58 protein-coding genes and 1 tRNA gene (2 of these 59 running past the window's edge) are annotated in these 55455 nt (G+C 70.6%); 24 read left to right on the top strand and 35 right to left on the bottom strand.

Features of this window, described 5'->3' with window-relative positions:
* From AERO9AM_RS06715 to ptsP, 5 genes are all read left to right on the top strand, one after another.
* Positions 1-741, top strand: the end of a protein-coding gene (locus AERO9AM_RS06715) for a beta-glucoside-specific PTS transporter subunit IIABC (RefSeq protein ID WP_159575447.1). It extends 1197 nt beyond the left edge of the window; 741 of the gene's 1938 nt are visible here — the last part of the coding sequence; the start codon falls outside the window, past its left edge; it ends in the stop codon at positions 739-741.
* Positions 742-765: 24 nt separating this feature from the next.
* Entirely contained in the window at positions 766-2181 is a 1416-nt protein-coding gene (locus AERO9AM_RS06710; RefSeq protein ID WP_159575446.1) for a glycoside hydrolase family 1 protein, read from the top strand.
* 11 nt (positions 2182-2192) lie between these two features.
* Positions 2193-3077: a PRD domain-containing protein gene (locus tag AERO9AM_RS06705; protein WP_159575445.1), complete on the top strand. Its 885-nt coding sequence runs from the start codon at positions 2193-2195 to the stop codon at positions 3075-3077.
* A gap of 82 nt (positions 3078-3159) precedes the next feature.
* Entirely contained in the window at positions 3160-3423 is a 264-nt protein-coding gene (locus AERO9AM_RS06700) for an HPr family phosphocarrier protein (RefSeq protein ID WP_159575444.1), read from the top strand.
* Positions 3420-5123 carry a phosphoenolpyruvate--protein phosphotransferase gene (gene ptsP / locus AERO9AM_RS06695; protein ID WP_159575443.1) on the top strand — a complete coding sequence of 568 codons (1704 nt, stop codon included), beginning with the start codon at positions 3420-3422 and terminating at the stop codon, positions 5121-5123. Before AERO9AM_RS06700 ends, ptsP begins: the two co-directional genes overlap by 4 nt.
* A 443-nt stretch (positions 5124-5566) precedes the next feature.
* Here ptsP and ychF read toward each other — a convergent pair whose 3' ends face one another.
* A complete protein-coding gene (gene ychF / locus AERO9AM_RS06690; RefSeq protein WP_159575442.1) occupies positions 5567-6640 on the bottom strand; it encodes a redox-regulated ATPase YchF in 1074 nt (357 codons plus the stop codon).
* 153 nt (positions 6641-6793) lie between these two features.
* Between ychF and AERO9AM_RS06685 the strand changes: the two genes are divergently transcribed.
* Complete coding sequence (locus tag AERO9AM_RS06685; protein ID WP_201298595.1) at positions 6794-8440, top strand: histidine-type phosphatase; 1647 nt, start codon at positions 6794-6796, stop codon at positions 8438-8440.
* A gap of 36 nt (positions 8441-8476) precedes the next feature.
* Here AERO9AM_RS06685 and AERO9AM_RS06680 read toward each other — a convergent pair whose 3' ends face one another.
* The gene (locus AERO9AM_RS06680; protein ID WP_159575441.1) at positions 8477-9208 is read right to left on the bottom strand and encodes a class I SAM-dependent methyltransferase; all 732 of its coding nucleotides are present in this window, start codon (positions 9206-9208) and stop codon (positions 8477-8479) included.
* A gap of 81 nt (positions 9209-9289) precedes the next feature.
* Here AERO9AM_RS06680 and AERO9AM_RS06675 point away from each other — a divergent pair, with 81 nt between their 5' ends.
* Positions 9290-9892, top strand: coding sequence for a 3'-5' exonuclease (locus AERO9AM_RS06675; RefSeq protein ID WP_159575440.1), 603 nt, complete (start codon positions 9290-9292; stop codon positions 9890-9892).
* Between the two features lie 56 nt (positions 9893-9948).
* Positions 9949-11229, top strand: a complete 1281-nt coding sequence (locus tag AERO9AM_RS06670; protein ID WP_159575439.1) for a DNA recombination protein RmuC — start codon at positions 9949-9951, stop codon at positions 11227-11229.
* Here the strand turns inward: AERO9AM_RS06670 and AERO9AM_RS06665 are convergent.
* Positions 11204-11416: a UDP-N-acetylmuramyl pentapeptide phosphotransferase gene (locus AERO9AM_RS06665; RefSeq protein WP_159575438.1), complete on the bottom strand. Its 213-nt coding sequence runs from the start codon at positions 11414-11416 to the stop codon at positions 11204-11206. The two genes, AERO9AM_RS06670 and AERO9AM_RS06665, sit on opposite strands and share 26 nt — an antisense overlap.
* A 233-nt stretch (positions 11417-11649) precedes the next feature.
* Here AERO9AM_RS06665 and AERO9AM_RS06660 point away from each other — a divergent pair, with 233 nt between their 5' ends.
* Positions 11650-11850: a hypothetical protein gene (locus AERO9AM_RS06660; RefSeq protein ID WP_159575437.1), complete on the top strand. Its 201-nt coding sequence runs from the start codon at positions 11650-11652 to the stop codon at positions 11848-11850.
* Positions 11851-11866: 16 nt separating this feature from the next.
* On the opposite strand, the gene glpX is transcribed toward AERO9AM_RS06660, so the two are convergent.
* Positions 11867-12859, bottom strand: a complete 993-nt coding sequence (glpX, locus tag AERO9AM_RS06655; RefSeq protein ID WP_159575436.1) for a class II fructose-bisphosphatase — start codon at positions 12857-12859, stop codon at positions 11867-11869.
* A 184-nt stretch (positions 12860-13043) separates the two neighbouring features.
* Here glpX and fbaA point away from each other — a divergent pair, with 184 nt between their 5' ends.
* Positions 13044-14072, top strand: a complete 1029-nt coding sequence (gene fbaA / locus AERO9AM_RS06650; protein ID WP_159575435.1) for a class II fructose-bisphosphate aldolase — start codon at positions 13044-13046, stop codon at positions 14070-14072.
* A 67-nt stretch (positions 14073-14139) separates the two neighbouring features.
* Here fbaA and AERO9AM_RS06645 read toward each other — a convergent pair whose 3' ends face one another.
* The 3 genes from AERO9AM_RS06645 to AERO9AM_RS06635 form a co-directional block, all read right to left on the bottom strand.
* A complete protein-coding gene (locus AERO9AM_RS06645) occupies positions 14140-14658 on the bottom strand; it encodes a COG4315 family predicted lipoprotein (protein ID WP_159575434.1) in 519 nt (172 codons plus the stop codon).
* 70 nt (positions 14659-14728) lie between these two features.
* Positions 14729-15403: a zf-HC2 domain-containing protein gene (locus AERO9AM_RS06640; protein ID WP_159575433.1), complete on the bottom strand. Its 675-nt coding sequence runs from the start codon at positions 15401-15403 to the stop codon at positions 14729-14731.
* Positions 15400-15903 (bottom strand): sigma-70 family RNA polymerase sigma factor, encoded by a 504-nt coding sequence (locus AERO9AM_RS06635; protein WP_159575432.1) that lies wholly within the window; start codon positions 15901-15903, stop codon positions 15400-15402. The genes AERO9AM_RS06640 and AERO9AM_RS06635 overlap by 4 nt, the downstream gene beginning before the upstream one ends.
* A gap of 119 nt (positions 15904-16022) precedes the next feature.
* Between AERO9AM_RS06635 and AERO9AM_RS06630 the strand changes: the two genes are divergently transcribed.
* Together AERO9AM_RS06630 and AERO9AM_RS06625 are read left to right on the top strand one after the other, a co-directional pair.
* Entirely contained in the window at positions 16023-16511 is a 489-nt protein-coding gene (locus AERO9AM_RS06630) for a DUF2231 domain-containing protein (protein ID WP_159575431.1), read from the top strand.
* Positions 16512-16624: 113 nt separating this feature from the next.
* The gene (locus AERO9AM_RS06625) at positions 16625-17215 is read left to right on the top strand and encodes a DUF4822 domain-containing protein (RefSeq protein ID WP_159575430.1); all 591 of its coding nucleotides are present in this window, start codon (positions 16625-16627) and stop codon (positions 17213-17215) included.
* 59 nt (positions 17216-17274) lie between these two features.
* Here AERO9AM_RS06625 and AERO9AM_RS06620 read toward each other — a convergent pair whose 3' ends face one another.
* From AERO9AM_RS06620 to AERO9AM_RS06595, 6 genes are all read right to left on the bottom strand, one after another.
* On the bottom strand, positions 17275-17826 hold the full coding sequence (locus AERO9AM_RS06620; protein WP_159575429.1) for a DUF6264 family protein: 552 nt from the start codon (positions 17824-17826) through the stop codon (positions 17275-17277).
* 90 nt (positions 17827-17916) lie between these two features.
* Positions 17917-18147, bottom strand: a complete 231-nt coding sequence (locus AERO9AM_RS06615; RefSeq protein ID WP_159575428.1) for a lipoyl domain-containing protein — start codon at positions 18145-18147, stop codon at positions 17917-17919.
* A complete protein-coding gene (locus AERO9AM_RS06610) occupies positions 18144-19199 on the bottom strand; it encodes an alpha-ketoacid dehydrogenase subunit beta (RefSeq protein ID WP_159575427.1) in 1056 nt (351 codons plus the stop codon). Before AERO9AM_RS06610 ends, AERO9AM_RS06615 begins: the two co-directional genes overlap by 4 nt.
* Positions 19196-20203 carry a thiamine pyrophosphate-dependent dehydrogenase E1 component subunit alpha gene (locus AERO9AM_RS06605; RefSeq protein WP_159575426.1) on the bottom strand — a complete coding sequence of 336 codons (1008 nt, stop codon included), beginning with the start codon at positions 20201-20203 and terminating at the stop codon, positions 19196-19198. The genes AERO9AM_RS06610 and AERO9AM_RS06605 overlap by 4 nt, the downstream gene beginning before the upstream one ends.
* Before the next feature lie 189 nt (positions 20204-20392).
* A complete protein-coding gene (locus AERO9AM_RS06600; protein ID WP_159575425.1) occupies positions 20393-21160 on the bottom strand; it encodes an IclR family transcriptional regulator in 768 nt (255 codons plus the stop codon).
* A gap of 54 nt (positions 21161-21214) precedes the next feature.
* Complete coding sequence (locus AERO9AM_RS06595; protein ID WP_159577411.1) at positions 21215-22231, bottom strand: 4-hydroxy-3-methylbut-2-enyl diphosphate reductase; 1017 nt, start codon at positions 22229-22231, stop codon at positions 21215-21217.
* A 219-nt stretch (positions 22232-22450) separates the two neighbouring features.
* Here AERO9AM_RS06595 and xseA point away from each other — a divergent pair, with 219 nt between their 5' ends.
* From xseA to AERO9AM_RS06570, 5 genes are read left to right on the top strand one after another with little or no spacing between them, the layout of a single operon-like run.
* Positions 22451-23782, top strand: coding sequence for an exodeoxyribonuclease VII large subunit (gene xseA / locus AERO9AM_RS06590; RefSeq protein WP_159575424.1), 1332 nt, complete (start codon positions 22451-22453; stop codon positions 23780-23782).
* 15 nt (positions 23783-23797) lie between these two features.
* On the top strand, positions 23798-24061 hold the full coding sequence (locus AERO9AM_RS06585) for an exodeoxyribonuclease VII small subunit (RefSeq protein WP_159577410.1): 264 nt from the start codon (positions 23798-23800) through the stop codon (positions 24059-24061).
* Positions 24058-24711 carry a DUF4245 family protein gene (locus AERO9AM_RS06580; RefSeq protein ID WP_159575423.1) on the top strand — a complete coding sequence of 218 codons (654 nt, stop codon included), beginning with the start codon at positions 24058-24060 and terminating at the stop codon, positions 24709-24711. The genes AERO9AM_RS06585 and AERO9AM_RS06580 overlap by 4 nt, the downstream gene beginning before the upstream one ends.
* Positions 24708-25358: a carbonic anhydrase gene (locus tag AERO9AM_RS06575; RefSeq protein ID WP_159575422.1), complete on the top strand. Its 651-nt coding sequence runs from the start codon at positions 24708-24710 to the stop codon at positions 25356-25358. Before AERO9AM_RS06580 ends, AERO9AM_RS06575 begins: the two co-directional genes overlap by 4 nt.
* Positions 25359-25399: 41 nt before the next feature.
* Positions 25400-26794 (top strand): class II fumarate hydratase, encoded by a 1395-nt coding sequence (locus tag AERO9AM_RS06570; protein WP_159575421.1) that lies wholly within the window; start codon positions 25400-25402, stop codon positions 26792-26794.
* A gap of 109 nt (positions 26795-26903) precedes the next feature.
* Here the strand turns inward: AERO9AM_RS06570 and AERO9AM_RS06565 are convergent, their stop codons facing one another.
* The 4 genes from AERO9AM_RS06565 to AERO9AM_RS06550 all read right to left on the bottom strand — a co-directional run bounded on the left by AERO9AM_RS06565 (position 26904) and on the right by AERO9AM_RS06550 (position 31026).
* The gene (locus AERO9AM_RS06565) at positions 26904-27317 is read right to left on the bottom strand and encodes an ASCH domain-containing protein (RefSeq protein ID WP_159575420.1); all 414 of its coding nucleotides are present in this window, start codon (positions 27315-27317) and stop codon (positions 26904-26906) included.
* Between the two features lie 128 nt (positions 27318-27445).
* Positions 27446-28732: a PhoH family protein gene (locus AERO9AM_RS06560; RefSeq protein ID WP_236602689.1), complete on the bottom strand. Its 1287-nt coding sequence runs from the start codon at positions 28730-28732 to the stop codon at positions 27446-27448.
* A 262-nt stretch (positions 28733-28994) separates the two neighbouring features.
* A complete protein-coding gene (locus AERO9AM_RS06555; protein ID WP_159575418.1) occupies positions 28995-30110 on the bottom strand; it encodes an aminotransferase class V-fold PLP-dependent enzyme in 1116 nt (371 codons plus the stop codon).
* Between the two features lie 130 nt (positions 30111-30240).
* Positions 30241-31026, bottom strand: coding sequence for an isoprenyl transferase (locus tag AERO9AM_RS06550; protein ID WP_159575417.1), 786 nt, complete (start codon positions 31024-31026; stop codon positions 30241-30243).
* A gap of 104 nt (positions 31027-31130) precedes the next feature.
* Here AERO9AM_RS06550 and trhA point away from each other — a divergent pair, with 104 nt between their 5' ends.
* Complete coding sequence (gene trhA, locus AERO9AM_RS06545; RefSeq protein ID WP_159575416.1) at positions 31131-31868, top strand: PAQR family membrane homeostasis protein TrhA; 738 nt, start codon at positions 31131-31133, stop codon at positions 31866-31868.
* Position 31869: 1 nt separating this feature from the next.
* Here the strand turns inward: trhA and AERO9AM_RS06540 are convergent, their stop codons facing one another.
* Positions 31870-32133, bottom strand: coding sequence for a hypothetical protein (locus tag AERO9AM_RS06540; RefSeq protein ID WP_159575415.1), 264 nt, complete (start codon positions 32131-32133; stop codon positions 31870-31872).
* A gap of 156 nt (positions 32134-32289) precedes the next feature.
* Here AERO9AM_RS06540 and AERO9AM_RS06535 point away from each other — a divergent pair, with 156 nt between their 5' ends.
* Complete coding sequence (locus AERO9AM_RS06535; protein WP_201298594.1) at positions 32290-32676, top strand: DUF4307 domain-containing protein; 387 nt, start codon at positions 32290-32292, stop codon at positions 32674-32676.
* 88 nt (positions 32677-32764) lie between these two features.
* The gene (gene greA / locus AERO9AM_RS06530) at positions 32765-33253 is read left to right on the top strand and encodes a transcription elongation factor GreA (protein WP_159575413.1); all 489 of its coding nucleotides are present in this window, start codon (positions 32765-32767) and stop codon (positions 33251-33253) included.
* A gap of 61 nt (positions 33254-33314) precedes the next feature.
* Here the strand turns inward: greA and ilvA are convergent, their stop codons facing one another.
* Both ilvA and AERO9AM_RS06520 read right to left on the bottom strand, forming a co-directional pair.
* Positions 33315-34580: a threonine ammonia-lyase gene (gene ilvA, locus AERO9AM_RS06525; RefSeq protein ID WP_236602514.1), complete on the bottom strand. Its 1266-nt coding sequence runs from the start codon at positions 34578-34580 to the stop codon at positions 33315-33317.
* Positions 34577-35773, bottom strand: a complete 1197-nt coding sequence (locus tag AERO9AM_RS06520; RefSeq protein WP_159575412.1) for an AI-2E family transporter — start codon at positions 35771-35773, stop codon at positions 34577-34579. The genes ilvA and AERO9AM_RS06520 overlap by 4 nt, the downstream gene beginning before the upstream one ends.
* A gap of 109 nt (positions 35774-35882) precedes the next feature.
* Here AERO9AM_RS06520 and AERO9AM_RS06515 point away from each other — a divergent pair, with 109 nt between their 5' ends.
* Positions 35883-37199: a winged helix-turn-helix domain-containing protein gene (locus AERO9AM_RS06515; RefSeq protein WP_236602513.1), complete on the top strand. Its 1317-nt coding sequence runs from the start codon at positions 35883-35885 to the stop codon at positions 37197-37199.
* 105 nt (positions 37200-37304) lie between these two features.
* Here the strand turns inward: AERO9AM_RS06515 and AERO9AM_RS06510 are convergent, their stop codons facing one another.
* The 3 genes from AERO9AM_RS06510 to AERO9AM_RS06500 all read right to left on the bottom strand — a co-directional run bounded on the left by AERO9AM_RS06510 (position 37305) and on the right by AERO9AM_RS06500 (position 40525).
* Positions 37305-37883: a LemA family protein gene (locus AERO9AM_RS06510; RefSeq protein WP_159575410.1), complete on the bottom strand. Its 579-nt coding sequence runs from the start codon at positions 37881-37883 to the stop codon at positions 37305-37307.
* Between the two features lie 81 nt (positions 37884-37964).
* The gene (locus AERO9AM_RS06505) at positions 37965-39278 is read right to left on the bottom strand and encodes a D-arabinono-1,4-lactone oxidase (protein ID WP_159575409.1); all 1314 of its coding nucleotides are present in this window, start codon (positions 39276-39278) and stop codon (positions 37965-37967) included.
* A complete protein-coding gene (locus AERO9AM_RS06500) occupies positions 39275-40525 on the bottom strand; it encodes an alanine racemase (protein ID WP_442923253.1) in 1251 nt (416 codons plus the stop codon). Before AERO9AM_RS06500 ends, AERO9AM_RS06505 begins: the two co-directional genes overlap by 4 nt.
* A gap of 65 nt (positions 40526-40590) precedes the next feature.
* Here AERO9AM_RS06500 and AERO9AM_RS06495 point away from each other — a divergent pair.
* Positions 40591-40663, top strand: a tRNA-Leu gene (locus tag AERO9AM_RS06495).
* Between the two features lie 42 nt (positions 40664-40705).
* Here the strand turns inward: AERO9AM_RS06495 and AERO9AM_RS06490 are convergent.
* The 6 genes from AERO9AM_RS06490 to eno all read right to left on the bottom strand — a co-directional run bounded on the left by AERO9AM_RS06490 (position 40706) and on the right by eno (position 46285).
* On the bottom strand, positions 40706-40999 hold the full coding sequence (locus AERO9AM_RS06490) for a YciI family protein (protein WP_159575408.1): 294 nt from the start codon (positions 40997-40999) through the stop codon (positions 40706-40708).
* A gap of 91 nt (positions 41000-41090) precedes the next feature.
* Positions 41091-42554 carry an NAD(P)/FAD-dependent oxidoreductase gene (locus tag AERO9AM_RS06485; RefSeq protein WP_236602512.1) on the bottom strand — a complete coding sequence of 488 codons (1464 nt, stop codon included), beginning with the start codon at positions 42552-42554 and terminating at the stop codon, positions 41091-41093.
* A gap of 17 nt (positions 42555-42571) precedes the next feature.
* Entirely contained in the window at positions 42572-43876 is a 1305-nt protein-coding gene (locus AERO9AM_RS06480) for a S8 family serine peptidase (RefSeq protein ID WP_159575407.1), read from the bottom strand.
* Positions 43877-43886: 10 nt separating this feature from the next.
* Entirely contained in the window at positions 43887-44408 is a 522-nt protein-coding gene (locus tag AERO9AM_RS06475; RefSeq protein WP_159575406.1) for a DUF501 domain-containing protein, read from the bottom strand.
* A 34-nt stretch (positions 44409-44442) separates the two neighbouring features.
* Entirely contained in the window at positions 44443-44973 is a 531-nt protein-coding gene (locus AERO9AM_RS06470; protein ID WP_201298593.1) for an FtsB family cell division protein, read from the bottom strand.
* Positions 44974-45004: 31 nt separating this feature from the next.
* On the bottom strand, positions 45005-46285 hold the full coding sequence (gene eno, locus AERO9AM_RS06465; RefSeq protein WP_159575405.1) for a phosphopyruvate hydratase: 1281 nt from the start codon (positions 46283-46285) through the stop codon (positions 45005-45007).
* 159 nt (positions 46286-46444) lie between these two features.
* On the opposite strand from eno, the gene AERO9AM_RS06460 reads away from it, so the two are divergent.
* The gene (locus tag AERO9AM_RS06460; RefSeq protein ID WP_159575404.1) at positions 46445-47644 is read left to right on the top strand and encodes a hypothetical protein; all 1200 of its coding nucleotides are present in this window, start codon (positions 46445-46447) and stop codon (positions 47642-47644) included.
* 91 nt (positions 47645-47735) lie between these two features.
* Here AERO9AM_RS06460 and AERO9AM_RS06455 read toward each other — a convergent pair whose 3' ends face one another.
* The 6 genes from AERO9AM_RS06455 to mgrA form a co-directional block, all read right to left on the bottom strand.
* Positions 47736-48854, bottom strand: a complete 1119-nt coding sequence (locus tag AERO9AM_RS06455; protein WP_159575403.1) for a substrate-binding domain-containing protein — start codon at positions 48852-48854, stop codon at positions 47736-47738.
* Positions 48855-48929: 75 nt separating this feature from the next.
* Positions 48930-50255, bottom strand: a complete 1326-nt coding sequence (gene mmsB, locus AERO9AM_RS06450) for a multiple monosaccharide ABC transporter permease (protein WP_159575402.1) — start codon at positions 50253-50255, stop codon at positions 48930-48932.
* 58 nt (positions 50256-50313) lie between these two features.
* On the bottom strand, positions 50314-51834 hold the full coding sequence (mmsA, locus tag AERO9AM_RS06445) for a multiple monosaccharide ABC transporter ATP-binding protein (protein ID WP_328821165.1): 1521 nt from the start codon (positions 51832-51834) through the stop codon (positions 50314-50316).
* A 165-nt stretch (positions 51835-51999) separates the two neighbouring features.
* On the bottom strand, positions 52000-53013 hold the full coding sequence (locus AERO9AM_RS06440) for a LacI family DNA-binding transcriptional regulator (RefSeq protein WP_159575401.1): 1014 nt from the start codon (positions 53011-53013) through the stop codon (positions 52000-52002).
* Between the two features lie 79 nt (positions 53014-53092).
* On the bottom strand, positions 53093-54073 hold the full coding sequence (locus AERO9AM_RS06435; protein WP_159575400.1) for a 4-(cytidine 5'-diphospho)-2-C-methyl-D-erythritol kinase: 981 nt from the start codon (positions 54071-54073) through the stop codon (positions 53093-53095).
* 4 nt (positions 54074-54077) lie between these two features.
* Positions 54078-55148 carry an L-glyceraldehyde 3-phosphate reductase gene (gene mgrA, locus AERO9AM_RS06430; protein ID WP_159577404.1) on the bottom strand — a complete coding sequence of 357 codons (1071 nt, stop codon included), beginning with the start codon at positions 55146-55148 and terminating at the stop codon, positions 54078-54080.
* 225 nt (positions 55149-55373) lie between these two features.
* Between mgrA and AERO9AM_RS06425 the strand changes: the two genes are divergently transcribed.
* A protein-coding gene (locus AERO9AM_RS06425) for a hypothetical protein (RefSeq protein WP_159575399.1) crosses the window boundary here: on the top strand, positions 55374-55455 show its beginning. It continues 650 nt past the right edge of the window; 82 of the gene's 732 nt are visible here — the first part of the coding sequence; its start codon is at positions 55374-55376; its stop codon lies off the right edge, out of view.

Raw genomic sequence — 55455 nt, 5'->3', positions numbered from 1 at the left:
CTGTTCGTCGGCCTGACCGCCACGCACCGGTTCGCCGTGGGCACGTCCGGTCTCCCAGCGGTGTTCCTTTACATCGGCGGTGACACGCTCCAGTACTTCTTCAACATCCTGATCGCCCTCGGTATTGGCGCCGTCGTCACCGCGGTGGTCGCGTTCGCTCTGTCCTTCCGATTCGAGAAGACGCACGCCGGCGAAGACGCCGCACTCGCGGCGGGGCTGAATCTCGAGCCCGAGGCGCCGACCCCGACCGTGGCCGGCGGAAGCGTGGCGACCGCGACGCGCACCGGCCTGACCGAGGTGACCTCTCCCGTACAGGGCACTGTCATCCCACTCCGCGAGGTCGCGGATGCGGCCTTCGCCTCAGGTGCGATGGGACCGGGCGTGGGCATCGAGCCCACTGACGGTCAGATCGTCGCTCCCGCCGGCGGGCAGATCATCGCCGCGATGGACACCGGGCACGCATTCGGCATCCTCACCGACGACGGCGTGGAGATCCTGGTGCACGTCGGAGTCGACACGGTGCAGATGAAGGGCACCGGATTCTCCGGGGCACTCGCTCAAGGTGCGCGTGTGACCGCCGGTCAGCGGCTCGTCACCGCGGACCTGGACGCGATCCGTGAAGCAGGCCACCCGGCGACGGTGATCCTCGTCGTCACCAACGCCACTGACGCTGACAGCATCACCGTCAAGGCACAGGGAACCGTCGTGGCTGGCGAGCCGGTCCTGACCGTGACCCGTTGACTCGATACGTGAGGAAGCACCCCGATGAAGTATCAGAACACCACCGCCTTCCCACCAGAATTCCTCTGGGGGGCGTCGACATCCGCGTATCAGGTGGAGGGCGCAACCGCTGAGGATGGAAAGGGCCCGTCGGTCGTGGACACGCTCCCGCATCGTCCGCATGACGTCGCGGACTTCACGGTCGCCTCCGACCACTATCACCGCTACGCCGAAGACGTGGCCCTGTTCGCCGAGCTCGGGATGCGCGCGTACCGGTTCTCGATCGCGTGGACCCGGATCATTCCGGACGGCGACGGCGAGATCAACCCGGCAGGACTCGCGTTCTACCACCATCTGATCGACGAGTTGCGTGCGAAGGGTATCGAACCGATCGTCACGCTGTACCACTTCGACCTGCCCGCCGCGCTCGACGAGCGCGGCGGCTGGTCGGACCGGGCGACCATCGACGCGTTCGAACGATACGCGCGGATCGTGTTCGCAGAGTTCGGCGGCAAGGTCCGCTATTGGCTGACCGTCAACGAGCAGAACATGATGGTCCTTCACGGCAAGGCGATCGGGACGACCGGCCGTAGCGGCGACACGGACCAGAAGACGATCTATCAGCAGAACCACCACATGTTCCTCGCCCAGGCGCGGGCCATGTCGGCGTGCCACGAAATGCTGCCTGAGGCCAAGATCGGTCCCGCCCCAAACATCGTCTCCGTCTACGCCGCGACCTGCGACCCCGACGACGTGATCGCGGCCGACGACTGGGATGCGATCCGCAACCTCATGTACCTCGATGTCCCGGCCCGCGGCAGCTATCACCCGCTCGCATGGTCTTACCTGACGGAGCGCGGCCTGCAGCCGGAGCTCGGCGAAGACGACCTGGCAATCCTCGCCTCGGCGAAGCCCGACTTTCTCGCATTCAACTATTACTCGACGCAGACTGTCGGTGCGTCCCGTGGCGATGCCTCTGACGTCCAGATCAGGGGCGGCGACCAGCAGATCGTTCGCGGCGAGGTCGGTCTCTACCGAGCGGTCAAGAACGACAACTTGCCGACGAATGCGTTCGGTTGGGAAATCGACCCCACAGGGCTGCGCACCACGCTGCGAAGGATGTGGGACCGGTACCGGCTGCCACTCATCATCACCGAGAACGGCCTTGGCGCGTTCGATGAGCTCGTCAATGGCCGAGTCCACGACGACTACCGGATCGATTACCTCCGTCGGCACATCGAGCAGATCCGGCTCGCCCTCGCCGATGGAGTCATGGTGTTCGGGTACTGCCCGTGGACGGCGATCGACCTGGTCTCCACCCACCAGGGCATCGGCAAGCGATACGGATTCGTCTACGTCAACCGCGACGAGAACGATCTGAAGGACTTGGCCCGGATCAGAAAAGACAGCTTCTACTGGTACCAGCAGGTCATCGCCTCACACGGCGATGACCTGGGTTGAACGAATCCGGGATGGTGCATGTGATGACGCAAGCCCACGAGATGATCATCAAGCGGGTGATCGGCAACAATGCCGTTCTCGCTCTCGATGAGAACGACCGGCAGTTCGTCGCGCTCGGGCGAGGTGTCGGCTTCGGTAGCCGCCAAGGCGATCCGATCGATACGAAGAAGGTCGAGCAGGTCTTCCTCGCAAGCGAGGACGCAGCAAGTTCACGCTTGGTGGAAGTGCTCACGGAGACTCCGCTCGAATGCGTGCGAGCTGCCGCGCGGATTGCCGATAATGCGAACGAGCGACTCGGCCTGCGCGTCAGCCAGTCGCTGATCCTGCCGCTGGCCGATCACCTGCACTTCGCGATGCAGCGCGCCGTCGAAGGTACGACGATGGAGTTCCCCCTGCAATGGGAGGTCCGACAGCTCTACCCCGCGGAGTACGCGGTCGGGCAAGAGGGTGTGCGGATCGCCGACGAGGTCATGAAGGTGCACCTGGACCCTGCGGAGGCAGTCGCTCTGGCCATGCACTTGGTCAACGCGCAGTTCGCCACGCCCGGTGTGGGAGCGGCGATGCAGATGACCGAGACGATCGCTCGGATCTTCGACGTCATCGAGAAGACCTTCGAGATCCGCCTCGACCGGTACTCGATGAACGCGGCGCGATTCGTCACGCATCTGCGCTACGTGTTCGCGCGCGTGTCCACGGACAAGCAGATCAGCGACCCGCATCCCACGCTCTTCGACGCCATCTCTCATGCCCACCCAGAAGCGATGGCCTGCGCACTCAAGGTGCGCTACCTCATCGAGATGGCGTTCAAGACCTCGCTGACAGCGGACGAGACGGCCTACCTCGGTCTTCACGTCGCGCGCCTGGTGATGGATGTGCGGGAGGCCGTTCCCGACTAGTCCGTGCGAGCGGTCGCGACACCGCCTCGCACTTACACCACTCGCCCGGCGTTGGGCCGGGCCTATTCGAAGGAGTATCCCTATGAAGTTCCGTACTGTCGTCGTTGCCTCCGCCTCCGGGCTGCATGCTCGTCCGGCGAAGGCCTTCACGTCCGCAGCCGCCGGGACGGGGGTGAAGATCGCCAAGGGGGACGCAGCCCCCGTCGACGCGGCCAGCATCCTGCGGGTGATGTCGCTGGGCGTCGGACACGGCGACACGGTCACCTTGTCCGTCGAGGGCGACGACGACTCGGCACTCGACACGCTCGCCGCGCTGCTGGCCACCGATCTGGACGCGGAGAAGTGAGCGGGCGCCCGCTGGCCCTTCACGGTCAGGGCGTGGGGCGAGGTGCCGCCTTCGGCCCGGTCGTGCGCTCCCATCCGGCTCCTTCAGCGCCCGATGCCGCAACACCGGCAGCCAGCATCCAGGACCCCGAGAAGGCGGCAGAGAGTGTCGAAGCCGCGTATGCGGCCGTCGCCCAGAGACTCACCGCCCAGGCCGCCAGCGCCGCCGGAACGACCCTTGGTGACGTGCTCTCCGCCGCTGCCGCTATGGCCGCCGACCCGGAGCTGATCGCCGACGCTGTCGCCCGGGTACGCCAGGGCGCGCACCCCTCGATCGCCGTCGATGCGGCCACGCAGGAGTACGTCGAGCTGTTCTCGGCTGCGGGCGGATATCTGGCCGAGCGGGTCACCGACCTCCGTTCCGTCCGCGATCGCGTCATCGCCGAGCTGATGGGGCTGCCTGAACCAGGCGTCCCCACATTCGAAGCGCCGAGCATCCTTATCGCGGTGGACCTCTCGCCCGCGGACACCGCCACCCTGGACATGGAGAAGGTTCTGGCCATCGTCCTCGAGGAGGGCGGTGTCACCGGGCATACCGCGATCATCGCCGGACAGCTCGGCATCCCGTGTGTCGTGCGTGTCGATGGCGTGTCCTCGCTTCAGCCCGGCGACATGGTCGCGGTCGACGCTGCCGAGGGCACCGTCGTGCGGGATCCCGATGAGGCGACCCGTGCAGAGGTGGCGGCACGCCGGGAGATGCTCGCCACACTCGCCGGCAACGTGGACCCTGGACGCACCGCCGACGGTCACCGGGTGGAGCTGTTGGCCAACATCGGAACCGCCGACGATGCCGAACGGCTCGCCAAACGCGAGGTGGAAGGCGTCGGGCTGTTCCGCACAGAGGTGCTCTTTCTCGGCCGACAGACAGCACCCGATCAGGTCGAGCAGGCCGACGTCTACGAGCGAGTGCTGCGCGCCCGCGGAGGGCAGAAGGTCGTCGTCCGTACGCTGGACGCCGGCGCTGACAAGCCGCTCGCCTTCGTCCGCCGCGCCACGGAGGAGAACCCCGCCCTGGGCGTGCGGGGATACCGGCTGACGCGCACGATGCCCGAGCTGCTCGCCGAACAGCTCGATGCGCTGGCCGACGCGCAGAGCCGCACCGGCATCGCGGTCTGGGCGATGGCTCCCATGATCGCCACTGCTCACGAGGCCGCCGAGTTCGCCATCCACGCGCGATCGCGAGGCCTGGAACGGGCCGGGGTGATGATCGAAGTCCCTGCGGCCGCGCTGCGCGTGGACGAGATCCTTGCCGCGGTCGACTTCGTCTCCATCGGCACCAACGACCTCGCGCAGTACACCATGGCCGCCGACCGCCTCGTCGGAGATCTCTCCGATCTTCTCGATGCCTGGCAGCCCGCCGTCTTGGATCTGGTGGCGATGGTGTTGCGCGCCGCCGAGGCACATGGCAAGCCTGCGGGGGTGTGCGGAGAGTCGGCTGCCGACCCGTTGATGGCGCTCGTGCTCACGGGTCTCGGTGCTACATCCCTGTCGATGTCCCCGGCCGCGATTCCGGCCGCCCGCTTCGCGCTGGCGGCTCACTCGCGAGCACGCTGCCAGCAGATCGCGGCCGCCGCTCTCGACGCTGCCACCGCGACTGAAGCTCGCGCCGCTGCAGTCGCCCTCTGCGACCCGGAGGTTGCGCTGGCGCTCAGCCTGGGCTGATCGCTCTCACCAGGCGTAGGCCCGCAGGTCGAGGGAGAACGCGATACCCCCATCGCTACCGCGCGAGGTTGATGTCGAGCAGCGTGCGTTCTTTGGGGAGGGGACCGGGTTCGCACCGCTCTGGCGACGCCGTGTCCCCGGGAGCATCGGCGCCGCCACGCGGAAGCCGTCACCCGCTCCACGCCGTCATCTGCGTTTCGCTCCTCAGCTCCTGCAGACAGCCGGGCTGCACCCGGCGCCGGGCAATACCCCGGTCGGGCCGGTTCATATGCGCCACCTCGGGTCCGTACTGCGGAGCAACGCGACTGAAGGGCACGTCGAGCGGGCACCACCGCAGTCGCAACAGCGCCTACTGGCTCCTTCTCGGCGATCAGGCGTCGCCGTAATGTTGAATCAGAACTCGGCCGGCAAGACGAGCACTAAACTCTTGGTCAGAACCAAAATTAGTTACTAAACCGGAACTCCACCACGTCGCCGTCCTGCATGACGTAGTCCTTGCCCTCGAGGCGGGCCTTGCCCTTGGCGCGGGCCTCGACGACGGATCCGGTCGCGACCAGGTCGTCGAACGAGATGACCTCGGCCTTGATGAAGCCCTTCTCGAAGTCGGTGTGGATCACGCCGGCGGCCTGCGGGGCCTTCCAGCCCTTGCCGATCGTCCAGGCGCGAGCCTCCTTGGGACCGGCCGTGAGGTAGGTCTGCAGGCCCAGGGTGTCGAAGCCGATGCGGGCGAGCTGATCGAGGCCCGACTCGTCCTGGCCGGTGGAGGCGAGCAGCTCCGCCGCGTCCTCCGGATCCAGGTCGATGAGCTCGGACTCGATCTTCGCGTCCAGGAAGATCGCCTGCGCGGGCGCGACGAGAGCCGCGAGCTCCGCCTTGCGGTCCGGATCCGTGAGCACCGACTCGTCGACGTTGAACACGAAGATGACCGGCTTGGCGGTGAGCAGGCCGAGCTCCTTGATGGGCGCGAGGTCGATGCCGCTCGTGGAGAGCAGCTGGCCGCGCTCGAGCGCGTCCTTGGCCGCGTTCGCCGTCTCCAGCACCGAGGCGTCGGTCTTGCGGCCGCGCACCTCCTTCTCGATGCGCACGATCGCCTTCTCCAGCGTCTGCAGATCGGCGAGCATGAGCTCGGCGTTGATCGTCTCGAGGTCGTTCTTCGGGTCGATGGCGCCGTCGACGTGCACGACGTCGTCGTCCGCGAAGCCGCGCACCACCTGCGCGATCGCGTCGGCCTCGCGGATGTTCGCGAGGAACTGGTTGCCCAGCCCCTCCCCCTCGCTCGCGCCGCGGACGATGCCCGCGATGTCGACGAACGACACCGTCGCCGGCAGGATCCGCTCGCTGCCGAAGATCTCCGCAAGCGTGTTCAGCCGCGCGTCGGGCAGGTTCACCACGCCGACGTTCGGCTCGATGGTCGCGAACGGGTAGTTCGCCGCGAGCACGTTGTTCTTGGTCAGCGCGTTGAAGAGGGTGGACTTGCCAACATTGGGCAGGCCGACGATTCCGATGGTGAGAGCCACGGGGTACGAGTCTACCGGGGCATGTGCCCGCTCAGGATCCGGGGATGCGGCAACGACCCGGCCACCGGCCGTCCACCTCCCGTTCATGCGACGCCGAGACGCTGAGCCGCGGCGCGCGCCTTCGCGCGCCCCGACCCGTCACCAGGAGGAACCGTGCCCGCCCCTGCTCTCCGCCGCGTCCGCGCCGGACTCGCCGCCGTCGCCCTCGGCGCGCTCGTCGCCGGCATCGCCGCCCCGCCGGCGTCCGCCCTGGGAACCGAACCGGACAACCGCTACAGCAGCAAGCAGCCGTACATCGCCCCGACCACGGACGACATCGCGGCGTACCAGCCGGCACCCGCCGGGTACCGGCCGCTGGCCACCGAGTCGGTGGCACGGCACGGGTCGCGCGGGCTCTCCGGCTACAAGTACGACGCGCTGCTGCGGCGCATGGCGGAGACCGCGCAGGCGGAGGGCGGCTTCCGCTCCCCCGAGATCGGTGCGGCGCTGCTCGCGAACATCGACGCCCTGACCGCCGCGAACGTGGAGAACGGGTACGGCATGCTCACCGGCCAGGGCGCCGCGCAGCACCAGGGCATCGGCGCGCGGGCGTATCAGCGCAACGCCGGGCTCTTCGCCGCGGCCGCCGCGCACAAGGACCGCATCGTCGCGGAGACCTCGGGCGAGGCTCGCGCCACGGAGTCCGGCGAGAACTTCCTCCGCGGGTTCACGGCCGCGGCGAGCGGGTCGCGGACCCCCTCCGCGGACGTGCCGCTCGAGTCCCGGCCCGACCTGCTCTACTTCCACAAGGTGGAGAACCCCGACGGCACCGAGAAGGCCGTGGGCTCACCCGAGCGCATCCGGGCCCAGGCGTATGAGGACTACATCGCGGCGCAGACCGGCGACGGCGGCACGATCTCGGCCGCCATGGACTACATCGAGTCGCTGCCCGCCTCCGTGTCGAGCGCGGAAGACGTGCTCTCGGGGATCTTCACGCCCGCCTTCATCGCCGCGATCGGCACGGACGCCGCGCACCGCTGGTACAACACGGCGAACGGCACGAAGGGCGGCCCTCGCGCGTGCGCGCCCGGCGCCGATCCCGTCGTGGATCCGGACGCGTGCGGCGATCCGAAGAAGTCGATCAAGACCCCGGTCGACGCTGCGATGACGCTGTACAACCTGTACATCATCGCCGCCGACATGGAGGCGGAGAACGTGCCGCCGCACGCCTTCGACTTCTCGCCGTACTTCGCGGGCCACGAGGCGGACGCGCAGTGGTTCGCCACGCTGCTGGACGCCGAGGACTTCTATGAGAAGGGGCCGAGCCTCGCCGGCCACGACGACACCTATCGCGTGGCGCAGCCGCTGCTCGACGACTTCTTCTCGGTGATCGACGCGCGCGCCGCCGGCGGCGACGTCGCCGCGACCTTCCGCTTCGCGCATGCCGAGACGATCATGCCGTTCGCGGCGCTGCTGCACCTTCCCGGGTCCACGGTCCAGGCACCGGACGTGCCCGCCCCCGCGTCGCCGGCCGATGTGTACGGCACGGCGACGAACCCGTGGCGGGGATCGCTCGTCTCGCCGATGGCGGCGAACGTGCAGTGGGACGCCGTGCAGCGTCGGGGCGTCGACCCGTCCACGAAGAAGCCGTGGACGCCGCTCGTGCGCATGCTGGTCGACGAGCGCGAGGTGCCGTTCCGCGACGGCTGCACCCCGGTCGCTCCCGGATCCCACTGGGTCAAGCTGACGGAGCTGAAGCGCTGCCTGTCCGGGATCCCCACGCCGGAGAGCCCGCTGCTGGACGGTCCCGGCCGGCGCTGAGCCGCGCGGCCGACCCCGGGCCGTCGACGCCCGGGGTCAGTCGCGGGTCGCCCGGTATGCGGCGGTGACATACGGCATGGCCAGGGTGCCGCCGTCGGCGAGACCGAGCTCGTCGAACAGCTCGTCCATGCCGCGGGCGACACGAGCCCGCTCCTCGTCGGAGGCGGTGATGAGGTAGCTGCGCGAGCTCGCCATGGCGTGCAGCTCGGCCCGGGTCATCTCCCTGGTCCATTCCCAGCGCCGCTGCTCGAGCGGCCCGAACGGCGCCGCCACGCGCACCGCATTGCTCGCGACCATCTCCTCCGCCGGACTGCCGTGCATGATGGCGGTGAGCCGGCGCACCCAGTCGGAGCGCTCGTCGCGCACGTTCCAGATCAGCCCGAGCACCCCGCCGGGACGCACCACGCGGCCGATCTCCGCCGACGCCGCCGCCGGGTCCACCCAGTGCCACGCCTGTCCGAGTACGGCGGCGTCCGCGCTGCCGTCGCCGAGCGGGAGCGCCTCCGCGGTGCCCACGACCGCTTCGGTCCCCGGCGTCTTCTCGCGCAGGGTCGCGAGCATCTGCGGATCCGGATCCACGGCCGTCACGACCGTTCCGAGCGCCCGCACGGCCCGGGTGAGCTTGCCCGTTCCGGCTCCGATGTCGACGACCGCGGCGCCCTCCGGCACCGCCTCGAGCATCCACCGCACCGCCTCGGCCGGGTACTCGGGCCTGCCCTTCTCGTAGCTGCCCGTCTCGGATCCGAAGCTCGTCGCGCGTTCCACCATGGCTCGAGACTACGCCCGCCGATCTCGGCCTCCGCGGCGCGCCTGCCCGGCCACCGCGCGCCGTCGGCAGAGGGTGGAGGCGTGGCTCTGGACTTCACCGCGATCGACTTCGAGACGGCGAACTCCTCCCCTGCCTCCGCATGCTCGGTGGGCCTGGTGCGCGTCAGGGACGGTGCGGTGGTCGCACAGACCGGATGGCTGATCCGCCCGCCGGCCGGGCACGACCAGTTCCAGGAGTGGAACGTACGGATCCATGGCATCCAGGCGCACGAGGTCGCCGATGCCGACAGCTGGAGCGCGCAGCTCGACCGCCTCTGCGCTTTCGCCGGAGCGGACGTGCTCGTCGCGCACAACGCCGGGTTCGACCTCAACGTGATCCGCCGCGCCTGCGAGGCGACGGGCGACGACTGTCCGCCGTACCGCTCACTGTGCAGCTTGGCCGTGGCGCGCAAGGTCTACGACCTCGAGTCCTACAAGCTGCCGATCGCCGCGGCGGCCGCCGGGTTCGGCGAATTCCCGCACCACGACGCACTCGCCGACGCTCGCGCCTGCGCGCAGATCGTGATCGACGCGGCGCGGCGCACCGGATCCGGCACCGTGCAGCAGCTCGCGGAGCGGGTCGGCGTGGCCGTGGGCGGGCCGCTCGCCCCGGCGGCGCCGGCGAAGGTGCCCGCCGCGGCCTGACGACGCCCGACGGCGCGTCCCCCGGCGATGTCGGAGGCCCCGCCCATCATGGACGCATGGACGCGTTCGCACTGCTCATCGCCGCCGTCGCCGCGATCGCCGGCCTCGCCGTCGGCTGGTATCTGGGTCGCAGCCGCGGCGCCGCCGACCTCGCCCGCGCGGACGCCGAGCTCGCCGTGGTGCGCGAGGAGCGCGACCGCCAGCACGACCTGTACCGCGACGCGGTCGAGCACGCGCGGCTGCAGCAGCACGACGCAGCGGAGCGCGCGCGACAGGAGAACGCGGTGCTCACCGCCCTCGCCCCGGTGCGCGAGAGCCTGCACCGCATGCAGCAGACGGTGACCGTGCTGGAGCGGGAGCGGCACGCGCAGTTCGGTCAGCTCAGCGAGCAGCTGCGCCGCGCCGAGGAGAGCGGCGAGGCGCTGCGCTCGACGACGGAGTCGCTGGCCGGAGCCCTGCGCTCCACCTCCGCGCGCGGGGTGTGGGGCGAGACCCAGCTGCGCCGCGTGGTCGAGGCGGCCGGCCTCACCCGGCACGTCGACTTCGACCTGCAGACCACGATCCGCTCGGACGCCGGGCAGGGCCGGCCCGACATGGTCATCCGCCTCGCCGGCGGCGCGTCGATCGCGGTGGATGCGAAGGCTCCGCTGGACGCGTTCCTCGCCGCCGGCGCCCTCGGCACGGAGGATCCGCAGCGCCGCGCGCTGATGCAGCAGCACGTCAAGGCGGTCCGCGCGCACGTCGACGCCCTCGCCAAGCGGGCGTACTGGTCGGGCCTCGAGACCAGCCCCGAGTTCGTGATCTGCTTCCTGCCCACCGAGTCGCTGCTGTCGACGGCCCTCGACGAGGATCCGGCCCTGCTCGACTACGCCTTCACGAAGCGGGTCGCGCTGGCGACCCCGGTGAACCTGTGGGCCGTGCTGAAGACGGTCGCCTATACCTGGAAGCAGCAGGAGCTGTCGGCCGAAGCGGCCGTGCTGCTCGACCTCGGCACGCAGCTGTACGAGCGGCTCGGCGTGCTCGCCGGCCACGCCGACGACCTGCGCCGCGCGCTGGAGCGCACGGTCGACAGCTACAACCGATTCGCCGGCTCGCTCGAGGGCCGGGTGCTCGTGACCGCCCGGAAGTTCCCCGGGGTGGACGCCGGGGCGCTGGCGGCACCGGCACCCGCGACAGGCGCGACGCGGCGGTTCACCGCGGAGGAGCTGACGGTGCCCGTCGTCGATGCGACGGACGGCATCCAGGCGGATGTCGGCGAACTGCGTGCACGGCTGGCCGCGCCCGACGACGCTACCGACGCGGCAGAGGAGGTCAGGCGCTCCCCGGAACCCCGCTGAGGAGGAAGACGACGGTCGCGGAGAAGAGCACGAAGGCGCCGATCATCCACCAGGCGCTGATCTCGTGGCCCTCTTCGCGGCGCACGCGGAAGAGCACGTCCGGGCGGCGGGACGCCTCCATCTCGACGACCTTCACCGTGCCGGTGTCGGTCACGGTCTCATGGCGATAGATGTTCTCCGCAGCCATCCTCATCACCTTCCTGCTCCGCATTCCGCGTTGCGCCGAATGCGCCGTGCACGCCGAAGGCGCCTCCACCATTGTGCCAGGTGGTGGATGAATCAGACGGAATGCGACCAGGTCGTTATCCGAGGCTGCTCCCTGGTGTGAGAGCACGCGCCAGGCCACGCCGGCTGCCGACCCTTCCCCGGCGGACGACGCGGGGCTAGGGTGAGGGAAAGCCGGAGACCGGGGGTTCCGCCATGACAGGAATGATCGCCGCAGCAGCGGCAACGGCAGTGGGCGTCGCGATCGCTTTCACCGCACTCGTGGCGCTGCTGCGCCGTCACGACCGCGCAGGCCGTCGCGCCGATGCGGTCGCCGGAGCGGATCCGCGCCTTGCCGCCGAGCTGCGCGAGGTGCAAGCCCAGATCGACGCCGGTCGGCGCGGCTACCGCGTCTGACCGTCCGCTCCCGGCGTCAGAGCCACTTCGAGACGAGGTGCTCCGACGCGATGCGGCGCAGGGTGCCAGACGCGCTGCGCAGCACGACGCTCTCCGTGTAGAGGTAGTCGCCCTCGCGGCGGACGCCGGCGACGAGCTGCCCGTCGGTCACGCCGGTCGCGACGAAGATCGTGTTGTTGCCGCGCACCAGGTCGTCGGCCTCGTAGACCTTGTCCATATCGAGACCGGCGTCGATGCCGCGCTGGCGCTCGTCGTCGTCCCTCGGCCACAGGCGCCCCTGGATGTGCCCGCCGAGCGCCTTGATCGCGCACGCGGTGACGATGCCCTCAGGGCTGCCGCCGATGCCGATGCACATGTCGGTGCGCGCTCCGTGCCGGGCCGCGTTGATGCCGCCGGCGACGTCGCCGTCGCTCATCAGGCGCGTGCCGGCGCCGGCCTCGCGGATCTCCTGGATGAGCTTCTCGTGGCGGGGACGGTTCAGCACGGAGACGACGATCTCCGCTACGGGCTTGTCGAGCGCGCCGGCCAGCCGCTTGATGTTCTCCGCGACAGGAAGCCGGATGTCGACGACGCCGACACCGGCGGGGCCGGTGACGAGCTTGTCCATGTAGAAGACGCTCGACGCGTCGAGCATGGTGCCCCGATCAGACACTGCGATCACCGAGATCGCGTTCTGCCGGCCGTCGGCGGTGAGGGTGGTGCCGTCGATCGGATCGACCGCGATGTCGTACTGCTGCGCCCATTCGACTCCGCTGCCGACGTGCTCGCCGTTGAACAGCATGGGGGCGTTGTCCTTCTCACCCTCGCCGATCACCACGACGCCGTCGAAGTCGACCGTGCCGAGGAAGGCGCGCATCGCATCGACCGCTGCCCCGTCGGCAGCCTCCTTGGCTCCTCGCCCGACGAACGGGACGGCGCGGATCGCGGCCGCCTCCGTGGCGCGGACGAGCTCCAACGCGAGGTTGCGGTCGGGGCTGAGGGGGCTGAGATCGGCTGTGAGGCTCACCATGGCACTCAGCGTAGGGGGCGCGCGGTTACGGATCCGCAGATTTCTGCGCTCGGATCATGAAAGATCTCGACTTCTTTAGCATGCGGAAGATCCGCCGCCGCGGGGCCGAAGTCATCCGCTCTGAATCGCGGATCCTACGGCGCTAGAGTGGCACCGACCCCCGTCATCCAGCACAGGAGAAGCCATGCCCGTTGCCACCCCGGAGCAGTACGCCGAGATGCTCGACCGCGCGAAGGCAGGCGGATTCGCCTACCCCGCGTTCAACGTCTCCAGCTCGCAGACGATCCACGCCGTGCTGCAGGGTCTTACCGAGGCCGGCTCCGACGGCATCATCCAGGTCACCACCGGCGGCGCCGACTACTTCGCCGGCCAGACGGTCAAGGCGCGTGCGACGGGCGCCCTCGCCTTCGCCAAGTTCGCCACCGAGGTCGCCAAGTCCTACCCCGTCACGGTCGCGCTGCACACCGACCACTGCCCGAAGGACGCCCTCGCCGGTTTCGTCGAGCCGCTCATCGCCGCGTCCGAGGAGGAGGTCAAGGCCGGCCGCAACCCCATCTTCCAGTCGCACATGTGGGACGGCTCAGCCGTGCCGCTGGCAGAGAACATCGAGATCGCCAAGGACCTCCTCCCCCGCATGAAGGCGATCAACGCGATCCTCGAGGTCGAGATCGGCGTCGTCGGCGGCGAGGAGGACGGCGTCAAGCACGAGGGTTCGAACGAGGCGCTCTACACGACCTTCGCCGACGTCGACCAGGCCGTGCAGGCGCTGGGCCTCGGCGACCAGGGCCGCTACATCGCCGCTCTCACCTTCGGCAACGTGCACGGCGTGTACAAGCCGGGCAACGTCAAGCTGCGCCCGGAGCTGCTCGGCGAGATCCAGGAGCAGGTCGCCGCCAAGTACGGCACCGGTCCGAAGCCGCTCGACCTCGTCTTCCACGGCGGATCCGGATCCACCGACGAGGAGATCGCGCTCGCGGTCGCCAACGGCGTCGTGAAGATGAACATCGACACCGACACCCAGTACGCGTTCACCCGCGCGATCGCCGGCTACATGTTCAGCAACTACGACGGCGTGCTCAAGGTCGACGGCGAGGTCGGCAACAAGAAGCTGTACGACCCCCGCGCGTGGGGCAAGGTCGCCGAGACCGCGATGGCCCAGCGCGTCATCGAGTCGACGCGCCAGCTCGGCTCGTACGGTCAGTCCAAGAGCTGACCGCAGCGCAGCAGCGTCCAGGAGCGCCGTCGGGATCCGTCCCGGCGGCGCTCCTGCCGTCTGCGGATCAGCCGCCGATCTTGGCGCCCGTGGCGTCCACGACCCACCAGATCCCCTGCACGCCCTGCCCCTTGACGTCACCGGCCGCCGTGTCGCCGGCATAGGTGTACAGCGGCCAGCCGTCGAGCGTGACCTGCTTCTTGCCGTCGGGCGTGGGGATCGTGCCCAGCGTGCCGGTGATCCCGTCCCCCTTCGGGGTGTCGCCGGTGGCGAGCACGGGCGGCCACAGCCCCAGGCAGGCCCCGGTGCACGCGCTCGTCTGCGTCCCCTTGGTGTCCTTGTCGAACACGTATGCGGTCATCCCGGCCGAGGTGACGACGACCTCGCCGAGCGACGTCTTCGCGACCTTCAGGTCGCCGGCCGCCGTGCTGGGCGCCTGCGGCGAGCTGGTCGTCTCCGAGCCGTACCCGCCGTACCCGTCGCTCGACGCCGGCGGCGCCGAGGATCCCGGCGCGGCTCCCGGCGAGCTGCATCCGGCCAGCACCAGTCCCAGTGCGAGGGCTCCGATCGCCCATGTCCTGCGCATGTCCTCATCCTTTCGACGGCGCTCCGTGCGGTGCGCTTCACTGGAAGAACGAGGTCGAGAGCGGTGCGGTTCAGCCCGGAGACGATCCGCCGCGGATGTCGTGACTGAGGACGACCTCGCCCGCTGCGGTGCGGATCTCGACCGTGCGGATGTCGCCCAGCGCCGCCGCGGTGCCCGCGGAGAGCCTCGCCGTGCGGCCCGGCTGGACCTTCCACGTCGACAGGTCCGTCGCCGTGCCGTCCCGCTGCACCACGGTGAGCACGTACGTCCACCCCGCATCCGGGGCGTCCGCCCCGTACAGGCACGCCATGTCGATCCGCGTACCCCACGCCACAGGGGTCAGCGAGACCGTGGCGCTGACCGGCACGGAAGCGGGCCCCTCCAGGGCCACCGACACCGCGGGCCGCGGTGCGAGCGCGACCACGGTGACGGGCACGGCGATCGCCAGTGCGGCCGCGATGCCGACGCCCGCCCACAGCGCACGACGGCGACGCCGGCGCCGGGCGTGCGCGATCGACAGCAGCTTCGAGGCGGCCGGATCGGGGGCGCCCGAACCGATGCGGCCCGCGTCCTCGGCGCTCAGTCTCGACAGCAGACCCACCGTCGGGGTGAGCTCGGCCACGGCGGCGCGGCAGTCGGCGCACTCCGCGAGGTGCGCCTCGAAGCGCGCGCGGTCGGCCGCGGACAGGGCACCCATCGCATAGGCGGCGTCCCAGGTCGCGAACGGGTCCGGATCGACGCTCACCGGATCACCCCTCTCTCCTGCAGGGCGAGCCGCAGGGCCCGCAGTCCATAGTGCATCCGAGACTTCACCGTGCCGGAGGGGATCCCCAGCTCCTGCGCGATCTCGTCGACGCTGCGCCCGCCGTAGTAGCCGGCGACGATCACGGCCCGATGCTCAGCGCTGAGTTCGGCGAGCGCATCCTCGATGAGGATCGCGTCGAACAGCCGGTCCGTGGCGTCCCCGGCGATGCGCTCCGGCACCTCGGCGACGGGACGCTCATGGCGCCGGCGGGCGCTGCGCGCCTCGTCGATGACGAGGTGCCGGGCCACCGTGAACATCCAGGCACGGGTCGTCGCCGCCTCCTGCTCCAGGATCCGCGGCGTGCGCCAGGCCCGCAGCAGGGTCTCCTGAACGACGTCGTCCGCGGACGAGCTGCTTCCGGTGAGCCGCATGACGTAGCGACGGATGGGTCCGGCGTGCACGTCGTAGAGCGCGGTCAGCCGCTCGTCGTCGTCATCCATCGTCGCCTCCTCATCAGGGAAACGAGATCCGCGACAGGAAGGTTCATCACGGGCTGCGCGGATCCGCCGCCCTCCGTGGATGCGATGAACCCGGCGCTCCCCTGCGCCGTTCTCCCAGTATGACCGTGTTCCTCGCCTCCGATCCCTACATCCTGTCCGGGCTCCCGCTGCATCCGCTGCTGGTGCACGCCACGGTGATCCTGACGCCCGCGACGGCGCTCGCCGTGGCCCTGGCGGCGGTCTGGCCCGCGGCCCGCCGCCGGCTGGGCGTGGCGACGCCGATCGCCGCGGCGCTCGTGGCGGTCCTGGTCCCGGTCACCGTGCTGGCCGGTCTCGACCTCGCCGCGAAGGTCGGGTCCACGCCCGCCATCCAGCATCACGGGGCGCTCGGCCTGTTGCTGATCCCGTGGAGCATCGCGCTCCTGCTGGCGGCCGTCGCCGTTCACCTGCGCGAGCGGATCGCCGGGCGGATCCGGCGGGCGCCGGTCGCGACGGCGATCTCCGTGGCGATCACGGTGGCTGCGATCATCTGCGCCACCGGGACGATGATCGTCGTCGTGCTGACCGGAGAGGCCGGCGCCCGCGCGGTCTGGGGCGGGATCGCCTGACCACGTCGAGCGCCGGATTCCGCACGCCTGCACGCGGATCATCCGCTCGGGAACCCTCGAAGTAGCTGATCGGATGATGTGGCGGGTGAGGGGCCGTTCCTAGCGTGGAGGACATGAACATCACCTTCTCCCGCACGCTGATCGCCGCCTCGACCATCGCCCTCGCCGCGGTGGCCGTCGTGCCCACGACCGCCGCCGCCGCGGCCCCCGCCGCCGCGACCGCATCCTTCTCCGCGCAGGCGCTGACCCCGTTCGAGACCCTGGCGTCCACCCCGTGGAAGACGACGAGCGCCCTCGACGCGCACGGCCACCGCGTCGCCCTCGACGATCCGGGCGTGAAGAACTTCGTCGGCTGGGCCTACTTCACGGCCGACGGCACCTTCACGATGTACAACCTCGACGACAGCCCGAAGATGCACGGCGACTGGGACGTGCCCGCTGACGGCGCGACCCGCTGGATCGCCGCCAAGGACGCGAACGGCAACGTGCTGTTCCAGCGCGTCGTGCCGATCGTGGAGCTGAACAAGAACGTCTTCACGTACCGCGTGTTCCCGAACGCGGCCGACACGAGCGTCTACTACGACATCGTGCACACCAAGACCAACCACGTCGAGCCGGGCACGGACGGCCGCGGCCCCGGCGCGAACGGCAGCAGCGCGACCGGCGACGGCGATTACCACTTCAACAACGGCAACGCCCGCTGAGCCGCGGATCGAAAGAGCCCGGCTCCTCCAGGAGCCGGGCTCTTCGCGTCGACGGGCTACTACTTGAGCTGCCCGTTCAGGAACGACACCACGGCGGGATCCGAGAAGAACGGCACCATCATGCAGAACGACGAGAGCATGACGAAGACGACGCCGCCGAGCACCGGCACCCACCAGGTGAGCCTGCCCCGGCGCAGCCGCTGCACGGTCCATGCGGCCGTCGCGAGCCAGCCCGCGATCAGGATCGACCCGGCGACGATGCCCCAGATCCTCGCCTGCTCGTAGTTCGAGAAGGTGCCGGAGATCCCGAGCGCCTGCAGCATCGTCGCCATGAGCGCGGACGGGTTCAGGAACTGGAAGATCGAGGTGATCACGTTCCACAGGCCGTAAGCCAGCAGCGCGATCGATGCGATCCGGTCGACCGGGTGCGCGGGCCGGCTCCCCGCGTCCGTTGCGGTGACCGCCGGCTCCGCGTTCGGCACCGGAGCGGGCACGACCGGCGACGGGAGGGGGCGCCCGGCGCGCCGGCTCTGCTCCTCCGGTGTCGCGTACTCGCCGAACTGCGGGCGGGGCGGGGAGGGATCGGCGGGGTGCGGACGAGGATCGGACACGCGCCCCATGGTACCGGCGGGGCCTCGGAGCGTCGTGGGAGCACGGCTCGCGAGGCCCCGCCGGGGTTGATCGGGCGGGATCCGGACCCGTCATTCGATCCGCGCGATCACACTGCCCTGCGCGACCTCGGTCTCCTCGGGGACCACGATGCGCAGGATCCCCGACTCCTCGGCGTGGATCTCCATGTCGACCTTGTCCATCGCGACCTCGGCGATGAGGTCGTCGGCCTGGACCTGCTCCCCCTCGGATGCGAACCACGTGACGATCACCCCGGTCGCACCGGCCTCGGCGGACATCTCCGGGAAGGTCACCTCGGTCATGACGCCATCGCCTCTCGGACGGCCGCCTCGATGCGAGCGGGCGTGGGCAGCACCGCGTACTCGAGCACGCTCGCGTACGGGATCGGCACGTCGGGCACGGCCACCCGGGAGACGTGCTTCAGGACGGCCGGATCGCGCTCCACGACCGAGGCGATCACCTCGCCGCTGACGCCGAAGGACTGGTAGTCCTCGTCGACGACGATCAGCCGGCCCGTCTTGGACACCGAGGCGAGGATCGCGTCGCGGTCGAGCGGCACCAGGCTGCGCAGGTCGATGACCTCGACGTCGATGCCCTCCGCGGCGAGCTTGTCCGCCACGTCGAGGCTGTGGTGCACCGAGAGCGACAGCGTGACGATCGTCACGTCGCTGCCCTCCCGCGCCACCCGCGCCTTGCCGATCGGCACCTCGTAGGCCTCCTCGGGCACGGCGCCGATCGAGCGCGGGTTCTTCTTCATCCAGCCGAGCCCCATCACGCCCTTGTGGAACAGGTAGACGACCGGGTCGTCCGAGCGGATCGCGGCGGTCATGAGCCCCTTCGCGTCGTACGGGTTGGACGGGACGACGACCTTCATGCCGGGAAGATGCGCGAACGTCCCCCACAGGTTCTGCGAGTGCTGGGATCCGTCCGAGTAGCCGCCGCCCGTCGCGCTCATCAGCACCATCGGCACCTTCACGTTGCCGCCGGACTCGAAGTGGATCTTCGCCATGTGGTTGTAGATCTGATCCATGCAGACGCCGAAGAAGTCGACGAACATGAGCTCGACGACCGGCCGCATCCCCTCCACGGCCGCACCGATGCCGAGCCCGATGAACGCCGTCTCGGAGATCGGCGTGTCCAGCACGCGGCGGGGGCCGAACTCGTCGAGCAGCCCCGTCGTCGCGGAGAAGATGCCGCCATAGGCGCCGACGTCCTCCCCCATCACGAAGACGCCGTCGTCGGTGCGCATCTGCTGGGCGATGGCCTCGGACACCGCCTTCGCCGTGGACAGCTTGCGCCGCCCCGGCTCCGGCTCGACGGGCAGGGTCGCGGGCAGATCGATGGTGGTGCTCATGAGCGTGCTCCTTCGGCGAAGACGTAGGCGAGGGCGTCGGCGGGGTCGGGGATGGGAGAGGACTTGGCGTAGGCGATCGCGTCCTCGACGCGGTCGACCGCGGCCGCCGAGATCGCCGTCGCGTCGGCCTCGGTGAGCGCGCCGCCGGCGAGCAGCGCGTCGCGGTAGGTGGGGATGGGATCCCGTCCGGGCACGCCCTCGAGGTCGCTGCGGTACCCCTGCGCGTCCCCTTCGAAGTGGCCCCAGAGCCGCAGCGTGTGCACCTCGATGAGGCTCGGCCCGTCGCCGGCGCGCGCCCGGCCGACGGCCTCGCCGACCGCCTGCCACACGCCCTCGACGGAGTTGTCCTCGACGCGCACGCCCGGCATGCCGTACGCGGCGGCACGGTCGGCGTTCGAGGCGACCGACGTCGACGCCGCGCGCGGCACGGAGATGCCCCAGTCGTTGTCCTCGACGACGAAGACGACGGGGAGCTGCCACAGCGCGGCCAGGTTGAGCGATTCGTGGAAAGCGCCCTGGTTCGCCGCGCCCTCGCCGGTGACCGCCACGGCGACGCGGTCGGATCCGGCGCGCTGGAACGCGAACGCCTGGCCGAGAGCGGGCGGCAGGCCCTCGGCGATGATGCCGGAGCAGGAGAAGTGCGTGGCGGGGTCGAAGAGGTGCATGTGCCCGCCGCGGCCCCGGCCGAGGCCGGTCTCCCGCCCGAAGATCTCCGCGGTCATCGCGCGCAGGTCGATGCCGTGCGCGATCGCGACGTGGTGCGGGCGGTGCGTGGCGGTGAGCGCGTCATCGGCGCTGAGGTGCGCGCCGATGCCGGCGGCCACGGGCTCCTGCCCCGCAGACAGGTGCATCTCTCCGGGCACCAGGCCCGCGCCGATGTCGAAGCCGGGCGACTTGTCCGCGTGGTACTCGCGCAGGATCGCCTCCTCGTAGGTGCGGATCAGCACCATCGTGCGATACAGCGCGACGCGTTCCGGATCCGTGAGCGTGGATCGATCGACCATGATCTCCTCCTCGGGTCGGGACCTCGCCGTCGAGGCCCCAGGGGTCTTGGATCACACGGTAGGCAGGGCGCCGGGGCCGCGGCAGTGCCGCGTTTTCACATGCTGAAGGCGTTTCAGATGCTGAAATCGCCGGGGTTGTCGACGGCGGCAGAGGGCCCGCCGTCGTCCCGGATCAGCCGTCGCCGCGGGTCAGACCTGGAACTGGCCGAAGCGGTCCGCGCCCAGCTGCAGCGAGAGCCGGCCCGCGATCACGCCGAGCCGGCGGGCGAGATCGTCGATCTGCACGTCCCGCCGGTCCGTCGGCACGGAGACCGCGAGCGAGGCGGTCACCCCCGGCGCGCTGACAGGCACGGCCACGCAGGTGTGCCCGATGGCGTACTCCTCGCGCTCCAGCGTCCAGTCCCGCGGATGCTCGAGCTGCGTCAGCAGGGCGCGCCGGTCGCTGATGGTGTGCGGCGTGAGCTCGCCCAGCGGATGGCGGGCCAGGTAGTCGAGGCGCTGCTCGCGCGGCAGCTCGGTGAGGATCTGCTTGCCCAGGGCGGTGGCGTGCGCACTGTCCTGCAGGCCCACCCACAGCTCCACGCGGGGGCTGCGCCGCGCGTCCACGATGTCGATGAGGTGCACCTCGCCGTCGCTGTACCGGGAGAGGTACGCGGTGACGCCGAGCTGGTCGGTCGCCTCGTTCAGGGCGGCCCTGACGCGGGCGAGGAACACGCCGCGCCCGTCGCGCTCCGCGCTGAAGCCGGGGAACCGCGGACCCAGCACGAGTCCGTCGGGCTCGGTCTGCAGGTAGCCCTCGTGCACCAGCGTGCGCACGAGGTTGTACGTCGTGCCGAGGGTCAGCCCGGAGGCGGCGGCGAGGCTCTTGGCGGGCACCGGGCGCGCCGAGTTCGCGACGATGTCGACCAGCGACAGGGCGCGCTGGACCGACCCGATCAGCGTCTGCTCGCGTTGCATGGTGCCGCCTTCGTCCACCCGTTCCCGGTCAGGATACCGCGGCGGCGGCCCTGCTCAGCGCGAGGTGCGCCCGCCCAGAGCGCGCTCGTCGCGCTGCCCGGAGACGTCCTGGCGCAGCTCCTTCGGCAGCGAGAACATCAGGTCCTCCTCGGCCGTGCGCACCTCCTCGACATCGCCGTAGCCGGCCTCGGCGAGCGCGGCCAGCACCTCCTGCACCAGCACCTCCGGCACGGAGGCGCCGCTGGTCACGCCCACCGTCGCCACGCCGTCGAGCCACTCCTGGCGCACCTCGTCGGCGTAGTCCACGCGGTAGGCGGCCTTGGCGCCGTACTCGCGCGCGACCTCGACCAGGCGCACGCTGTTGGACGAGTTCGCGGATCCGACCACGATCACCAGATCCGCCTCGGCCGCGACCTTCTTGATCGCGACCTGACGGTTCTGCGTGGCGTAGCAGATGTCGTCGGAGGGCGGATCCTGCAGCTCGGGGAACCGCGTGCGCAGCCGGTTCACGGTCTCCATGGTCTCGTCGACGGACAGCGTGGTCTGCGACAGCCAGACGACCTTGCTGGGGTCGCGCACCTCGACCGTGTCGGCCTCGGCCGGGGAGTTCACCACGGTCACGTGGTCCGGCGCCTCGCCGGCGGTGCCCTCGACCTCCTCATGCCCGTCGTGGCCGATGAGCAGGATCTCGTAGTCGTCGCGGGCGAAGCGCACGGCCTCGCGGTGCACCTTCGTCACCAGCGGGCAGGTGGCGTCGATCGCGTGCAGGTGGCGGTCCTCCGCCGCGGAGACCACCATCGGGGAGACGCCGTGCGCGCTGAAGACGACATGCGAGCCCTCGGGGATCTCGTCCACCTCGTCGACGAAGATCGCGCCCTGCGCCTCGAGCTCGGTCACCACGTGGATGTTGTGCACGATCTGCTTGCGCACGTACACGGGGGCGCCGTAGCGCTGCAGCGCCTTCTCCACGGCGACCACGGCACGGTCGACCCCGGCGCAGTATCCGCGCGGAGCCGCGAGCAGCACGCGCTTGGCGCCGTCGACCGGACGGTCCTGCAGGGGCTCGCGCACGCCCTCGGGACGGCGACGGGGGATCTGCGGCACGGGCAGCGCGACGGGTGAACTCACGCCCTCGATTCTATCTGCGCCTCCTGGCAGGAGGCCGGGACGGCCCGACCCGTCCGCCCCGCCCGCACGGCGTCGGGGGCCCGAGTTATCCTGAACCCGCCCTCTCCGCTCCCTGGCAGGGGGCGGCTGCGCCCGTGCGCGCGGCCCGATCGACAGGATGCGATGACCGTCTTCCACGCAGTCGCCGGCGAGACCCCGCCGGCCGATGCCGTCTCCCCGCGTGACTCCACGGCCGATGCGCCGACCTCGATCGCCCGGCTGAACGCAACCATCCGCGACTTCGTCGCCCAGTGGGGCACGGTGTGGGTCGAGGGCGAGATCACCAGCTGGAACCTGCGTGCCGGCAACGTCTTCGCCCGGCTCAAGGACACCCGCTCCGATGCGCAGATCTCGATCCGGATCTGGTCGAGCGTGCGCGCGCGGATCCCTGCCGACCTCGCCGTCGGCGACCACGTCGTCGCCGCCGTCAAGGCCGACTACTTCGTCAAGGCAGGCGACTTCAGCTTCACGGTCTCGGCGATGAAGCACGTCGGCCTCGGCGACCAGCTCGAGCGGCTGGAGCGGCTGCGCGTGCAGCTGCGCCAGGAGGGCCTGTTCGACGCCTCCCGCAAGAAGCCGCTGCCGTTCCTGCCGCACGTGATCGGGCTCATCACCGGCGAGAACTCCGACGCCGAGAAGGACGTGCACCGCAACGCCGAGCTGCGCTGGCCGCAGGTGCGCTTCCGCACCGTGCACGCCGCCGTGCAGGGCGACCGCTGCGTGCCCGAGACGCTCGCCGCGCTCAAGCGGCTGGACGCGGATCCTGACGTCGACGTGATCATCATCGCCCGCGGCGGCGGCGATCCGCAGACCCTGCTGGGCTTCAGCGACGAGCGCCTCGTGCAGGCGGTCGCCGCCGCGACCACGCCGGTGGTGAGCGCCATCGGGCACGAGAACGACCATCCGCTGCTGGACGACGTCGCCGACCTGCGCGCGTCCACCCCGACCGACGCCGCCAAGCGCGTGGTGCCGGACGTGAACGAGCAGCGCGCGCTCGTCGCCCAGCTGCGGGCGAGGGCGACCACCCGGGTGTCGCAGCGGGTCGCGCACGACATCGCCCAGCTCGAGCAACTGCGCTCGCGGCCGGTGCTGCGCGATCCGGATCCGCTCATCGAGCGTCGCGCCCAGGAGGTGTGGCTGCTCGCGGCCCGGTCCCGCGATGCGCTCGGCCGCACGGTCGACGCCGCCGCGCGCCGCACGGCGGAGCTGCGCGCCTCGCTGCGCGCGCTCTCCCCCGCCGCGACCCTCGCCCGCGGCTACGCCATCGCGCACCGCGACGACGGCCGGATCGTGCGCGACGCCGCCGACGCGCCGGCCGGCACCGTGCTGACGGTGACGGTGGACCGCGGGTCGCTGCGAGCGCTGTCGGAGGGCGAGATCGCGGAGTCGCCCGATCCCGGCACGGCCGGTGCGGGCTCAGTCGCACCGGGCGGGGCGCCGGATGAGCGCCGGTAGGATGGGGGCGTGACTGTGTCGAACGAGCCGTCCGCCTCCGCAGGGACCTCTGCGCCGACCGTCGCCGATCCCGCGTCGCTCAGCTTCGAGCAGGCCAGGGACGAACTGGTGCGCGTCGTCGCCGAGCTCGAGCAGGGCGCGCCGACGCTGGAGCAGTCGCTCACCCTGTGGGAGCGCGGGGAAGCCCTCGCCGCACGCTGCGAGGAGTGGCTCCTCGGCGCCAAGCGTCGTCTCGACTCCGCCCGTTCGCGCGTCGAGAACGAAGAGGACGAGCGATGAGCCGCGCCCCGAAACAGCCGCCCGTGGTCGCGGAGCTCGGACGGCCGGAGACGCCTCAGGAGACCGCCGACCGCAAGGCCGCCTCCTCCGCCGCTTATCGGTCCAGCCAGACCTTCCGCGGCCTCATCGCCGCCTTGATCGCGACCGTCGGCGTCGTGCTGCTCATCGTGCTCATCGTGCCCCGGGGCGACTTCACGGGCGCCAACGCGGTCGACCTCCCCGCGGCGGCGAAGAACGCCGAGAGCACTCTGAACCGTCCCGTCCTGCTGCCGAAGCCGCCGAACAACTGGCGGGTTAACAAGGCCGTGCTCATCGACGGCAAGCCCGTCGTGTGGGACATCACGGTGGCGCCTCAGGCCGACGACGCCCGCGGCTACGCCCACATCGCGCAGGCGTTCGACGCCGACGCGGACTGGGCCCTCACCCCCCTGCGCGGCACGGCGCCGGAGGGCGTCGTGAAGATCGGGGCGCGCACGTGGGATGAGTACGTCTTCCCCCACCCCGACCAGTCGGCGAACATCGACTACGCCCTCGGCACCCAGATCGGCAAGGACTACGTCCTCGTCTACGGCGCCCTCGGCAAGGCCGGCACCGCCGAACTGGTCGCGAAGATCAGCCCCCAGATCGACGACCTCGAAGGCGGACGATGACCGACAACACCACCCTGACCCCGGACGAGGCCTGGCGGCTCATGGTCGAAGGCAACCGGCGCTTCGTCGCCGGAACGCCCGAGCACCCCAACCAGGACGTCGGCAAGCGCCACGAACTGGTCGACGGGCAGGCCCCGATGGCCACCCTGTTCGGCTGCTCCGACTCGCGCCTGGCCGCCGAGATCATCTTCGACAAGGGCCTCGGCGATCTGTTCGTGGTGCGCAACGCCGGGCAGGTCATCGGCGAGTCGATCGTGGCCAGCCTGGAGTACGCCGTCGCCGTCCTCGGCGTGCCGCTCATCGTCGTCCTCGCGCACGACAGCTGCGGCGCGGTGCGCGCAGCCATCGACGGCACCGCGATCGACGCGGCCCCGCTCCCGCCGCACATCTGGAAGCTCGTCGCCCCGATCGTCCCGGCCGCACGCAAGGTCCTGGCCGAGCAGGGCGGATCCACCGTGGCCGACATCGATCCCGACCTCGTCGGCCAGGAGCACCTGCGCAACACCGTGCGCGACCTGCTGCAGTCCTCGGAGCTGATCGCCCAGGCCGTGGCGGACGGCCGTCTCGGCATCGTCGGCGCCAACTACCGCCTGAACGAGGGCACGGCCGTGCCCGTCGTCACTGCGGGCCTGAACGACGCCCCCTGAACATCCCCCCACATCATCCCGTCACATCTGGAGGAACAGCAGTGACCGACATCGAATACCGCGTCGAGCACGACACCATGGGCGAGGTGCGCGTGCCCGTGAACGCGCTCTACGGGGCGCAGACCCAGCGCGCGGTGGAGAACTTCCCGATCTCCGGCAAGGGCCTGGAGTCGGCGCAGATCGCCGCGCTGGCGCGGATCAAGAAGGCCGCCGCCCTCGCCAACAAGGAGCTCGGCACGCTCGACGGCGCGATCGCCGACGCCATCGCCCAGGCCGCCGACGAGGTCGCAGCAGGCAAGCACGACGGCGAGTTCCCGGTCGACACGTACCAGACCGGATCCGGTACGTCGTCGAACATGAACATGAACGAGGTGCTCGCGACCCTCGCGACGCGGATCCTCGGGGCGACGGTGCACCCGAACGACCACGTGAACGCCTCGCAGTCGTCGAACGACGTGTTCCCGACCTCGGTGCACATCGCCGTGACCCAGGCCCTGATCGACACCCTGATCCCGGCGCTCGACCACCTCGCCGTCGCCCTCGAGGCCAAGGCGGAGCTGTGGAAGGACGCGGTGAAGTCCGGGCGCACGCACCTCATGGACGCGACCCCGGTCACCCTGGGCCAGGAGTTCGGCGGCTACGCCCGCCAGATCCGCCTCGGCATCGAGCGCGTGCAGGCCGCCCTCCCCCGCGTCGCAGAGGTCCCGCTCGGCGGCACCGCGGTCGGCACCGGCATCAACACGCCGCTCGGCTTCCCGCAGAAGGTCATCGCGCTGCTCGCCGCGGAGACCGAGCTGCCGATCACCGAGGCCAAGGACCACTTCGAGGCCCAGGCGAACCGCGACGGCCTCGTCGAGGCGTCCGGTGCGCTGCGCACCATCGCGGTCTCGCTGACCAAGATCAACAACGACCTGCGCTGGATGGGCTCGGGCCCCAACACCGGTCTCGGCGAGCTGCACATCCCCGACCTGCAGCCGGGCTCGTCGATCATGCCGGGCAAGGTCAACCCGGTCGTCCCCGAGGCCGTGCTCATGGTGTGCGCGCGCGTGATCGGCAACGACGCGACGGTCGCCTGGGCCGGCGCCTCCGGCTCGTTCGAGCTGAACGTGGCGATCCCCGTCATGGGAACCGCGCTGCTCGAGTCGATCCGACTGCTCTCCAACGCCGTCCGCGTGCTCGCCGACAAGACCGTGGACGGCCTGCAGGCGAACCTCGAGCGCGCCGCGGCGTTCGCCGGCATGAGCCCGTCGATCGTCACGCCGCTGAACAAGGTCATCGGCTACGAGGCCGCCGCGAAGATCGCCAAGCACGCCGTCGCCAAGGGCATCACCGTCCGCGACGCTGTGATCGACCTCGGCTACGTGGAGCGCGGCGAGATCACCCTCGAGGACCTCGACGCCAAGCTCGACCTGCTGTCGATGACGCACGCCGGCTGATATCCCCGCTCGCACGGATGCCGCGTCCCCTGGGGGCGCGGCATCCGTCGTTTCGGCTGTCCTGCAGGCGTCCCCGACGCTGCTCACGCTGCGCTGACGCCGCGCCCTCCTAGACCGGCTCGAACCGGAACCGCACGAGCACCGCGAGGGTGTCATCCGTCACGCAGAACGCCGGGTCCCCGACGTGGTCCCGGTACTCGGATCCGTGCCAGAAGCCCTCGTGTCCCGCACGCCACTCGGCGACGGATGCGAAACCCTCTCCTTCCGCGAGCGCGTGCTCGAGATCGACGTCGCCGATGCGGACGATCCGCACCTCGCTGATCTGCTCGATGCCGACCGGATCCCCTGCGGAGTTGATCACGACGGCGCGGTCGCCGACCTCGGGAAGGGGCTCGCCCTCGCGCTCGTAGTCGCAGAGCAGGCTCGTCGTGGAGGTCTTCTCCCCCGCGATGATCGCCGCGACGAGCGCGTCGCGCAACGGGCCGGGAAAGCCGTACTCGGAGACGGGCAGCTTTTCGGTCATCCCCTCAGCGTATGCGGCGATGGATGCAGGACCGTGCGACGCCTGCAGGGCCGAGACGACGGATCGGTCTGGCATCCGTCACCGGCTCCTGCAGGCGTCGCGCCCGTCGAAGGGCCCGCGCCCTGGCGTCAGCTGAGCTCTCCGCCCTCCAGCAGCTCGGTGACGAGGGCGGCGATCGCGGAGCGCTCCGAGCGCTGCAGCGTCACGTGCCCGAAGAGGTTGTGGCCCTTCAGGGTCTCGATGACGCTGGCGATGCCGTCGTGGCGGCCGACGCGCAGGTTGTCCCGCTGGCCCACGTCGTGCGTGAGGACGACGCGGGAGTTCTGGCCCATCCGGCTCAGCACCGTGAGCAGCACGTTGCGCTCCAGGGACTGCGCCTCGTCCACGATCACGAACGCGTCGTGCAGCGAGCGCCCGCGGATGTGGGTGAGCGGCAGCACCTCGAGCATGCCGCGCTCGACGACCTCGTCCATGACGTTGCCGGAGACCACGGAGCCGAGCGTGTCGAACACCGCCTGTCCCCACGGGCTCATCTTCTCGTCCTTGTCGCCCGGCAGGTACCCGAGTTCCTGGCCGCCGACGGCGAACAGCGGGCGGAACACGATGATCTTCTTCTGCTGCTGGCGCTCCAGCACCGCCTCGAGCCCCGCGCACAGCGCGAGCGCCGACTTGCCGGTGCCCGCACGGCCGCCGAGCGAGACGATGCCCAAGTCCGGATCCAGGAGCAGGTCGATGGCGATGCGCTGCTCGGCGGAGCGTCCATGCAGGCCGAACACCTCGCGGTCCCCGCGGACCAGGGCGTACTCGCCGTCGCCCGTGACGCGGCCGAGGGCCGATCCCCGCTCGGAGTGGATGATGAGACCCGTGTTGACGGGGAGGCCGATCGCCTCCTCGCTCGTGCCGACCTCGCTCTCGTACAGGTCGCTCATCTCGTCGCCGGAGAGCGAGATCGAGCTGATCCCGGTCCAGCCGGAGTCCACGGCCTGCTCGGCGAGGTACTCCTCGGCGTTGATGCCCAGCGAGGCCGCCTTGACCCGCATCGGGAGGTCCTTGGAGACCACCGTGACGTCCTGCCCGTCCCCCGCGAGGTGCATCGCGACGGCGAGGATCCGGCTGTCGTTGTCGCCCAGTCGGATGCCGCTGGGCAGCACCGAGAGGTCGGTGTTGTTCAGCTCGACGCGCAGCGTGCCGCCGTCGCCGATCGGGACCGGGAAGTCGAGCCGGCCGTGCTCGACGCGCAGCTCGTCGAGGTGGCGCAGCGCGCGCCGGGCGAAGTAGCCGAGCTCGGGATCGTGACGTTTGCCCTCCAGCTCTCCGATCACGACGACCGGCAGGACGATGGAGTGCTCGGCGAAGCGGAAGAACGCCTGCGGATCCGACAGCAGCACGGACGTGTCGAGCACGTACGTCTTCAGATCCTGGTCGGGCGTTGCACCTCCCCGAGATCCTGCCGTTTCGCCGGCGGCGCTGGTGCGGGTGCTGCTCTTCAGTGCGGTACGTGCGGCCACAACCCTCTCCCGACCCGGGAAAGTTCCCGGTGCTAGGCGAGTCGACCAGGGCCACGAGTCGCGATCCTTGAGGCCGACTCGATCGGACGCCGTGTCCGATGCCATGAACGTACGACTCCCCGACGTCCCGGCGCACCTCCGACACGCCTGGTTGAAGGTTAAGTCCGTGTTAACTGTTCACGACGCCCGTGAGCGCTTCGTCGAGCATGCCGAGGGTGTCCGCCGACGTCCCCGCGTGCGGGGAGACGCGCACTGCTCCGTCTCGCACGGTGACGGCGATCCCGGAGGCGGCGAGCGCCGCGCCGACGCGCTCGGGGTCCGTCGGTGCCAGCACCACGATCCCGGCGCGCCGCGCCGCCTCCCGCGGCGAGGTCACCGGGATCCGATGCCGGTCGGCGATGTCCAGCACCGCGTCGACGCGCTCGGCCAGCACCGCGGCGACGTCCGCGACGCCCACCGCCCGGATTTCCGCGGCCGCCGCGGCGAGCTGTGCCGAGGCGAGCGGATCCGCCGCGCTGACGGCGTAGGCCTGCCCGGACGGAGCCGGCTCGGGCAGGGCGTCGGCGGGCAGGCCCGCGGCGGCCGTCGCGATCCGCCCGCTCAGCACGGGGCGGATCCTCTCGCGGGCCTGTGCGGTGAAGCGCGCGAAGCCGCTCCCCCGGCCGGCGCGCAGCCACTTGTAGCCGTGCCCGACGACGACGTCGGCGGCCGTCCAGTCCTCGTCCACCACGCCGAACGACTGCACGGCGTCGACGATCAGGAGCCGCTCGGGACCGAGCGCCTCGCGCAAGGCCTCCAGGTCGGCTCGGTAGCCGGAGCGGAAGTCCACGTGGCTGACGACGAGGGCGCTGACGGCGGGATCCAGTGCCGCGACGACGGCCTCCGGCGTCACCCGGGTGCCGGCGGGCGAGATCCACCGCGGCGCGAGCCGCCCCGCGGATGCGGACGCGGCGCGCTCGAGGGTGATCGTGACACTGGGGAACTCCGCTGCCGATGCGATGACGATGCCGTCCAGCCCGGCGAGCGCCTGCTGCAGCGCGTGCGTGGACGACGGGTGCAGGGTCACCTCGTCCGCGTCGGCGTCGAGCAGAGCCGCCACGTCGCGCCGCGCGGCGTCGTCGTTGCCGGACGCGGCGCCGATGTCGTCGGCCCGTCCGGTCGCGAGGAGCGCGGCCGTGTCGTGCAGGGCGGTCGTCGCCGCCGGGGATATCGGCCCGAACGCCGCCCAGTTCAGATACCCCGCATCCTCGCCGAACGTGGCCGTGTACTCGTCGATCGCGCGCATCCCGCCAGTCTGACACGGGGCCGACGGCTTCCCTGACGGCCCCCGGCGGAGTGGCTCGCACGGCGGAGGAGGGAAGGCGCACGACGGCGCGTCGACCGACGACAACGCGGCGAGCCGCCCGCGGCGGCGGTCAGCGCCCGAAGCGGCGGTCGCGGTCGGCGTAGTCGCGGATCGCCCGCAGGAAGTCGACCTGACGCAGATCCGGCCCCAGCGCCTCCACGAAGTAGAACTCGCTGTGCGCGCTCTGCCAGAGCAGGAAGTCGCTGAGCCGCTGCTCGCCGCTGGTGCGGATGACGAGGTCGGGATCCGGCTGTCCGCCCGTGTAGAGGTGCTCGCCGATCATCTCGGGGGTGAGATGGGCGGCGAGGTCCTCCATCGTGCCGCCGGAGGCGTCGTGCTGGGCGAGGATCGACCGCACCGCGTCGACGATCTCGTTGCGTCCGCCGTAGCCCACCGCGAGGTTCACGTGCAGGCCGGTGTGGCTGCGGGTGCGCTCCTCGGCCTCGGCCAGCACCCGCGCGAGCTCGGGCGGGAGGATCTCCGCGCGTCCCACGTGCTTCACGCGCCAGTTCCCCTCGTGGGAAAGCGCGTCGGCGAGCTCGCCGATGATCTCGATGAGGTCGGCGAGCTCGGCGGAGTCGCGCTTGCGCAGGTTGTCGGCGGAGAGCAGATACAGCGACACCACGCCGACGCCGAGCTCGTCGCACCAGCCCAGGAACTCCCGCATCTTCGCCGCACCGGCGCGGTGTCCGTGCGCCGGGGTGGCGTACCCGAGCTGCCGCGCCCATCGGCGGTTGCCGTCGATCATCATCGCGATGTGATGCGGCACCGACTGCGGATCGAGCCTGCGTCGCAGCCGTCGGGTGTACAGCCGATAGAGGGGGCCGTTCCCTGACTGATCGGACCGTGCGCTCACGTGAATACGCTACCGCGCGCGCGGCGTCCCACGATCAGCGCGTTCCCATGTCGCACACGGGGTATGTACGGCGTACGGCATGCGCGGCGGCTTAGAGTGCAACCATGCGCAGAGCGACCCGAACCGCTGCACCGGAAGTGCCCCAGCTGCCTCTGCTCGAGGCGGCCGCCGTCGACGCACAGATCGACATCAAGCCGACCTGGCGGGGCTGGATCCACGCGGGCACCTTCCCCGTCGCGATCGCGGCCGGGATCGTGCTCATCGTGCTCGCCCAGGGCGGGGTCGCGAAGTGGGCCGCGGCGGTGTTCATGGTGACCTCGATGCTGCTGTTCGGCAACTCGGCCCTGTACCACCGCTTCAACTGGAAGCCGAAGACCAAGGCGGTGCTCAAGCGCATCGACCACGCCAACATCCTGCTGCTGATCGCGGGCACGTACACCCCGCTCGCGACGCTGGCGCTGCCGCCGGCGAAGGGCGTGCTGCTGCTGTCGCTGGTGTGGTCGGGTGCGATCCTGGGGATCCTGTTCCGGGTGTTCTGGATCCACGCCCCGCGCTGGCTGTACGTCGCGCTCTACCTGCTGCTCGGCTGGGCGGCCGTCATGTACATCGTGGATCTGGTGAACGCCAACGTCGCGATGATGGTGCTGGTCTGCGTGGGCGGACTGCTCTACACCGGCGGTGCGATCGTCTACGCGCTGAAGAAGCCCAACCCCTGGCCGGGGCGGTTCGGCTTCCACGAGATCTTCCACGTGTGCACGGTGCTGGCGTTCCTCAGCCACTGGACCGCGTGCCTGCTGATCTCGCTGGCGCCGCTGCACCCGTCGCTGGGGCTTCCGGGCTGAGTCAGGCCTTCGGGTCGCCCTCGCCGGCGTCCGGTGCGTTCTCACCGCGCGCTGCGGCCTCTTCCGCGTCGAGCTCGGCGCGGACCTCCTCGCGGTACCGCACCCGCCGGATGCGGCGCTGCATGTCCCAGATGAGCAGCGCGACGAAGACGACGACCACCGCCACGATCACGAAGCCCACCGGGCCCGGCGTGACCAGGTTCGGGTCGACCGTCGGGGTGGGAGTGGGGGTCGCCGTCGCAGCAGCCAGGATCGTGTCGAGCATCGGATCGCCTTTCGTCTTCAGCCCTCCGGGCCGGCGGGCCCTTCAGGGTCGAGCCCGCCGTCGCCGTGGGCTACCGGGGTCGTCCGGCCGGTCGGGCGCAGGGCCGCGCGCGGGATAACCTGGAACCACCAGCCTAACGATCGGATGCACCCCGCCGTGACGACCCCCGCCCAGCTCGACGAGCGCTACGGCCGCGGACCGCGCCGTCGTCTTCCGATGGTCATCGCGATCGCCGCGGCGGCGGTCGTCGTCGGCGTGTTCGGCTGGTGGACGTGGCAGGGGTCGGCCGACACCGTCGACGTGACGGGAACCGGCTACCACCTCGTCGACAGGCACAGCGTCACCGTGTCCTTCCAGATCTCCGCGCCGGCGAACCGGCCGGTGCACTGCATCGTGGAGGCGCAGGACGAGGAGTTCGGGATCGTGGGCTGGCGCCTGGTCTCCTACCCCGCCTCCGAGAAGCACACGCGGGCGTTCACCGAGCACGTCCCGATCGTCGCCGCCGCGACGACGGGTTTGGTGAACTCCTGCTGGGTGTCCTAGGCTCGTCCTGTTGATCGACGCCCCGGCAGGTGCCGGGGCGTCTTGGCATATCCGGGACCTCCCGGATCCGATTCGCAAGGAGTTCACCGTGTCGAACGACGCACAGGTCCCCTTCCTGACGCAGGAGGCGTACGACCGTCTTGTCGCGGAGCTGGAGAACCTCTCCACGGTCGGCCGCGAGGAGATCGCCAAGCGCATCGAGGTCGCCCGCGAGGAGGGCGACCTCAAGGAGAACGGCGGCTACCACGCCGCCAAGGACGAGCAGGGCAAGATCGAGGCGCGCATCCGCACCCTGGAGACGCTGCTGAAGACGGCGAAGGTCAGCGAGGCCCCGCCGAGCCGCGGCATCGTCGAGCCCGGCACGGTCGTCACGGCTACCGTCGCCGGCGGTGAGGAGGTCTTCCTCCTCGGCAGCCGCGAGATCGCCGGCGGCACCGATCTCGACGTGTACAGCGAGGCGAGCCCGCTCGGATCCGCGATCCAGGGCCTCAAGGTCGGCGACAAGACCTCGTACGAGGCGCCGAACGGCCGCTCGATCGAGGTCGAGATCCTGAAGGTGGAGACCTTCGTCGGCTGACCCGCATCCCGGATGACGAACCCGCCGCGCCATCGAGGGCCGGCGGGTTCGTCGTCTGCGGTCAGTCCTGGACGACCATCGGCTCGAAGCCGGCCGCGCGCAGCGTGTCCAGCGTGAGCTGGGAGTGCTCCGGGCCGCGGGTCTCCACGCTGAGCTCGAGGATCACGTCGTTGATCTGCAGGCCGTGGCCGTGGCGCGTGTGCATCGCCTCGATCACGTTCGCGCCGGCGTGCGCGATGAGCTCGGACACCCGGGCCAGCTGGCCGGGGCGGTCGGGCAGCGGGATGCGCAGCGTGAGGTAGCGGCCGGAGGCGGCGAGACCGTGCGAGACGACCCGCTGCAGCAGCAGCGGATCGATGTTGCCGCCGGAGAGCACGGCGAGCGTCCTGCCCGTCCCGCTCACCTTGCCGGCGAGGATCGCCGCCACGCCGACCGCACCCGCCGGTTCCACGACGACCTTCGCCTGCTCCAGCAGCAGCAGCAGCGCCCGCGCGATGTCGTCGTCGCTGACGGTCACCACCTCGTCGACGAGTTCCTGGATCATCGCGAAGGGCACGTCGCCGGGGCGGGCCACGAGGATGCCATCGGCGATCGTGGGCTGCGTGACGATCTCGACCGGGTGCCCTGCCGCCAGCGACGGGCCCATGGCGGCGGCGTTCTCCGCCTGCACGCCGATGATGCGCACCGTGCGGCCCTGCTCGGCGGCACGGGCCTTCACCGCCGCGGCCACACCGGCGATGAGGCCGCCACCGCCGATGCCGACGAGGATCGTCTCGACGTCGGGCACGTCCTCCATGAGCTCGAGGCCGAGCGTCGCCTGCCCGGTGACGATGTCACGATGGTCGAAGGGCGGGATGAAGACCGCGCCGGTGCGCTCGGCGAACTCGGCCGCCAGACGCAGAGAGGTCGCTACGGTCTCCCCCTCGAGCACGACCTCGGCGCCGTAGCCCCGCGTCGCGAGGAGCTTCGGCACGGGCACGCCCATGGGCATGAAGATCGTCGCCGGGATGCCCAGTGCCTGCGCGGCCAGCGCGACGCCCTGGGCGTGGTTGCCGGCGGAGGCGCCGACCACGCCACGGGCGCGCTCCTCCGCGGTGAGCCGGGAGAGGCGGTGCACGGCGCCGCGGATCTTGAACGAACCGGTGCGCTGCAGGTTCTCCATCTTGAGCGTCACCGGCGAACCGAGCACCTTGGTCAGGGCGACGGACGGCAGGGCCGGGGTGCGCACGATGACGCCGTCGAGCCCGGCGGCGGCCTGCTCGATCTCGGCGAGCGTGGGGATCCCGGCGAAAGCAGGGGTGGTTTCATTCGTCATCGCTTGCGTCATCGCGCACTCCTTCTCCGCGCCCGCGGCACGGTCCGCCAGATGTAGTCGCCGCCGGGATCGGCGCCGGTGCGCCAGGCACCGGAGTTGATGGTCACGGCCGCCACGTTCACGAACGCCGCGAGCGGCACCGCGAACAGCGCGCCGGGGATGCCCGCGATCAGCGCACCGCCGGCCACGACGAGCACGACCGCGAGCGGGTGCACCTTGACCGCCGACCCCATCAGGATCGGCTGCAGGATGTGCCCCTCGATCTGCTGCACGGCGAGCACCACGACGAGCATCCACAGGGCGATCCACGGACCGTTGTAGACGAGCGCGAGGAACACCGCGAGCGCGCCCGTGACGACCGCGCCGACGATCGGGATGAAGGATCCGAGGAACACCAGCACCGCGACGGGGACGGCGAGCGGCACGCCGAGCAGGAAGGCGCCCAGGCCGATGCCGAGGGCGTCGATGAACGCCACGAGCATCTGCGTGCGGGCGTAGTTGATCACGGTCGCCCAGCCGTTGCGCGCGGCGGCGTCGACGGCGCGGCGCGAGTCCCGCGGGAAGAGCTTCACGGTCCACGCCCAGATCCCGCCGCCGTCGGCGAGCATGCAGAGCAGGATGAACAGGGTCAGCACGGCGCCGGTGGCGACATGGCCGAAGGTCGAGCCGACCGCGATCGCGCCCGACTTGAGCAGCTCGCCCTGTTCGCTGAGGAACTTCGCCCCCTGGTCGAGCAGATCCGTGATCTGCGCCCGGGTGAGATGGAACGGCCCGTCGATGAGGAACTGCTGCAGCTGCTCCCAGGCGCCGACCGTGCGCGCCTGCACGCCGTGCCACTGCTGCGTGATCTGCCAGACCGCGAGCCACAGCAGCCCTCCCACGATCGCGACGGTGCCGATCAGCGCGACGACGATCGCGAGCCAGCGCGGCCAGCCCACCCGCAGCATCGAGCTGAACACGGGCCAGAGCAGGGCCGTGAGCAGGATGGCGATCATCAGCGGGATGACCAGGATCTTGAAGAGCATCACGAGCCAGATCACGACGCCGAGGGCGGCCGCGATCGCGAGGAAACGCCAGGAGTACGCCGCGGCGATCTTCAGGCCGGGGGGCAGGGCGCGCTGCACGTCGTCGCGCACATCGACGCGCCCCGTGATGGTGCGCTGCCGGACGAGATCGCGCAGCCGGGGTGTGCTGTTCTCACTCATCGGCCCAGTCTACGGGCGCCGCACGGGCGTCCTGACGCGGCTGCGGGCGCGCGCCGCGCGCGGGCGCCGACGGGCCGCGGTGTCGGAGGCAGTCGTTACGCTGGCCGACGTGACTCGTTCTCCGGCCGCTCCCTCCCCCGTCGACACGTTGAGCGCCGCCGAGGCACGGCGGATCGCGCTCGCGGCGCAGGGCTTCTCGCGCCGGCGCCCGGCGGCACCGGGAGTGCGGCACCTGCACACCGCGATGGCGCGTATGGGTGTGCTGCAGATCGACTCCGTGAACGTATTCGCCCGGTCGCACTATCTGCCGCTGTTCTCCCGCCTGGGCGCGTACGACCCGGCGATGCTGGAGCGCGCCTTCCTGTCCCGTCCGAGCGCGGCGCGCTCGAGCCGCTACACCGAGTACCTCGCGCATGAGGCCACGTTCCTGCCCGTCGAGGACTGGCCGCTGTGGGGCTTCCGCCGCGACGCCTTCCGCGCCAAGCGCGGCGCGTTCTGGGGGCAGAGCTCGTCGGCGCGCACACTGGACTGGGTGCGCGCCGAGCTGCGCGACCGGGGTCCGTCCCGCCCCGCGGAGATCCGCGGGGACGCGCCCGGTGGCCGCGGCGGCTGGTGGGAATGGGATGAGGTCAAGCACGCCCTGGAGTACCTGTGGCGCATCGGCGACGTGGCGATCGCGGGACGCGACGGCTTCGAGCGCCGGTACGCCCTCGCCGAGGATGTGGTGCCGGCCGAGCTGCTCGGGCGCGACCTGGACCGGGCCACGGCGGTCGGCGAGCTCGTGCGCCGCGCCGCGCGGGCGCACGGCGTCGCGACCGCGGCCGACATCGCGGACTACTACCGCATCAAGGACCGCACCCTGGTGCTGTCCGCGATCGCGGATCTCGTCGAGCGCGGTGAGCTGGAGCCGGTGCAGGTCCGCGGCTGGGAGCGTGGCGGGCGCCCCGTGCCGGCGTGGCGCCACGTCGAGGCCGCCCTCCCCCGCCGCATCGACGCGACGGCGATCCTCACGCCTTTCGACCCGGTGGTGTGGTTCCGCGATCGGGCGCTGCGCGCGTTCGCTCTCGACTACCGCATCGAGATCTACACGCCCGCCGAGAAGCGGCGCTACGGCTACTACTCCCTGCCGGTGCTGGTCGGCGATCGGATCTCCGCGCGGGTGGATCTGAAGGCGGACCGTGCGACGGGCACGCTGCGGGTGCAGTCGGCGTGGTGGGAGCCGCACGCTCGGCCCGCGGCCGATGTGGAGCGCATCGCCGCCGAGCTGCGCACCGCGGCCGTATGGCAGGGGCTGGAGCACATCTCCGTGTCCGCCTGGGGCGACGCGTCCGGCGCGCTCGCCGCGGCGCTGGACGCGCATCCCGAGCGCGTGCAGCGGCACGACGTGGGACGCACGGATCTGGTGCCGCTGGGAGTCGGTTCCTGACCGGGATTCCCTCAGCGGGTTTCGACTCGGTCGCCTTCGGCGTCCTCGCTCAACCTTGACACGATCCCGCATCGACGCGGCTGCGCCGCATTGATCCGGGCCGTGTCAGAACTGGACTCGGGGAGGCTCGGCGATCGCCGCGCCGTCGGCCACCTCGAAGAACTCCCGCTCGGTGAAACCGAGGTTGCGGGCGAACAGGTTGTTCGGGAACACCTTGATCTTGGTGTTCAGCTCGCGCACGCCGCCGTTGTAGAACCGGCGGGAGGCCTGGATCTTGTCCTCCGTGTCGACCAGGGCGGACTGCAGCTGAAGGAAGTTCTGGCTCGCCTGCAGCTGCGGGTACGCCTCGGCGACCGCGAACAGGCTCTTCAGGGCCTGCTGCAGATGCCCCTCCGCGGCACCCGCCTCGGCCGGCGTCGAGGCGGACAGGGTCTCCGCGCGGGCACGCGTGACGTTCTCGAACACGGCCTTCTCATGAGCCGCATACCCCTTCACCGTGTCGATGAGGTTCGGGATCAGATCCGCTCGTCGCTTGAGCTGCACGGTGATGTCGCTCCACGCCTCGTCGACGCGGACCCCCAACTGCACGAGCGAGTTGTACGTAGCCCACAGATAGATGCCGACGGCGACGATCAGAACGACGATCACTCCGACGACGACGAGGACTGGAACAAGAACATCCACGGACGACGACCCCCTAGCAGACGCGGTTTCGGCCCATCCTATCCCGGCATCCTCCGTGTGCGCCGGGCTGCCAGGGAACGGTCAGGCGCCGAGGACGCGCTCGAGATACCGGTTGCCGAACCGACGTTCCGGATCCATTCGATCGCGTAGTGCGACGAAGTCCTCGAACCTCGGATAGCGCTCCCGGAGGCGCTCCGCGTCCAGCGAGTGCAGCTTGCCCCAGTGCGGGCGCCCGCCGTGCGCGAGGCAGATCGCCTCGACCGCGTCGAAGTACTCGCGAGGGTCATGCCGCCAGTACCGGTGCACGGCGATGTACGCGGATGCGCGCTCATGCGCCGTGGAGAACCAGCGATCGTCGGCGGCGGCGAAGCGCACCTCGATCGGGAACTCGATGCGCCAGCCGCGCTTCGCGATGAGCGCCTGGACCGCGCGGAACACCGGCACGATCTGATCCTGCGGCAGGGCGTACTCCATCTCGCGGAAGCGCACCGTCCGGCTCTGGGTGAGCACGCGATGCGAGAGATCGGTGTACTCCCGGTCGCCGGTGAGCTTCACCGCGAGCCGGCTGAACGGCGCAGTGATCGACGGCATGGCGACGCCTGCTGCGCACACCACGCGATAGACGCCGTTGGAGAGCAGGGTCTCGTCGATCCACTTCCCCACTTTCGGCAGCGGCCGCCGCACCGCCGACTCCGGCAGCCGCTCGGTGGTCTTGGTGAGGGCGACGTCGGTGTGCGGGAACCAGTAGAACTCGAAGTGATCCGCGTCCGAGACGCGCTCGTGCACCGTCTCCAGCACCTCGTCCAGCGGCGCAGGCGCGTCCACGGCGTGCATGACGAACGCGGGCACGCACTGCAGCGTGACCTCGACCAGGATCCCCAGGGCGCCGAGACCCAGCGCGATCGCCGGCAGCAGCTCGGCGTTCTCCGCCTCGTCGACCCGCAGGAACTCCCCCGCGGCGGTGATGAGCGTCGCCCCGACGACCTGCGCCGCCAGGCCGCGGAACGCGGCACCGGTGCCGTGCGTGCCGGTGGAGATCGCGCCGGAGATCGACTGGCGGTCGATGTCGCCGAGGTTCTCCATCGCGAGTCCGAACGGGGCGAGCAGCGCGGGGATGCGATGCAGCCGAGTGCCCGCGAGGAGGGTGGCCCGCCCCCGGGCCTCGTCGACCGACACCAGCCCCTGCAGATCGTCGAGCTCGAGCAGCACGTCAGGTGCCACGGCCACGCCGGTGAAGCTGTGCCCGGCGCCGACCGCCTTGATCCGGAGACCGTGCGCCGCGGCGGCCAGCACCGCGCGCTGCACACCCTCCGGAGAGCGCGGGCGCTCCACGCGGAGCGGCCGGATCGAGGCCGAGCGGCCCCAGTTGTGCCAGGTCTCCCCCGGTCGTGTCACAGGAACGCCTTCCCTTCGCCGCGATACGTGGGCAGTTCGCCGACGACGCGGTCACCGTCGACGAGGTGGTAGCCGAGGATCCGCTCGGCGGGCTCGCCGCTCTTCGCATGACGCAGCCAGACGCGGTCCCCGACCCGGAGCGTGCGGGCGGCGGCGCCGCGCAGCGGGGTCTGCACCTCGCCCGCGGCCTCCCGTGGCGCGGTCTGCAGGCCCTGCGGCCACACCGGTCGCGGCTGCCGAGAGGCGACGGCGGGCCCGGACGCGATCCAGCCGCCGCCGAGGATCGTCGCGATGTCGGACGCCGGGCGCCGCACGACGTCGAAGGCGAAGGCGCTCGCCGGCGCGGGGGCGAAGGAGCGGTAGCCGTCGAACAGGTGCCCTGCGAGCAGGCCGCTGCCCGCGGTGATCTCGGTGAGGGCCGGATCGGATCCGGTGTACTCGAGCGATCCCGTGCCGCCGCCGGTGACGAACTCGAGCGGCACGATCGCCTGCACGGCCTCGACGATGCGGGCGCGCCGCTCCCGCAGCTCCTGGCGGGACTGCGCCTGCACCGTGCGGATCACGGTGTCGCCGCTGCCGGTGTCGTCGCCCTGACCGGCGATCTGCGCCTCGTACATCTGGAGGCCGACGAGGTGGAAGCCGTCCCGCTCGGCGGCGCGTCGGGCGAAGCGCGCCACCTCCTCCGGGGTGTGCAGCGGCGAGCGGAAGACGCCGATGTGGCCGAGCCCCGGAGCGCGCCAGGACGCGTCGGCGTCGACCGCGATGCGCACGCGCGGACGGCGGGAGGGAGCGGCGACCGCGTCGATGAGGTCGAGCTGCGACTCGTCGTCGACCACGAGCGTGATCCGCGCGCAGGCGCCCTCGTCCGCGAGCAGCCGCTGCAGGCCCGGCCGGTCGGCCGTCGGATAGGCCAGCACGATGTCATCGTGGTCCTCGGCCAGCCAGAGGGCCTCCGCGAGCGTGAAGGCGAGCAGTCCGCGATAGCCGGGGACCCGCAGCGCGGCGTCGATCACCTCGCGCACGCGCACGGACTTCGTCGCGATCCGGATCGGCCTGCCGCCCGTGCGCACCACCATGTCCATCGCGTTGAAGCGCAGTGCCTCGAGATCGATCACCGCGACGGGCGCGGGCAGATGCGCGGTCGCCTCGGTGAGCCGCGTCCACCACCGCGCCGGATCGTCCCAGGGCTGGGCGCGGCGACGGGTGGGCACGGCGACGCTGCCCTGATCGGCGATGAGCTCGAGCACGAGTCCACCCTATTGGCTCGAAGTCAACATCGCGCGGGTGCTGCGCTCGCTAGGCTCGGGGGAAGGCCCCCGTAGCCCAACGGCAGAGGCAGGCGACTTAAAATCGCTTCAGTCTGGGTTCGAATCCCAGCGGGGGCACCTTCGGCTGTGCCGCCGGAGGCGGTGCGGCCGAACACCCGGTCACACGCCGGGGCGGCCGTCGAGCCACACCGCGTTCCAGTCCAGGATCCGCGGATCCGCCAGACCTTCGGTCACGAACGGATCCTCGGCGATGAACCGCTCAGCCTCGTGGCGCGTGGAGAACACCCCCATCGATCCGGCAGCCGGATCCGGCGTGGCGAAGGGCCCGAGCGCGATGACTCCGCCGCCGGCCTCGTGGAAGGCCCGGTAGTACGCCTGATGACGGGGGAACACCTCGAGGATCCGGGCGCGATCAGCACCCTCACGGAGGCGGTACAGCACGACGACGTCCACACACGGATCGTAGCGCCGCCGGCGCCCCGGGACGCAGAACGCCCCCGGATCGCACTCCGAGGAGTGGGATCCGGGGGCGTCTTGTCGAGCCTTACTTGGCAGCGGCCTCCGCAGGCTTCTTCGCGGCGGGGCGCTTGGCGGCCGGCTTGGCGGCGGCCGGCTTGGCAGCCGCAGCGGGAGCGGCCGGGGCCGCGTCCGCTGCCGGGCGCGGACGGGCGGCGAACTCCTCGAACACCGCGCGCGGCGTCTGCAGCGCCTCGAGGCCGACGATGTCGCGGCCGAGCCACAGGTTGTTCCACCAGCCCCACAGCACGCGCCACTTGCGCTCCCACGACGGCATCGCGAGGCCGTGGTAGCCCCGGTGCGCGACCCAGGCCACGAAGCCCTTGAGCGCGAGCTTGCCCGACTGGAAGACGCCGTTGTAGAGGCCGAGACCGGCCACGGCGCCCAGGTTCTTGTGGAAGTAGTCCTTGGGCGTCTCGCCGCGCAGCACCGCGACGAGGTTCTTCGCGAGACGCTTCGCCTGACGCACGGCGTGCTGCGCGTTCGGCACGCACATGCCGCCCACGCCGCCGCCGGACAGGTCGGGGACGGCCGAGACGTCGCCGGCGGCCCAGGCGCCCTCGACGATCTCGTCGGCGGTGCCCACGCGCAGGTCGGCGCGGGTCTGGATGCGGCCGCGCTCCTCGATCGGGAGGTCGCCGCCGCGCACGACGGTCGGGTTGGCCATGACGCCGGCGGTCCAGACGATGAGGTCCGACGGGATGACCTCGCCCGTGGAGAGCTCGACGTTGCCGTCGACCGCGGCCTTCACCTGCGTGTCGAGGTGGACGTTCGCTCCGCGCTTGGCCAGATCCTTCAGCACCCACTCGCTGGTCGGCAGCGAGACCTCGGGCATGATCCGGCCCATCGCCTCGATCAGGTGGAAGTGCGTGTCGTCGAACGTCAGCTGCGGGTACTTCGCGATCAGCGCCGAGGCGAACGAGCGCAGCTCCGCGAAGGCCTCGATGCCGGCGAAACCGCCGCCCACCACGACCACCGTGAGCAGGCGGTCGCGCTCGGGGCCTGCGGGGATCGACGCGGCCTTGTCGAAGTTCGACAGCAGCTTGTCGCGCACCGCGACGGCCTCTTCGATGGTCTTCAGGCCGATCGCGTTGTCGGCGATGCCGGGGATCGGGAAGGTGCGCGAGACGGCACCCGCGGTGACGACGATCTGGTCGTAGGGGAACTCGTACGGCTCGCCCACGGCGGGCGTGATCGTCGCGACCTTCTCGGCGTGGTTGATGCCGGTCACCTTCGCGGTGATGACGTTCGTGCGCTTGAGGTGGCGGCGGTGCGCGACGACCGCGTGGCGCGGCTCGATCGACCCGGCGGCGACCTCCGGCAGGAACGGCTGGTAGGTCATGTAGGGCAGCGGGTCGACCATGGTGACCTCGGCCTCGCCCTTGCGGAGGTGCTTCTCGAGCTTCCACGCGGTGTAGAAACCGGCGTAGCCGCCGCCCACGATCAGGATCCTGGGCGCGACGGCGCTCTTTGCCACGGTGCTCTCAGTCACGGAGGCTTACTCCTCAGTCATCGGGATTTGGGCGTGCGTTGGGTGCGCGCCGAACGAATGCGCCGGGCAGCAGCGGTGACGCCAAGCGCTATCAGGATACCAGGCACGGTGAGCGCGACGAGCGGCAGGGTACCGTACAGCAGCGATTCGGCGCTGGGGATCAGCGGCGAAGTGGCCTTGGCCGGGGCGTCGGCCTTGGGAAGCGGCGGGATCGCGACCGGGGTCGACGTCGCCGGGGCGGGTGCAGGAGCCTCCGCGCGACGGTGCAGGCGGATCCAGTCGGACAGGTCGCCGAGGGGGTTCTCGTCCACGGGGGGCACCGCGGTGCTCACCGCCGCGGCGGCGTCGATCAGCCCGTAGCCGTACAGCGGATCCGGGTGCGCGGTGGCCTGCGGTGCGGGTCGGGCGGTCTGGATGATCTGGTTGATCACGTTGTTCGCATCCATGTCCGGATGCGCCGCGCGCACGAGCGCGACCACGCCCGCCACGATGGGCGCGGCGCCGCTGGTCCCGTTCCAGGTCTCCACCGTTCCGTTGGCGTCGATGCCGAGCAGGGACTCGCTCGGCGCGGATACGGCGATCGAGATCCCCTGCGTCGAGGCGGCCCGGCTTGCGACGCCGCGCTGGTCGACGCCGCCCACCGCGAGGACGCCGGGGATGGTCGCAGGCGCCCCGACCATCGCCGTTCCGCTGCCGCGGTTGCCGGCGGCCACGACGACCACGACGTCGTGCTCGAACGCGTACAGGAACGCGTCGTCCCAGCTGCGGTCCCAGTCCAGCGTGTTCGTGGTGAAGGAGAGGTTGATCACCTTCGCGCCGTGGTCGACCGCCCATCGCATCGCGTCCGCCACCTGCTTCGTGAACGGGACCGGGGCGGTGGTGCCGAACCCCAGCGAGATCGAGAGCAGCTTCGCCTCGGGCGCCACCCCGATCATGCCCGTGCCGTCGGCGTTCGGCCGGCCCGCCGCGAGCGAGGCGACCCGGGAGCCATGATCGCTGTCCAGCGGGCCCAGCGGGGTGCGCCCGTCATCCGAGCCGATGCCCGACACGTCGGTGCCGCCGGCGACGGCGCCCTGGAACTGGCTCGGCCCGTTCGCGATCCCGGTGTCGATGACGGCGATCGTGACCCCGGCGCCGCGCGTGGTCTTCCACGCGGCGTCGATGTGAGCGCCCTCGATCCAGTACTCCGCGGCACGCACGGGATCCGGCGTCGGCGTCGGCGTCGCCCCGATCGCGAGCGGCGCCACGAGGGCGAGGGCGAGCAGCGCGACGGCGGCGCGGAGCCACCGGGCGCGGGCCGTGCGGACGCTGGGCGCGGTCATCGGACTCGGTTCACCGCCCCAGGGCGGCTCCCGGCTCGGCGCATTCGCAGCGCTGCGGCGACCACCGCGACCGGCGCAGCGCTTCGTCGCCGATCGGGTTGACGCCCTCCCCCGCGGCCAGGGCATGGCCGGCCAGCGCGTGCAGGCACTTCACGCGGGTGGGCATGCCTCCGGCCGACACCCCGGCGATCTCCGGCACGTCGCCGTACTGGGCGCGGTCGTCGAGGTAGGCCTGGTGCGCCGTCCGGTAGGCGGAGGCGGTGTCCTCGTCATCCAGCAGCAGGGCCAGCTCGGGCATCACGTGCTCGGCTTCGAGCGTCGACATCGCCGCCGCGGCGGCAGGGTGCGTGAGGTAGTAGAAGGTCGGGAACGGCGACCCGTCGGGCAGGCGCGGCAGCGTCGCCACGACGGTCGGGTTGCCGCAGGCGCAGCGCGCAGCGATGCCGACGACCCCGCGGGCCTCGCGTCCGAGCTGCGCGGAGACGACCGCGAGCTCGGCGTCGGTGGGCGGGGCGAAGGGCGGCGTGGTCACCCTTCCAGGGTACGGGGTCGAACCGAGCGGAGCCTCAGCGCGCGGCCGAGCCGGCTGCAGTCTTGGCGAGCCCGGCCTCGGTGACGCTGCGCAGCAGCTGGCCCGCCCAGTCCGAGGACTTCTCCTGCACGGTGTCGCTGACCTTCGCCTGCTCGACGGGCCGCGCCGCCGGATCGATGTCGTTGTCGATGAGGTAGACCACCTCGCCCGGCTTGACGTAGAACAGCCGCTGCCGAGCCTGGGCCGTGATGTAGGCGGGGTCGTTCCACCGCTCCCGCTCGGCCTTGAGATCGTCGATCTGCTTCTGGGTGACCGTCACCGAATGCTCGAGCGCCGCGATCCGCTGCCGCTGGTCGAGGTAGGTGCCCAGCGTCGGCACGAGCACCCACGCGCCGAGCACGACGAGAGACAGCATGATGACCATGAAGCCGCTCAGCCGGATCCCGCCGACCCAGCCTCGCACGTCCACGGCACGGGCCGTCGTAGAGCGACCGCCGCGCCCCGCGGGCCGGGCTGCCGCGTTCGCCCGCGCAGACGACGAAGGAGGAGTCCGCCGTTCGGTCATGACTCCTCCTTCGATTCAGCGGATGCGCTGATCAGCCCTTGAAACGCGGGAAGGCGGAACGACCGGCGAAGACCGCGGCATCGCCCAGCTCCTCCTCGATGCGCAGAAGCTGATTGTACTTGGCGACGCGCTCCGACCGAGCGGGCGCGCCGCTCTTGATCTGGCCCGAGTTCACGGCGACGACGAGGTCGGCGATCGTGGTGTCCTCGGTCTCGCCCGAGCGGTGCGAGAGCATCGTGGTGTAGCCCGAGCGGTGCGCCAGGCTGATCGCGTCGAGGGTCTCGGAGAGCGTGCCGATCTGGTTCACCTTGACGAGCAGCGAGTTCGCCACGCCGAGGTCGATGCCCTTCTGCAGGCGCTCCGGGTTGGTCACGAACAGGTCGTCGCCGACGAGCTGCACCTTGGTGCCGAGCGCCTCGGTGAGGGCCTTCCAGTTGTCCCAGTCGTCCTCGGCGAGCGCGTCCTCGATCGTGACGATCGGGTAGTCGTTGACGAGACCGACGTAGTAGTCGGTGAGCTCCGCCGCGGTCCAGTCCTTGTCCTCCAGGCGGTACACGCCGTCGTTGAAGAACTCCGTGGCGGCGACGTCGAGGCCCAGGGCGATGTCGCTGCCCGGGGTGAAGCCGGCCTTCTCGATCGCCTTGACGAGGAAGTCGAGGCCCTCGCGGTTGCTGGGCAGGTCGGGCGCGAAACCGCCCTCGTCGCCGAGGCCCGTGGCGAAGCCGGCGGCCTTCAGCTCGCCCTTGAGCACGTGGTACACCTCAGTGCCCCAGCGCAGCGCGTCGGAGAAGCTGTCGGCACCGATCGGCGCGAGGAAGAACTCCTGCATGTCGATGCCGTTGTCGGCGTGCGAACCGCCGTTGATGACGTTGAACAGCGGCACGGGCAGCAGGTGCGCGTTCGGTCCGCCCAGGTAGCGGAACAGCGGCAGGTCGGCGGAGTCGGCAGCGGCCTTGGCGACGGCGAGGCTGACCCCCAGGATCGCGTTCGCGCCGACACGGCTCTTGTTGTCGGTGCCGTCGACGTCGATGAGGATCTCGTCGATGATGCGCTGCTCGCTGGCCTCGACGCCCTCGATGGCGGGGCCGAGCTCATCGATGACCGCCTCGACGGCCTTGAGCACGCCCTTGCCGCCGTAGCGGCTCTTGTCGCCGTCGCGCAGCTCGTACGCCTCGAAGGCGCCGGTCGACGCACCGGAGGGGACGGCGGCGCGCTGGACGATGCCGTCATCGAGGAGCACCTCCACCTCGACGGTCGGGTTGCCGCGCGAGTCGAGAATCTCGCGTGCGCCTACAGCCTCGATCAGTGCCACAGGGTGCTCCTTGTTCAAGAGGGAAGTGGGATGGTGGAGCGACGTCGATCCGCCGCCCAGTCTAGCCAGTGCGCGGCGCCGGCCGCAGAGGATGAAGCGCTGCCTCGCGCGCGAGGGAGCGCGGATGGCTTCGGCGCACGCGCTCGATATCCTTTCCGCATGAGCCCGGGCGCCGCTGCCCCGCTGATCGCCGCACCGCCGTACCGCGAGCGCGATCAGAGCGGACGAGTGCGCTCCGTCTCCGAGGTCGACGGGGCGGCGCCGCTGTGGTTCTCCGTGACGCAGGAGCACGAGGATCTGCTCAGCCCGCGCGCCGACCACGTGGCGGTGGCCCTGCTCCTGCCCGCGATGCGGTACGGTCGCGACCTGCATGTCGGCGGCACCGTCACGGACTCGCTGCTGCATCGTCTGAACCACGACTTGCAGTCGCTCGTGCGGGCCGTCCATCCGGAGTATCGAGCGATCGCGGTGACGGCCGACGACGCCCTGCCCGCGGGACCGCCGCCGCACGGGGTGGTGACGGGGTTCTCCGGGGGCGTGGACAGCCTCGCGACGCTCATGGAGTACTCCCTCGCCGCCGACGTCCCGGCGGCATTGAGGGTCACCCACCTGGTCAACAACAACGTCGGCGCCCACGGTGACGGCGGTGACGCGTTGTGGGCGACCCGCTGGCGCGCACTCGCACCCGTGGCCGCCGAGCTCGGGCTCCCTTTCATCCGCGTCGACAGCAACCTCGACCTGCACTATCCGCAGATGGGCTTCATGGAGACCGTCACCTTCCGCAACGCCGCCGCAGCGCACCTTCTCGGTGGCGGCATGGGGCGTTCCTACCATGCGTCGGAGGGGACGTACCGGAACGTGCGGATGCCTCCCCCACGCGGTGACATCGGGCTCGCGGGCGCGATGACCTTCCCGCTGCTGTCGACCCCCGCGCTCATCCTCGAGTCGACGGGTTCAGGGCGGTCCCGCATCGAGCGGACCCTCGCGCTGGTCGGGATGCCGTACGCGCAGTATCTCGATGTGTGCGTCGATGCGGATCCGCGACGTGCGACGAACTGCTCGCGCTGCTGGAAATGCATGCGGACCATGCTGACGCTCGACATCGCGGGCGAACTGGAGGAGTTCGTGCCCGCCGTGTTCCGACGCGAGCCCTATCTCGAGCGTCGCTCGGACTATTGCGTCGAGCTCCTGGCCTCGGACGAGCCCAACGACATCGAGCTCGTCGAGTTCGGCGATGCGATGGGCTGGCACTGGGGCGTCTCGGTCCGTCCGCGCGCCGCCGCGCTCCGCGCGCTGCGCGGCGGACGAGCGGCCGCAGGCACCGCACGCCGTCGTCTTCGCGCGCGCCGGTGGTCCTGACCCTGCGTGCGGGCGCATCACCGGGCGCGGCATGCCGGGCACACGCGAAAGGGGCCGCACGCCATGCGCGCGGCCCCTTCTGGTGCGAGTCCTACTTGGTGTACGACTTCACGATGTCGAGCAGGTTCGGGACGTTGGCGTAGGCCTCTGCGGCGTTCTCCTTCGTCACGATGACCGGCGCGAGCAGGTAGGCGGGGACGACCTTGACGCCGTTGTTGTACGACTTGGTGTCGTTGACGTCGACCTTGTCGCCCTTCTGCAGCTCCTGCACCATCTTGATCGCCTGAGCGACGAGCAGCGTGGTGTCCTTGTTGATCGTGGAGTACTGCACGCCCTCCATGATCGACTTGACCGACTCGACCTCGGAGTCCTGGCCGGTGACGACCGGCACCGGCTTGCCGGCCTGCTGCGCCGAGGTGATGATGGCGCGGGCCAGTGTGTCGTTCGGCGAGAGGACCCCGTCGAGCGTCGCGTTGCTGTAGTTCGCGGTCAGGATCGCGTCCATGCGGCGCTGCGCATTCTCAGCCTTCCAGCCGTCGGTCGCGGTCTGGGTGATCTCGGTCTGGCCCGAGAGCACCTTCAGCGTGCCGTCCTTGATCTTCGGCTCGAGCACGTCCATCGCGCCCTTGAAGAAGACCGCGGAGTTCGCGTCGTCCGCCGAGCCGGAGAACAGCTCGATGTTGTACGGAGCCGGGTGGCCGGCGCGCTTGGCGAGGCCGTCGAGCAGCGCCTGACCCTGCAGCTGGCCGACCTTGAAGTTGTCGAACGCGACGTAGTAGTCGACGGCGTCGGTGTTCTCGATCAGGCGGTCGTAGGCGATGACGGTCGCGCCCGCGTCGTGCGCGGCCTTGACCTGCGTGGACAGCTGCTTGCCGTCCTTCGCGCCGATGATGATGACCTTCGCACCACCCGTGACCATCGCCTGGATCTGGTTCTGCTGCTCGGCGACGGTGTTGCTGGCCGGCGCGTACTGCACGTCGGGCTTGAAGCCCGCCTTGGTCAGGCCGTCGGTGAACAGCTTGCCCGCCAGCACCCAGTTCTCGCTGGTCTTGTCGGGCAGGGCCACGCCGATCTTGGCGTCGGCCGCGAAGCCCTTCGCGGAGTCGCCGCTGGCCGCCGGGCTGCCGCCGCGGTCGCCCGACGAGCAGCCGGTGAGCGCGAAGGCACCCGCGACGACGAGCGCAGTCGCCGAAAGGAGGATCTTCTTCATTGGGATCTCTTTCTGTGTTGGTGTGTGCATCTCAGGTGAATGCAGGATCGTGCCGCGCGAGCGACCCGGACCTCTTTACTTGACCGCGTCGCGGACAGCTGTGGTGCTGGCGGGCGCGGACGTGGGGAACTGTTCCTCCTTGCGGGCGAACCGGCGGGTGATGAAGCCGGTCAGCGACGGCCGCCCCTGCTGCTTGTTCCAGACGTCGACCGCCACGGCGAGCAGGAGCACGAGGCCCTTGACCATCGCCACGACGTCGGCGCCGGCGCCGAGCAGCGCCATGCCGTTGTTGAGGAAGGCCATGACCAGACCACCGACGATGGATCCGATCACGGTGCCGATGCCGCCCGAGACGGCCGCGCCGCCGATGAACACCGACGCGATCGCGTCGAGCTCCCAGCCGTTGCCGTCCTGAGGGCCGGAGGCGGTGGCGCGGGCGACGTAGATCATCGCGGCGACCGAGGCCAGCACCGACATGTTCATCATGACGAAGAAGTCGGTCCAGCGGTCCTTCACGCCGCTCAGGCGCGCCGCCTGACGGTTGCCGCCGACCGCGTAGAGGTGACGGCCGAACACGGTGTTGCGGGTGACGAACGTGTACACGATCACGAGGATGAGCAGCACGATGCCGGAGATCGGGAAGCTCGTGCCGACGCGACCGGTCGCGAACTGGTAGCCGGCGACGAGGATCAGGGCCGCGAGGATCACGACCTTGACGACGCTCACCCACACCGGGGCCGGCTCGGTGCCCGCCTTGCGCTGCGAGCGGCGCAGGTAGACCTCGAAACCGACGACCCACAGCGCGGCGAGCACCGCCAGCAGCATGGTCAGGAAGTTGAAGGGCAGCGCGATCGGCAGCTCGGGAAGGTATCCGGCGCCGATGTACTGGAAGTCGGCCGGCACGGCGACCGACGTCGACTGCCCCACCCACTGGTTCGCGCCGCGGAAGAACAGCATGCCGGCCAGGGTCACGATGAACGCGGGGACCCCGACGAACGCGACCCAGAATCCCTGCCAGGCGCCCACCAGCACACCGAGCCCGAGGCCGAGCAGGACCGCCGCCCACCACGGGAGGTGCCAGTCCGCCATGGACTTGGCGACCACGATGCCGACGAAGGCGGCGACGGATCCGACCGAGAGGTCGATGTGCCCCATGATGATCACCATCACCATGCCGATCGCCAGGATCAGGATGTACGAGTACTGGTTGACGACGTTGATGAGGTTGCCGGGCGACAGCGTCAGCCCGCCGGTCCAGATCTGGAAGATGATGATGATCACGACCAGGGATCCGAGGATGCCGAACTGACGCAGGGTGGACTGGCCACCGCCCATCATCTTGGCGATGTCGCGGAAGTGGAAGCCGTCGTCGGTCGTCGTCGTGGTGGTGCTGGTGCTCATGCGGATGCCTTCTGTGTCCGTGAAATCAGCGTCGAGGTGAGGAGGCGCGGGGTCATCTTCATGCGGATGCTTTCTGTGTCAGGGAGGTCATGCTGCGCATGAGCGCCTCCGGGGTGGCTTCGGATGCGGGGAGGCAGTCGGTGACGCGTCCCTCGAAGACGGTGTAGATGCGGTCGGACATGCCGAGCAGCTCCGGCAGCTCGCTGGAGATCACGATCACTCCCTTGCCCTGGGCGGCGAGCTCGTTGATGATGCCGTAGATCTCGTACTTCGCTCCGACGTCGATGCCGCGGGTCGGCTCGTCCAGGATGAGCAGATCCGGATCCGTGAACATCCACTTCGCCAGGACGACCTTCTGCTGGTTGCCGCCGGAGAGGGTGCCGACGACCTGGTCGACGGTCGGCGTCTTGATGCGCAGCGACTTCCGGTAGCGCTCCGAGACCTGAGTCTCCTCGATGCTGTTGACGACGCCGCGCCGGGCGATCTTGGACAGCTTCGCCGAGACGATCGAGCGCTTGATCGAGTCGAGCAGGTTGAGGCCGAGCACCTTGCGGTCCTCGCTGACGTAGGCGAGGCCGTGCTTGATCGCGCTCTTCACGTCGGGGAGCGTGATCTCCTGGCCGTCCTTGATGATGGTCCCCGAGAGGAACTGCCCGTAGGAGCGTCCGAAGATGCTCATCGCGAACTCGGTGCGGCCCGCGCCCATCAGGCCCGCGATGCCGACGACCTCGCCACGGCGCACCTCGATGCTCGAGCCCTTGACGACCATGCGCTCGGACACGCTGGGGTGGCGCACCCACCAGTCCTTGACCTCGAAGAAGACGTCGCCGATCTCCGGCGTCCGGTCGGGGTAGCGGCTCTCCAGCGAGCGCCCGACCATCCCGCGGATGATGCGGTCCTCGTTGATCTCGCCCCGGCTGACGTCGAGCGTCTCGACGGTGCGGCCGTCGCGGATGATCGTGATCTCGTCGGCGATCTGCTCGATCTCGTTGAGCTTGTGGCTGATGATGATCGACGTGATGCCCTTGGCCTTCAGGCCCAGGATCAGATCGAGCAGGTGCTGCGAGTCGTTCTCGTTGAGGGCTGCCGTCGGCTCGTCGAGGATGAGGAGCTTGACGTCCTTGTTGAGCGCCTTGGCGATCTCGATGAGCTGCTGCTTGCCGACGCCGAGGTGCTTGATCGCGACGTCCGGATCCTCCCGAAGACCCACGCGGGCCAGCAGCTCGATCGTCCGCGCCTTCTGCGCGGCCCAGTCGATCGCGACGCCGTTGCGGATCTCGTTGCCGAGGAAGATGTTCTCGGTGATGGAGAGCTCGGGGATCAGCGCGAGCTCCTGATGGATGATCACGATGCCGGCGTGCTCGCTGGCGGCGATGTCCTTGAAGCGCTGCTCCTGCCCGTAGAGCAGGATCTCGCCGTCGTAGCTGCCGTACGGATACACCCCGGACAGCACCTTCATCAGGGTCGACTTGCCGGCGCCGTTCTCGCCGCAGATGGCGTGCACCTCGCCGCTGCGAACGGTGATCGACACGTCGGAGAGGGCCTTCACGCCCGGGAACTCCTTCGTGATGCTGCGCATCTCGAGGATCGGTCCGGCCACTGTGGGCAGCGTCGTCGTCTCGCTCACGGATCTCCTTCGATACCAGGTCCGGTTGATGTGACGGTTCAATGTTACCGTTCACATCGGGTTACATCGTGCCCGCGCGCTTCGGCCGTGTCAAGTGCCGAAGCCGATTTCGTGTCCTTACCGTGACGCGGCGGATTCGCGTCCGCAGAGCACGGGCACGACCGGTCCGAACTCGGGCACGGGCTCGCCGCGCAGCTGAGCCAGCAGGATCCGCACCGCCCGGCGGCCGAGCTCCGCGAAGTCCTGGTGCACGGTGGTCAGCGGAGGAGCGACGTGCGCGGCGACCGGGATGTCGTCGAAGCCGACCACGCTCACGTCGATCGGGACCCGCAGGCCGGCATCCCGGAAACCGTGCATCAGGCCGATCGCCATGAGGTCGTTGGCCGCGAACACGGCGGTGAAGTCGCGCCGCCGTGCCAGCTCCTGGCCGGCGAACCAGCCGAAGTCCGCGGTCCAGTCACCGCGGATCGGCGGGATGGTGGGCAGATCGGCGTCCCGCATCGCGTCGAGGTAGCCGCGCATTCGCGACTCGGCCTCGATCCAGTCCTGCGGGCCGGCCAGGTGCAGGATGTCGCTGTGTCCGAGCCGGATGAGGTACTCGGTGATCATGCGCGCGCCCGCCAGCTGATCCGCTGAGTGGCTGAAGCCGTCGGAGCCCGAGGCGGTCTGCAGGCTGACGAACGGCACGGACACCGCCATCCCGCGCAGCACGTTGAAGACGCGCACCTGCGGGGCGAGCACGACGATGCCGTCGACCGACTCCCGCACCAGCTGCCGCACGGCCGCGCCGATCGCCTCGGGCGTGGTGTCCGGGAGGTTGAGGGTGCTCACGGAGTAGCCCTCGGCCCGCGCCGCGTCCTCGATCGCCGCGATGGAGGACGTCGGACCGAACTCCCCCGTCGTCGCGGAGAGGATGCCGAGGGTGTTGGAGCGGCTCGTGGCGAGTGCGCGCGCCGCGACGTTCGGCCGGTAGTCCAGCACGCGGATCGCGTCCAGGACGCGCTCCTTGGTCTCCGGCCGGATGCTGGGGTGATCGTTGAGCACCCGGGAGACGGTCTGGTGGGAGACGCCGGCCAGACGGGCCACGTCGCGGATGCTCGGCATCCGGGCACGCTCGGCGGAGGTCGACATGCAGAGCCTCCTCGATGTGCACGGTCACATGAATGCTACCCATTATGCGTCCCCGTCGGCGACGCGCGCTCGCCCGATGTCAGGATTCGGTCGACACCACGTGCGCACCGCGCACCGGGCCATGCGCGCGCAGCGCCGTGCGCCCCTGCTCGCGCAGGCGTTCGGCGAGGGCGTCCGCGCCGGCCGCGCTTGCGCAGAGGAACGCGACCGTCGGACCGGATCCCGAGACGACCCCGCCCACGACGTCCTCCGCGCGGCGCACGTGCTGGATGAGCTCCTCGAGCTGCGGTCGGAGCCGGAACGAGCCCGCCTGCAGCTGGTTGCGCAGACTCCGTCCCAGCGCGGACGGGTCGCCCGACAGCAGTGACTCGAAGAACGACGGCGGCACCTGCACGGGATCCCGTCGCCGCCGCTGCGCGTGCCCCACCGGGTCGCTCTCGCGCTCCTCCGCGGTCACCAGGTCGAAGGCGCGGTACACGGCGGGCGTGGACAGGCCCTCGTCATCGAGTACGAGCACCCACTCGTAGCGCCCACGGGACAGCGCGGCCGTGAGCACGTCGCCCCGCCCCGAACCGACGGCCGTGCCGCCCATCAGCGCGAACGGCACGTCGGCGCCCAGCCGCGCGGCGAGCTCGTGCAGCCGGGCGTGGTCGAGGCCGGTCCGCCACAGCTCGTTGCACGCGAGGAGCGCGGCCGCGGCGTCGGCGGACCCTCCCCCCATGCCGCCCGCGACCGGGACGCTCTTGCGCACGTCCAGGTGCACCCCGCCCTCGTAGCCGGTGGCCGCGGCGAGCGCCTTGGCGGCCCGCATGGCGAGGTTGCGGTCGTCGAGCGGCACGGTGTCCGGCGCCGCCGCCCCGGAGACCGCGATCGTGAAGTCGTCCGCCGGTGTCGCCACGACGTCCTCGTACAGGGAGACGGCCTGGAACACGGTGGAGAGCGCGTGGTAGCCGTCCTCATCGAGGTCGCCGACGCCGAGGAACAGGTTGATCTTGCCGGGAGCGCGCACGTGCACGCGCGGCACGGGCTCGTCGTCCGGCTGCTCCTCCGCGATGCTCATCGGCTCACAGCTCCGAGGAGACCGACCACAGGTTCACGTCGAGGCCGGCGCCCGCGATGCGATCGATGTGCGCGAGCTCTTCTGCGGTGAGGGCGGGGGCGTCCAGCGCGGCGAGGTTCTCGTCGAGCTGAGCCGGCCGCGAGGCGCCGATGAGCGCGGACGCCACCACGCCGTCGCGGAGCACCCACTGCAGGGCGAGCTGAGCGAGGCTCTGCCCGCGTTCCCGGGCCAGGTCGTTGAGGGCGCGCAGGATCGCGAGACCCTCGTCGCTGAGCGGCTTGTCCGGCAGCGACCCGCGCTTCTGCGCCCGCGTCGCGGTGCCGTCGCCGAGGTACTTGTCGGTGAGCAGGCCCTGTGCCAGCGGCGTGAACGCGATGGCGCCCATCCCCTCCTCGCGGAGCGTCTCGGTGAGCCCGTCCTCCACCCAGCGGTTCAGGATCGAGTACGAGGGCTGATGGATCACCAGCGGGGTGCCGAGCTCACGAGCGATGTCGGCCGCGGCCTCGGTGCGCTCCGCGCTGTAGGAGGAGATGCCGACGTAGAGCGCCTTGCCCTGGCGGACCAGCGTGTCGAGGGCTCCGATCGTCTCCTCGATCGGCGTCTCCGGATCCACCCGGTGCGAGTAGAAGATGTCGACGTAGTCCAGGCCCATCCGGGTCAGCGACTGGTCCGCGCTGGCCAGGATGTACTTGCGGCTGCCGAGGTCGCCGTACGGCCCCGGCCACATGTCCCAGCCGGCCTTGGACGAGATGATGAGCTCGTCCCGGTACGGCCGCAGGTCCTCCGCGAAGATGCGCCCGAAGTTCTTCTCCGCGGAGCCGTAGGGCGGACCGTAGTTGTTCGCGAGGTCGAAATGGGTGATGCCCCGGTCGAAGGCGTGGCGCAGCAGCGCGCGCTGATCATCGAGAGGGATGTTGTCGCCGAAGTTCCACCAGAGCCCGAGCGAGATCGCGGGCAGGTACAGGCCGGAGGATCCGACCTGGCGGAAATGCGCCCCTTCGTATCGATCGGCCGCGGCCGTGTAGGGGCGGTGGATGTCGAGGACGTCTGGGCGGAATCGCGGCTCGGTCACGATCCCAGGGTAGCGGCGGAGCCTCTCATCGCTCCCTCTTCCTCGACGCGCGCGCGACGCGAACCCCTCCTCCGTCGGCCGGCGGGCACTCGCCGATATGCTGCGGACTCGCTAGGATGATCGGCCAACCGCGGACCGAGCCCGATCCGCGTCCGATCACGCTCGCCCCCAGTGCGGATCTCTACCCGAACAGTGCACTCGCCCGAGCGTGCGGCGACAGGATCTGTCATGCATTGGCCCCGGCGTACCCCTCTCGTCCTCCTGGCGGCCGGAGTGCTGTGCGCAAGCATCCCGGCCGCGGCCCTGACCA

This window comes from Microbacterium sp. 8M (assembly GCF_902506375.1).
Lineage (GTDB): Bacteria > Actinomycetota > Actinomycetes > Actinomycetales > Microbacteriaceae > Microbacterium.
The sequence above is the reverse complement of the archived record's forward strand: the minus strand, read 5'-3'. Positions and strand labels throughout refer to the sequence as shown.

Excerpts from the sequence above, each read along its gene's own strand:
- AERO9AM_RS06710 (WP_159575446.1), top strand. The coding sequence starts at position 766 with ATGAAGTATCAGAACACCACCGCCTTCCCACCAGAATTCCTCTGGGGG.
- AERO9AM_RS06705 (WP_159575445.1), top strand. The coding sequence starts at position 2,193 with ATGGTGCATGTGATGACGCAAGCCCACGAGATGATCATCAAGCGGGTG.
- AERO9AM_RS06700 (WP_159575444.1), top strand. The coding sequence starts at position 3,160 with ATGAAGTTCCGTACTGTCGTCGTTGCCTCCGCCTCCGGGCTGCATGCT.
- AERO9AM_RS06680 (WP_159575441.1), bottom strand. The coding sequence starts at position 9,208 with ATGGTGGAACGCGCGACGAGCTTCGGATCCGAGACGGGCAGCTACGAG.
- AERO9AM_RS06670 (WP_159575439.1), top strand. The coding sequence starts at position 9,949 with ATGGACGCGTTCGCACTGCTCATCGCCGCCGTCGCCGCGATCGCCGGC.
- AERO9AM_RS06665 (WP_159575438.1), bottom strand. The coding sequence starts at position 11,416 with ATGGCTGCGGAGAACATCTATCGCCATGAGACCGTGACCGACACCGGC.
- AERO9AM_RS06660 (WP_159575437.1), top strand. The coding sequence starts at position 11,650 with ATGACAGGAATGATCGCCGCAGCAGCGGCAACGGCAGTGGGCGTCGCG.
- glpX (WP_159575436.1), bottom strand. The coding sequence starts at position 12,859 with ATGGTGAGCCTCACAGCCGATCTCAGCCCCCTCAGCCCCGACCGCAAC.
- fbaA (WP_159575435.1), top strand. The coding sequence starts at position 13,044 with ATGCCCGTTGCCACCCCGGAGCAGTACGCCGAGATGCTCGACCGCGCG.
- AERO9AM_RS06645 (WP_159575434.1), bottom strand. The coding sequence starts at position 14,658 with ATGCGCAGGACATGGGCGATCGGAGCCCTCGCACTGGGACTGGTGCTG.
- AERO9AM_RS06635 (WP_159575432.1), bottom strand. The coding sequence starts at position 15,903 with ATGGATGACGACGACGAGCGGCTGACCGCGCTCTACGACGTGCACGCC.
- AERO9AM_RS06630 (WP_159575431.1), top strand. The coding sequence starts at position 16,023 with ATGACCGTGTTCCTCGCCTCCGATCCCTACATCCTGTCCGGGCTCCCG.
- AERO9AM_RS06625 (WP_159575430.1), top strand. The coding sequence starts at position 16,625 with ATGAACATCACCTTCTCCCGCACGCTGATCGCCGCCTCGACCATCGCC.
- AERO9AM_RS06615 (WP_159575428.1), bottom strand. The coding sequence starts at position 18,147 with ATGACCGAGGTGACCTTCCCGGAGATGTCCGCCGAGGCCGGTGCGACC.
- AERO9AM_RS06610 (WP_159575427.1), bottom strand. The coding sequence starts at position 19,199 with ATGAGCACCACCATCGATCTGCCCGCGACCCTGCCCGTCGAGCCGGAG.
- AERO9AM_RS06605 (WP_159575426.1), bottom strand. The coding sequence starts at position 20,203 with ATGGTCGATCGATCCACGCTCACGGATCCGGAACGCGTCGCGCTGTAT.
- AERO9AM_RS06600 (WP_159575425.1), bottom strand. The coding sequence starts at position 21,160 with ATGCAACGCGAGCAGACGCTGATCGGGTCGGTCCAGCGCGCCCTGTCG.
- xseA (WP_159575424.1), top strand. The coding sequence starts at position 22,451 with ATGACCGTCTTCCACGCAGTCGCCGGCGAGACCCCGCCGGCCGATGCC.
- AERO9AM_RS06580 (WP_159575423.1), top strand. The coding sequence starts at position 24,058 with ATGAGCCGCGCCCCGAAACAGCCGCCCGTGGTCGCGGAGCTCGGACGG.
- AERO9AM_RS06575 (WP_159575422.1), top strand. The coding sequence starts at position 24,708 with ATGACCGACAACACCACCCTGACCCCGGACGAGGCCTGGCGGCTCATG.
- AERO9AM_RS06565 (WP_159575420.1), bottom strand. The coding sequence starts at position 27,317 with ATGACCGAAAAGCTGCCCGTCTCCGAGTACGGCTTTCCCGGCCCGTTG.
- AERO9AM_RS06555 (WP_159575418.1), bottom strand. The coding sequence starts at position 30,110 with ATGCGCGCGATCGACGAGTACACGGCCACGTTCGGCGAGGATGCGGGG.
- trhA (WP_159575416.1), top strand. The coding sequence starts at position 31,131 with ATGCGCAGAGCGACCCGAACCGCTGCACCGGAAGTGCCCCAGCTGCCT.
- AERO9AM_RS06540 (WP_159575415.1), bottom strand. The coding sequence starts at position 32,133 with ATGCTCGACACGATCCTGGCTGCTGCGACGGCGACCCCCACTCCCACC.
- ilvA (WP_236602514.1), bottom strand. The coding sequence starts at position 34,580 with ATGACGCAAGCGATGACGAATGAAACCACCCCTGCTTTCGCCGGGATC.
- AERO9AM_RS06520 (WP_159575412.1), bottom strand. The coding sequence starts at position 35,773 with ATGAGTGAGAACAGCACACCCCGGCTGCGCGATCTCGTCCGGCAGCGC.
- AERO9AM_RS06480 (WP_159575407.1), bottom strand. The coding sequence starts at position 43,876 with ATGACCGCGCCCAGCGTCCGCACGGCCCGCGCCCGGTGGCTCCGCGCC.
- AERO9AM_RS06470 (WP_201298593.1), bottom strand. The coding sequence starts at position 44,973 with ATGACCGAACGGCGGACTCCTCCTTCGTCGTCTGCGCGGGCGAACGCG.
- AERO9AM_RS06460 (WP_159575404.1), top strand. The coding sequence starts at position 46,445 with ATGAGCCCGGGCGCCGCTGCCCCGCTGATCGCCGCACCGCCGTACCGC.
- AERO9AM_RS06455 (WP_159575403.1), bottom strand. The coding sequence starts at position 48,854 with ATGAAGAAGATCCTCCTTTCGGCGACTGCGCTCGTCGTCGCGGGTGCC.
- mmsB (WP_159575402.1), bottom strand. The coding sequence starts at position 50,255 with ATGAGCACCAGCACCACCACGACGACGACCGACGACGGCTTCCACTTC.
- mmsA (WP_328821165.1), bottom strand. The coding sequence starts at position 51,834 with ATGCGCAGCATCACGAAGGAGTTCCCGGGCGTGAAGGCCCTCTCCGAC.
- AERO9AM_RS06440 (WP_159575401.1), bottom strand. The coding sequence starts at position 53,013 with ATGTCGACCTCCGCCGAGCGTGCCCGGATGCCGAGCATCCGCGACGTG.
- AERO9AM_RS06435 (WP_159575400.1), bottom strand. The coding sequence starts at position 54,073 with ATGAGCATCGCGGAGGAGCAGCCGGACGACGAGCCCGTGCCGCGCGTG.